Consider the following 57,671-nt stretch of genomic DNA (forward strand, 5'->3'; position numbering starts at 1 on the left):
CACAAGCGCAAGATGGGCGGCCTGTACGGCTGGCTGGCCGTCACCGCGCTGCTGGGTATCGGCTTCCTGTGCATGGAAGTGTGGGAGTTCAACCACCTGATCCATGAAGGCGCTGGCCCGGGACGCAGCGCGTTCCTGTCGGCATTCTTCACCCTGGTGGGCACCCACGGCCTGCACGTGGCCTCGGGCCTGTTGTGGATGGCGGTGCTGGTGATCCAGATCTCCAAGCATGGCCTGACCGCGCGCAACAGCACGCGTCTGGCGTGCCTGAGCCTGTTCTGGCACTTCCTGGACATCATCTGGATCGGTGTGTTCACCGTCGTCTATCTGTTGGGAGCGCTGTAATGGCCAATCACCACCACACCGAAAACGCCGCCGACGCGCATGCCGGCGGCTTGAAGTCCTATCTGATCGGCTTTGTCATGGCCGTGATCCTCACCGTCATCCCGTTTGCGATGGTGATGAGTGGCGCGTTCTCCAAGGGCGTGACCGTCGTCGTCATCTCGCTGATGGCTGCCGTGCAGATGCTGGTGCACATGGTGTACTTCCTGCATATGGACCGCTCGCCGGAGCAGCGCTCCAACGTGCAGGTGGGCCTGTTCTCGTTGCTGATCATCGGCATCGTGATCGTCGGCTCGCTGTGGGTGCTGCACAACATGAACGTCAACATGATGCATTGAGACGGCCACAAGCCGGATCGGAGAAAGCCGCCAGGCATTGGCGGCTTTTTTTTGCCCGTCGAAGGCCAGCGGCATGACCAATGGCATACGGGTAACGCCCGGTTGGCGCTTAGCATCGTGGGCTTGCCTGTTCCAGGTCACCTGCGGAGTTGCGATGAAACTGCCCACCTTGTTGTCCGTGTCGCTGCTGGCAGCGCTGTCCTTGCCCGCCGCGGCGCAAACCGTACCGCCGCAGGACGTACCATTCGATGGCACCTTGAAGATCGACGTGGATGCCACCGACCTGGCGCACCGCATCTTCAAGGTCAAGACCAGCATGCCGGCCAAGCCAGGCCCGATGACCTTGCTGTACCCGCAATGGATTCCGGGTAACCATTCGCCGACCGGACCGATCGACAAGCTCGCCGGGCTGGTGATCAAGGTCGACGGCAAGGTGGTGCCATGGACGCGCGACCAATTCGATGTCTATGCGTTCAAGGTGGACGTGCCGCAGGGCGCCACCGAGCTGACCGCCGAGTTCAAGTTCCTCTCGCCGCAGGCTCCCACCCAGGGCCGGGTGATGATGACCCCGGAGATGCTCAACCTGCAGTGGAATACCACCGCGCTGTACCCGGCCGGTTATTTCGCACGCAACATCAAGGCGCAGGCCAGCGTCACGCTGCCGGCAGGCTGGAGCTATGCCACCGCGCTGGAAACCGATCGCCGGGTGGGCGACACGGTCACTTTCAAACCGATCGACTTCGACGACCTGGTCGACTCGCCGATGTTCGCCGGCAAGCACTACAAGCGCGTGGAGTTGAGCGCCGGCAAACAGCCGGTCTATCTCAATGTGTTCGCCGACGAAGCCAAGTCGCTGGAGGCCAAGCCCGAGCAGATCAAGGCGCATGCGGCGCTGGTGCAGCAGATGGACAAACTGTACGGCGCGCGCCACTTCGACCATTACGAATTCCTGCTGGCGCTGACCAAGAAGCTGGGCGGCATCGGCCTGGAGCACCATCGCTCCAGCGAGAACAGCGGCGTGCCGACCTACTTCACCGAATGGGACAAGAGCTGGACAGGACGCGACCTGCTCGCGCATGAATTCAACCATTCCTGGAACGGCAAGTACCGCCGTGGCGCCGACCTGGCCACGCCCAATTTCAATGTGCCGATGGGCGACAGCCTGCTGTGGTTGTACGAAGGCCAGACCCAGTTCTGGGGCGAAGTGATGGCTGCGCGGTCCGGCCTGTGGACGCAGGATCAGGCGCGCGACATGCTGGCCGGCGTGGCGGCCCAGTACGAGCGTGGTCGTCCCGGCATGGCCTGGCGCACGGTGCAGGACACCACCAACGACCCGACCATGTCGATGCGCCGCCCGAAGGCGTACCGCAACTATCAGATGAGCGAGGACTACTATTCCGGTGGCCAGATGATGTGGCTGGAGGTGGACAGCAAGCTGCGCGCGCTGACCAACAACAAGCGCTCCATCGACGACTTCGGCAAGGCCTTCTTCGGCATGAAGAACGGCGATTGGGACGTCAACCCGTACACCTTCGACGACATCGTGAGCGCGCTCAACGGCATTGCACCATACGACTGGGCGAGCCTGTTGCGCGAGCGCATGAACGGGCACGGCTCGTTGAATGGCGGCATCGAGGCCAATGGCTGGAAGCTGGTTTACACCGACGAGCCGAACCTGGTCACCAAGGCCGATGAGGGCGAGGACAAGGACGTTGGCCTGACCTATTCGCTTGGCCTGTCGTTGAAAGCCTCGGGCGATATCAGCGATGTGCTATGGGACGGCCCCGCGTTCAACGCGGGCTTGATTGCCGGCAACACCATCGTGGCGGTGAACGGCCGCGCTTTCAGCGCAGAGGTGATCAAGGACGCCATCAAGGCGGCCAAGGGCACCACCACGCCGATCGAACTGCTGGTCAAGCGCGGCGACCGCTACGACACCGTGCGCATCGATTATCACGGCGGGCTGTTGTATCCGCATCTGCAACGCATCGCCGGCAAGCCCGATCGCTTGAGCGAGTTGTACAAAGCGCGCTAATCGATGCACTCCCACGGCGTTCCGTGACGTGGGAGGCGGAGCCAAAGCTGCCTGAATGGTCGTACCGGTCAGGCAGCTTTTTTGCATTGATGCATCGATGTGATCTGAGGCCGGGAGCAACGAGGTGCCGGCGAAAGCATGGGCATCGTCTGCATGCAAGTCATTGCATAGCGCAACAGGTCGTCATCGACTCTGACGATTCCCGATTCCCGATTCCCGATTCCCGCAACGCTTGCGTCGCGCAGGCTGAGACTTTCAGCCACTATCCTGTCGCATCAACGACAACGGGCAAGACGACGATGGCGAAGGCGAAGACGGCCTATGTCTGCGGCGAGTGCGGCGCCGAGTACACCAAGTGGCAGGGGCAGTGCACCGAATGCGGGGTGTGGAATACGCTCAGCGAGATCGTGCTGGAAAGCGCGACCCCTGGCGGCAAGGCATCGCCGGCCGCCTCGCGGCGGAGTGGGTGGGCCGGCAAGGCCGAAGCGCCCAAGATCATGGCGCTCAAGGATGTGCAGCAGACCGAGCAGGCGCGCGTGTCCACCGGCATCGGCGAGTTCGACCGGGTATTGGGCGGCGGGTTGGTCGAGGGGGCGGTGGTGCTGATTGGCGGCGACCCTGGAATCGGCAAGTCGACCCTGCTGCTGCAGGCGCTGGCCAGCATGGCGGGCACGTTGCCGGTGCTCTACGTCACCGGCGAGGAGTCGTTGGCCCAGGTGGCCGGGCGCGCAGTGCGCCTGGATCTGCCGCTGGAAGGCTTGAATGCCCTGGCCGAAACCGGCATCGAACACATCCTGCAGCATGCAAGCGTGGCGCGGCCGAAGCTGATCGTGGCCGATTCGGTGCAGACGCTGTGGACCGAGTCGCTGACCGCAGCGCCAGGGTCGGTCAGCCAGGTGCGCGAGAGCGCGGCGCGGCTGGTGCGGTTTGCCAAGGAAACCGGCACGGCGGTGTTCCTGGTGGGCCATGTCACCAAGGAGGGCGGCATCGCCGGCCCCCGTGTGCTCGAACACATGGTCGATGCGGTGTTGTACTTCGAAGGCGAGAGCGGTAGCCGGTTCCGCCTGCTGCGCGCGTTCAAGAACCGCTTCGGCGCGGTCAACGAACTCGGCGTGTTCGCGATGGGCGAGAAGGGGCTCAAGGAGGTCTCCAACCCCTCGGCGATCTTCCTGTCCGGCGGCAGCACCCAGCAGCCGGGCAGCTGCGTGATGGTGACCCGCGAAGGCACCCGGCCGTTGATGGTGGAAGTGCAGGCGCTGGTGGATGCCTCGCCGTTGTCCAACCCGCGCCGGGTGGCGGTGGGACTGGAACAGAACCGGCTGGCGATGTTGCTGGCGGTGCTGCATCGTCATGGCGGCATCGTGGTCGGCGACCAGGACGTGTTCGTCAACGTGGTCGGCGGCATCCGTGTACAGGAGACCGCAGCCGACCTGCCGGTGCTGCTGGCGGTGCTGTCCTCGCTGCGCGACCGGCCGTTGTCCGAGAAGACCATTGCGTTTGGCGAAGTAGGGCTGAGCGGCGAGATCCGGCCGGTACCCAATGGCGAGGACCGCTTGAAGGAGGCCGCCACGCATGGCTTCAAGCGCGCGATCGTGCCCCGCGCCAATGCGCCGAAGACCGCCAGCATCAAGGGCATGGAGATCATCGCGGTGGAGCGGCTGAGTCAGGCGCTGGAGGCGGCAGCGGAATAAGTGTCGCTGCGGGTGGGCAGGTTGAGCCGCATCGTTCCGCCTGACAGGTCGCGCCCAGCGTAGCTGGCGCGACCTACTCGGTGCCTGCATCGTCTGTCGGCTGGCCGCTCGCAATCGAGATGGTGAGCGCCGTCATCGTCATCGTCGCGCTGGCACTGATCGTGCCGAGCATCGCCGTGACCGTTCGCCGACTGCACGACCAGAACAAGTCCGGCTGGTTCTATCTGATCAGCCTGGTGCCTTACGTCGGTGGGTTTGTCGTGCTGGTTTTCATGTGCCTGGAAGGCACCCCCGGTCCGAGCCAGTATGGCGAGAGCCCGAAGTGATCCGCGTCACGCACCAGGTTTGATTCAAACAATGGCGCAGGGGTTCCCTGCGCCATTGTCGTTTGTGCGATGGCTGGCGACAGAGCGTGAGAGGCGAACGCGATGGCGTGGCTCCCGCGTGATCGACGGTATCGCCAAGGCTTGCGCTGCCCGAAAGCGTCGTTAGCAGGCAGCCGCATGATGGGCGGTGCTTGAGCCGGTGCCGGTGCTCTTGCCCGGTATCAGCGGGTCCTTGTCCTGCGAGGCGAGTTCCAGCTTGTAGCCGTGCGAATACACGGTCCTGATGCGGACCGCTCCGTTGTGGTTGCACAGCTGCAATTTCTTGCGCAGCTTGTAGATGTGCTGTTCCATCGTGCGGTCGGTGAATTCGGTATGGCTGCCCCAAACGGCCTTGGCCAACTGGCAGCGGCGGAAACAGACGCCGGGACTGGAGAACAGCAGCCAGGCAATCGAGAACTCGCGTGCCGTCAGCACAATCGGCTTGCCGTCCAGATAGACGGTGTTCTCTTCGCGGATCAGCCGATACGGGCCCACACTGAGATGTTGTGATTCCTGGCAGGTATGGGCCACCGGCGAGATCGCCAGCGCCGAGCGCACCTGCAGCTCATGCGAATTGAATGGGAGCGCCAACACTTCCTGGGCACCGGCACGGTACCAGGCCAGGATATCGTCGGGACTGTCGAAGCGTCCCAGCACGATCAACGGGGTGGGTTGGCCGCTGTGGCAGCGCTGCCAGGCCAGCACCGAGCTGTCGTCCGAGGCGACACAGGTCGCATCGAAGATCAGCAATTCGCATGGCGAATGCCGCAACGAGCGCAGCAGCTCGAGTTCGTCGGAAAACACCGCGAACTGTGCACCCAGCGGGGCAAGGCTCGCATTGACCTGCGAGGCCAGACGCGCATCCTGCGTCAACAGGAAAGCCGATCCTTGCTTGCCGGGGGGAGGCGCGCCGTGCATTAGCCGGCCTTCCCAAGACGGCACACGTACCAGTCGTGCGTGGGATGTCGGCGACGGACCGCGGGCGCCAAGGTGAAACCCACATCTAGAGAGAGGTGCATTGCCAACCATCCGGGCTGCCAGGGAGGAGCGTCTGACCGAGGTCGGACGAATGGTATGTACCATTCCGACGGCAGAAAGTTTCATGGCCGCGCACTTTTGTTCGGGTTTGGGTCGGCGCCTTTAACCGACGCTCATCTCCGCGTGCAACAGCTCTAACGATTAGGGCATGGGCTCAACACGCCAGCGGTGCAAGCAGCTATTGCGGCGCTCTTTGTATCCCAAGCCCGTTCGCAGATCCGGGCAGAGGAGGTCAGATTGGTCTGCAGAGGTCTAGACCAAGGTATTGCGATTTGGATGGTCTCGCCGCCTGTATGGAATAGCTGCATGCGGTGGGTGGCCATCTGCACGGTCCCGGTCCATTGTCCACGGTGCGGACGCCGCGCCTGGTATCTGACGCCGAGTGCAGGACGCTTGGCGATCGGCACCGCAGGGATATCCGCGTCGAGCCGGCGCGTTGGCAGACGTTGCTGGAACACCGCGCAGCGCGCAGCAGTCGTCCTTATTCAATACCCATTCGAATGGTAGGAAGTGTCCAGCGCTAGACATCATGTCCGTCGCTCGTGAAAGCGTTCGGCATAGGCAGGAACGCACGGTCGATGCACGGGAAGACAGAGTGAGATTTTTTGATTTTTGCTGCGCTCTCGAGTGAGAAATTCCATTGGATCCCCTGCATACAATCATTTGCGCCAGCGAGACCGGCGCAACCTGTTTTGCTCATCCCCCTATGAGAGAGCCTGGCATGATCCTTTCCACCTACTTCGCAGCGATCTCCGCGTTGTCGTATGCAGATCGTCTTCCTACCTATACAAGCAGGATGCTGGTTGGTGCCTGGCCGCAAGGTCTGCAACATCTTCAACAACGCCGTGACGGCCAGGGAACGCCCCAAGGGACCGACGATGAAGTCACCCTGCTGGGTGCCAGCGGCGATGCGTTGTTGATACTCGAGTACCAAGAAGAAGCCGAAGATGCCTACCGGCATGCCTTGAAGGCGATGCGCGGGCATCAGCGCCAGCTACGCCTGCTGTCGTGCCGCAATACCGCATGGCTGATGCTGAGCCAGCGTCGTTTAAGCGCCGCGTTGAACTGCTTTGCGCAGCTTGCAATGGACCGCGACACGCCGGCGTGCCTGGGTGGCGAAGGCTTGCTCGGCAAGGCCCTGACCCATTTCCATCTTGGCCAGAGCACCCTGGCGCTGCAAACGCTCGAGCGTGCCCACGAAGTGCTGTCGGAACTGGAAAGCGGCGCATCCGACTGGCTGCGGATCGCCACGGCGCTGCGCCTGGACATGCTCGCGCAGTTGCGCATCCGCCGCGCCGACCGCATGAGCGACCACGTGTTCTGGCAGGCCACGTTGCGCCAGGAAGACGCCGCCCATGCGTTCGAACCGAGCGAGTTGCGTGCCTGCATCGCCGATCTGGCCGAAAGCATGCCGGTGCTTGCGCAGCGGATGCGGCATGTCCGCAACCTGCTGCGGATTGCCGGCGGCGACACCTTTGGTTTCGACGCACAGATCGACGCCTTGCCGGCGGCGGCCAACGGTTGCCCGCCGTGCGCGCGGCAGGATGCGCAGGTGGAGCTGGCACTGGCCGCCCTGGCGGTGGGTCGGGCCGACCTGGCCGAGCGTGCCCTGGCCGGTGCCGGCCGGCATCATGCACCGCGCTGGAATCTGGAGTTCGAGTATTGCCAGGCCAAGATCAGCCAGGCGCTGGGGCGTACCGAACAGGCCTTGCTGCTGTACAACCGCTACGCGCTGGGTGCGGTGCAATGCCTGCGCAGCGAAGTGCAGGCGCCGCGCTTGCTGGAGAGCGGCACGCCGGCGCATGTCAGCGACGATATCTCCGCGCGCCTGCCGGCCAAGTACCGCCGTGCCTACAGCTACATGATCACCAATGCGCACCGCTCGGATCTGTCGATCAATGAGGTGGCCGCGCAGATCGGGGTGACAGGGCGTGCGTTGCAGCAGGCATTCAAGTCGGCCACCGGGTTGTCGCCGACCCAGGTGTTGCGGCGTTATCGCATGCAGAGCATCCGCGACGAACTGCTGGCCGAGGGCGGTTGCGGCAGCGTGCTGCAGGCGGCCAGCCGCTGGGGCGTTGGCAGCCGTTCAGCGCTCGCCAAGGGGTATCGCCAGCATTTCAATGAGGCGCCGATGGAAACCTTGCAGCGGTAGTCGGCCGCGCACGGCCGGGCGGCAGCTCTTGGCCGTGCGCGTCGTTTCCTGCATCAGGAGCGGCTAACAAGGCGTAGCGAGCGGTCGTCAGGCGGGTGCGGATGGCGTGGAGGAACCGGCACGCGTGGTACATGCCGATTCCGACCACCTGCCGCGCCCGGCTGGCGGCCGCGCCATAGGTCTGTTCGCTGCTCTGATGCAGGCACCGTCGTCGGCACGCAGGGTAGGGCAGGAGCCAAAGTGAGACGTGCGTCCAAGATGGCTTGCGGCTATCCTTGCCGGCTCGCACTGCCACTCAGGAGGCGCGTCCGAGGGTGGGCGTTGCCGCCAAGGAAACGACGACGATCATGCAAGATCCTATCTCCGAGGCGACGGACGCCTCACAGATCCGCCGCGCAGGCGTCGACCTCAATGGATTGATGTCCGTCCTGAGCAAGCATCTGTATTCCACGCCGGTGGTCGCATTGCGCGAGCTGGTGCAGAACGCGCACGACTCGATCCTGCGGCGCCGCCTGGAACAGCCGCAGTGGCAGGGTGAATCGCGCATCCACGTGCAGGCCGATCCGGCGCAAGGGATCGTGCGCATCGTCGATACCGGCGCCGGGCTCACCCAGCAGGAAATCCATGATTACCTGGCCACCGTGGGCGTGGGCTATACCCGCGGGCTGCGCCAGGGTGGGCACGAAGACAGCGGGCTGATCGGCATGTTCGGGCTGGGCTTCCTGTCGGCCTTCGTGCTGGCACGCCGTGTCACCGTGCGTACCACCTCCTACCAGACGCCGACCCTGGGCCACTGCTACATCTCCAGCAATGCCGAGCACTACACGGTGAGCCCGATACCGGCGCGTGCGCAGGTGGGCACCGAGGTGGTGCTGGAGCTGCACGACCAATACCTGGCATTGGCGCAGGACGGTCGCCTGCACGAGATCCTGGCGCGCTATTGCGCCTTGTTGCGCGAGCCGATCTGGGTTGGTGCCACTACGCAGCCGATCAATCCCGAACCGCCGCCGTGGCGCAGCCATGACGCAGTGCCGCTGCATCCGGTGCAGGCCCAGCGCCGGCAACGCGAGTTCGCTGCGCGCTTCGAGCGCAACTTCGAGCCCTTGTGCTGCATGCCGGTCCGCGCGGACGAGGGCAGCGATGCGGTGGGCCTGTTGTGGGTGCAGGACGGTGCCACCTACGGCACCAGCGATAACCGTAACCTATCGGTGTTTCTGCGCGGCATGCTGCTGGACGACAACGCGCGCGAATTGCTGCCGCCGTGGGCCGGTTTCATCGGCGGGGTGATCGAATCCAATCGTCTGACGCCGACGGCAAGCCGCGAGGACCTGCAGCGCGATGCGGTCTACAGCTCGGTGCAGCATGCGCTGTCCGAGGCCCTGGTGCAGGGGCTGGCGGATGTGGCGCGGCAGCAGCCGGAGGCGTGGCGGCGCATCCTGCTGCGGCATAACGAGGCCTTGCTGGGTGCGGCACTGTGCGACGAGCGCCTGTTCGAATTGCTGCTGGAACATGTGCGGGTGCCGACCTCGCAGGGCGACCTGCCGGCGCAGCAGTTGCCGGCGCGTGGCGCGGTGCACGTAATCCTGGACAGCGACAGCGGCTTCGAGGAGATGCTGTTCCGTGCCATGGGCGTGCCGGTGGCGTATGGCAACCGCTATGCGGTGGTGCCGTTTCTGCGCCGCTGGGCGCAGGCCAAGGGAGTGCGCCTGGTCGAGCTGGGAACCGAGCATGGCAACCGTCAGTTGTTCCATCTGGACAGCCTGCCGGCCGATGAACTGGCATGGCTGGAACAGCACCTGGGCGATGGCGAAGCGCTGGTGCCGGCACACTTCAGCCCTGCGGAATTGCCGCTGGTGGTGGTGCCCGATCGCGAGGCCGAGCTCAAGCGCCGGCTGGAACAGGACGAAAACGACAAGCGGGTGTCGACGGCTGCGTTGCGGCTGGCGCGGCAGTTCACCGCGCGCATCGAAGCGCGTCAGACCCAGCGGCTGTATCTCAATCTGGACAACCCCGCGCTGCAGGCCTTGCTGGCCGCGCAGCGCGATGGCAACCCGCAAGCCGCGGTCGCCGCGCGCTTGCTGCGCTCACTGAAGGTGATCATTGCGGCACAGGGGCGCGCGCAACCGCAGCCCGGTGGCGTCGAATCGGGTGGGGCCGATCTCAACAAGGCCTTCGGCGATCTTGCCGAAGCCGTGGGTCAACTGCTGGCGCGCTGAGCGCCGCACCGAAGGACGGACGATGGAAATCTGGAACTGGGTGGAAAAACTGCAGGACGACCTGGGCGAAGCCGGGCAGCCGCAAAACGCGCAGCTGCTGACGCGCCTGACCGACCATATCTGCGATCTGCAGATCGAACGTGCCGAAGCCTTGCTGCCCGAGGCGCGTGCGCTGGGCAAGACGCTGGCCAATCCATGGCTGGACGTGTTCGTCGGCCATTGGGAGATGCGCAACCGGGTCGGCAACCTGTGCGAAGGCGAACGCGCGCTGGGCGATGCGGTGGCGCTGTTCGAGCGCGCGCACCGTGCCGACGCAGTGGACTGCCCGCAATCGGTCTGCGTGACCCAGGATCTTGCGGCGTGCTACGCCAACATCGATGGCCCGGGCTGGGTGCAAGAGCGCATCGAGGTCTGCGATGAGACCTTGGGCCGTATCGATCCGAGTTGGTCGTGCTATCAGTGCCTGAGTTGCGAAAAAGCCGATGCCCTGCTCGACGACGGGCGTGGCGATGCGGCACTGCGCTATCTGGACCAGCAGTCGCACACCATCGTGGCCCACGGTGGCCAGATCTACGACGGCGTGCCGGACATGCGCATCTCGATCCTGCTGTCGCTGGGGCGCGCCGAGGAGGCGCTGGCCCTGATCGAACAGCGCGAGCGCGAGGCGGCGCGCGAGGGTGCAGAGTGGGCCAATTGCAGCCAGCCGCGCCGACTGCAGAAAGCGCGTGCGCTGGCACTGCTCAATCGCGACGACGAGGCCATGGACGCCTTGCTGCCCTGGCGCGAGGTGGCGCCACGCTATCGCTTGCACTGGTTGCGCGCAGTGGCGGTGCTTGTCACGCATGCGCCCGAGCGTAATACCTGGGACCTGGGGAGCCGCGTACAGCTGATGCTGGGTCATTACGCGCAGGTCGGTGCGCATCGCATTTTGATCGAGGCGGCAGAACTTGCGATCGATCTGGCCCTGCAACGGGGTGCGGTGTGGACGGCCCGCCGGCATCTGGCGCTCGCCCGCGCGCACCTGCCCAAGTTGCGGCAGGACCGTGGCGCCACGCAGGCGCTGGACCGTTGGGCCGCCCGGATCGAGCCGGCGGCCACGGGCGAGGCGGCGCCGGTGCCGGCCGATCAGCTGCTGGAGTGGTTGAACGCGCAAGGCGAGGATGCGGCGCGCAACCCCGAGCAGGAGGCGCAGTGGTTGCTGCAGGCGGTGGCCGAGCGGCCCGACGATGCGGAGCTGGTCGATACCGCGGCGTCGGCCTTGAGCGCCTGCGCGGCGGACGAGCAGGCGATCGCGCTGCTGTGGGACTTCGTGCAGCGCCACGCCGACCGCGAAACCAGCCCGACCTTCCGGCTGATGAATTTGTTGCTGGCCCGTGGCGACGACGCCGGCGTGCGCAAGCTGGCGCAGCTCTATCGCCCGCAGGTGCCGGTGGCCGCGCTGTGGTGCGAGGCGCAACTCGCGCAGCGGCTGGCCGACTGGCCGGCGCTTGAACAGGCATGCACGGCCTTGCTGGACGTGTCGCCCGGTTCGCATGGCGCGCGCGGCTTGCTGGCGCGCATGTATCTCACCACCGCACGCTTTGCCGAGGCGGCCGCGGTCTACCGCACGTTGATCGCGGTGATGGACGAGCCGCGCTCGGCGCACTGGGACCATATGACCGCCGCCAGCGCCGCACAGGACTGGGATGCGGTGCGGGCCTCGGCTGCGGCGATCGGCCTGGAACTGAGCAGCACCAGCGGGGTTGTCGAGGAAGACTGGGGCTGGGTGATCGTGCGTTGCGTGGACGATGGCGAGGCGGCCGACTACTACGCACGCCGCACCGGCCCGGTGACCGCACGCATCATCGAGAACGCGCCTGCGCACCGGCGCCAGCATGTCGGTGACTGGGTGGTGTTCGATGCCGAGCTGCTGTATCCGGCGCCGGAGGACGAGGCCGAACGCGAGCGCTTCGTGCCGACGTATGCGCAGGTGCATGTGCTGGAGAGCGGCGGCTACGGCAGTAGCTGGCTGGTGGATGGCGTGCATCCGGGCCAGGAGGTGGTCGAGGCCATGCGTGCGGACATGGAAATGCGCGGCTGGAAGATGTGGGTGCACAGTCGCGGCGACTACCGTGTGATGGATCCTGAGCAGCCGGATGCCTTCGACCCGGACGATGCGACCTCGGGCCTGCCGGGCGTGCTGTTCACCGTGGCGCTGCCGGACAGCGTGTCGCCGCAGGAATTGCATCGCGTCCTGCGCTGCACCACCTCGCGCTGGTCGCACCCGATGTGCTGGCTGCGCCTGGCCGAGGCCTGCGACCAGGATCCGCGCCCGCATCTGGAAGCGGTGGAGCGTTACGGGCTGTAAGACCGTGGTCCGGGCGCGGGTGCAGCTCGAGTGGCCGGGCCGGTGACGGGCGATCGGAAGCGTCGGGGCGGCGGCGGACGTTGTCTGTCTGCACCGCGGTACCTTCAATAGATCCGAACGCTGAACTGGTGCAGCGCGGACCGATGTGGCGCATGTCCGCAGGCGTGGGCCGGCGCACGTTCGCCGCCGTTGCGGCAATGTCAAACTGCAGGGTCGGCGCCGCTGACCGCTACAGGTTCGGTCGCTGGTTGCCGAAACTGAATTGCTTTATTCTGCTGCGCTTCGGCGTGGGGGCGCCGCGTCGATCCGGGCGCAGTCCAGCCCGCATGCCCAGCCTCTCTTTCTTTCTTGGCGGGTGATCTCATGGTGGCACTGCAGCAGCGCTCGATCGATGCGATTCGTGGCCAGGAGCCGGCCTTGCTGGCCGCCTGGCTCGCATCCAACCTAGGCAACGACGCGCGCCTGCCCCGGCAGGAGCTGGAAACCCAGAGCGCGCAATTCCTGCATCTGCTGGTGGCAGCGTTGAAGGACGATGGCAGCAGCCTGGACAGCGCCGAGTGGAGCGAGGTCCGCCGCTTCCTGGAAACCCTCTCGCGCGACCGCGCCACCCGCGGGTTCGATTCGCAGGAAACGGCCAACTTCATCTTCTCGCTCAAGCGCGTGCTGTTCGCGCTGGTGCAGCGCGAATACGCCAGTGCCCCGGACGAACTGGGCCAGCAGCTATGGGCGCTGTCCGAGCTGCTCGACCGCCTGGGCCTGTACACCGTCAAGACGTTCCAGAAGACCCGCGAAGACATCATCGTGCGCCAGCAGGAAGAGATGCTGGAGTTGTCCACGCCGGTGGTGAAGCTGTGGGAAGGCGTGTTGGCGCTGCCGATGATCGGCACGCTGGATTCGCAGCGCACCCAGGTGGTGATGGAATCGCTGCTGCAGCGCATCGTCGACACCGGCTCGGAGATCGCCATCATCGACATCACCGGCGTGCCCACCGTGGACACCCTGGTGGCGCAGCACCTGCTCAAGACCGTCACCGCGATCCGGCTGATGGGCGCCGATGCCATCATCAGCGGCGTGCGCCCGCAGATCGCGCAGACCATCGTGCATCTTGGGCTGGACCTGCAGGGCATCGTGACCAAGGCCAACCTGGCCGATGCGCTGGCGCTGGCGCTCAAGCGCACCGGTGTGACCGTGAGCAAGGCAGACTGACATGGAGCGCATCCCGATCCTGCGCATGGGCCAGCTGCTGCTGGTCACCATCCAGGTGGACATGCACGACCAGCTGGCGCTGCAGCTGCAGGAAGACCTGTCGGAGAAGATCAGCGCCACCTCCGCGCGCGGCGTGCTGATCGATATTTCCGCACTGGATATCGTCGATTCGTTCATTGGCCGCATGATCAGCACCATCTCCGGGCTGGCGGCGCTGATGGGCGCCCAGACCGTGGTGGTGGGCATGCAGCCGGCGGTGGCGATCACCCTGGTCGAACTGGGGTTGACCCTGCCGTCGGTGCGCACCGCGCTCGATGTCGAACGCGGCATGCGCCTGCTGCAACAACCCGACCCGCAATCATGAGCGCCGGTTCGCAACCGGTCCGCACCGAGCAGGATGTGGTGCTGGCGCGGCAGACCGTGCGCAAGCTGGTGGTGCAATGCGGCTTGCGGCTGGTCGACCAGACCAAGCTGGTCACCGCGGCCAGCGAACTGGCGCGCAACACCGTGATCTACGGTGGTGGCGGCGACATGGACTGGGCGCTGGTCGAAAGCGGCATCCGCAAGGGCGTGCAGCTGACCTTTCGCGACGAAGGCCCGGGCATTGCCGACCTGGATCTGGCGCTCACCGACGGCTGGACCTCCGGCAGCGGCTTGGGGCTGGGCCTGTCCGGCAGCCGTCGGCTGGTGGACGATTTCGTGCTGGATAGTGCGGCCGGCAAGGGCACCCGTATCACCGTCACCAAATGGAAGTGACGGTTGCCGGCGCGCTCACCCAGGTGATCCGCGTCGAGGAGTCCACCCAGGTGGGGCAGGTGCGCCGCGACGCGGTGGCGCTGGCCCTGGCCTGCGGATTCGACCAAGACGCCTGCGGGCGCGTGGCGCTGGTGGCCACCGAGCTGTGCACCAACCTGCTCAACCATGCCGGCGGCGGGCAGATGCAGCTGTGCAGCGTGGCCGGCCGCGATGGCCCTGGCGTGGAATTGTGCTCGCTCGATCACGGCCCGGGCTTCGTCCTCGCCGACTGCCTGCCGGATGGCTATTCCACCGGCAGCACGCCCGGTAACGGGCTGGGTACCGTGCAGCGGCATGCCACGCTGCTGGATGCGTATTCGGACGCGACCGGGGCGGTGGTGCTGGCGCGCGTGTACGCCGCGCAGGAGACGGCGGCGGACCTGCCCTATGGCGCGATCCGCCTGCCGTTGCACAGCGAAACCGTCTGCGGCGACGCCTGGCAGCTGTGCATCGATGCGCAGCGCACCACCGTCACCGTGATCGATGGCCTGGGCCACGGGCCCGGCGCCGCCGATGCCGCCGATGCGGGTGCCCGCGCCGCCGCGGTGGCCAGCGGCGAGCCCGGCGAGCGTCTCGCACGGCTGCATGCCGCCATGTCCGGCACCCGTGGAGGCGCCGCGGCAGTGATGCAGTTCGACGGTGAAACCGGCCGGGTGCGCTTCGCCGGCGTGGGCAACATCGCCGCGACGCTGTGCGATGGCGACGGCGTGCGCGGCATGCCCTCGCATCCCGGCATCGTCGGGGTGCAGTTTCGCAAGGCGCAGCCCTTCGACTTTCCGCAGGCCGCCGGCAAGCTGTTGGTGATGCACAGCGACGGCCTGCAATCGCGCTGGAACCTGCGCGATCACCCGGGCGTGCTGTCGCGCCATCCACGCATCATTGCCGCGGTGCTGGCGCGCGGTTACGCACGCGGCCGCGACGATGCCTGCGTCTTCGTCATGCGCCTGGGAGGCCTGCAATGAACGCATCCGACGCGGTACCGCCCAGCGATCCGCTGGCCGAGCTGGAGACCCTGCGCCAGCAGAACCAGGCCCTGCGCGAGGAGCTGGAAGAAACCAACCAGGGCGTGCTCGCCCTGTACGCCGAGCTCGACCAGCAAGCCGAGCAGTTGCGCGATGTGTCCGAGCTCAAGAGCCGCTTCCTGTCGTACATGAGCCATGAGTTCCGCACCCCGCTGGGCTCGATCCTGAGCATCACCCGGCTGCTGGAAGACGGCATGGACGGGCCGCTCAACGACGAGCAGCTCAAGCAGGTGCGCTTCGTCAGCGCCTCCACGCGCGAACTGAGCGAGATGGTGGACGATCTGCTGGACCTGGCCAAGATCGAGGCCGGGCGCATCACCATCTCGCCGGGCTGGTTCGACCTGATGGACCTGTTCGCCGCATTGCGCGGCATGTTCCGCCCGCTCGCCGATGTCGGCACCACCACCTTGATCTTCGAAGATCCGCCGGTGCTGCCGATGCTCTACACCGACGACAAGAAGCTGGCGCAGATCCTGCGCAACTTCATTTCCAACGCGCTCAAGTTCACCCCGCAAGGCCATGTGCGCGTGCTGGCGCAGCTGGAAGACGAGCACCATGTGCGCTTCAGCGTGCAGGACACCGGCATCGGCATCGCGCCGGAACTTCACGAAGCCTTGTTCGAGGATTTTGTACAGGTGGACTCGCCGTTTCAGAAGCGCCTGACCGGCACCGGGCTGGGCCTGTCGATCTGCAAGCGCTTCGCCGAACTGCTGGGTGGACGGGTCGGCATCAATAGCGTGGTGGGGCAGGGGTCGGAATTTTTCGTGGTGCTGCCGGTGACGCTAGCAGCGGAGAAGGCACTTGGGCAGTAAGCAGCACATCCTGGTCGTGGACGACAATGCGGTGACGCGCTATTCGGTGCGGCGCGTGCTGGAGCACCATCATTTCGTGGTCGAGGAAGCCGGCACCGGCACCGATGGCCTGGCCAAGCTGGGCGCGCAGTCGTTCGCCGCAGTGGTGCTGGACGTCAACCTGCCGGACATGAGCGGTTTCGATATCGTGCGCGCGCTGCGCGCCGAGCCGCGCACGGCGTTGCTGCCGGTGGTACACGTCTCGGCCGCCTCGATCGCCACCGGCGACATGATCACCGGGCTGGATGCCGGCGCCGATGCGTACATGATCCATCCGGTGGACCCGAACGTGCTGGTTGCCACGCTGCGCACCTTGCTGCGCGCGCGCCACGCCGAAGAGGAGCTGCGGGCGAGCGAGGCACGCTTTCGCGAGATCTTCGAACACATCAGCGCACCGATCGCGGTGGTCGATGCGCAGCTGCACACGCACGAGGTCAATGCGGCGTTCCAGCGCCTGATCGGCAGCGCCAGCCCGGCCGAGGCGATCCAGGCCGCCGGGCTGGACCAGTCCGCGACCGTGCAGGCGCTGACCACCGCGCTGCGGCAGCGCGAGCGCTGGAGCGGCGCCCTGACCCTGCTGCGCGATGGCCGGGCACGCGAGACCGAATGGCGGGTATCGCCGTACCGCGAGCCGGACCTGGGCTTGCTGATGGTCCAGGACGTGACCGAACAGCGGCTGCGCGAGCGCGAACAGCGGCAGGAACTGGATACTGCCACCACCGAGCTGGCGCACCAGATCGCCGAGCGGCAACGCACCGAAATCCAGCTGCTGCAGGCGCAGAAGATGGAAGCGTTGGGCAAGCTCACCGGCGGCATCGCGCACGACTTCAACAACCTGCTGACCAGCATCATTTCCGGCCTGGACATGATCCAGCTGGCAGTGGAATCCAACCGCATCGAGCGGGTGCCACGGCTGGCCGAGATCGCCACCGGCTCGGCGCACCGCGCGGCGGCACTGACCCAGCGCATGCTGGCGTTTGCGCGCAAGCAATCGCTGGATACCCAGCCGTTCGACGTGAACCTGCGCGTGCGTTCGCTGGAAGACATGCTGCGCCGGTCGATCGGCGAAAACATCGTGCTGGAACTGGAACTGGCCGACGCCACGCTGGTGGCGGTGGCCGATGCCAACCAGCTGGAAAACGTGGTGCTCAACCTGGTGATCAATGCCCGCGATGCGATGCAGGGCCAGGGCAGCATCCGCGTGCAGACCACCGCGCATACCGCGCTCGACGACCCGGAGCTGGACGACGGCGAGTATGTGGCGGTGAAGGTGATCGACACCGGCAGCGGGATCGCGCCGGCCATCCTCAACCAGGTGTTCGAGCCGTTCTTCACCACCAAGCCCATCGGCGAAGGCACCGGGCTGGGGCTGTCGATGACCTACGGGTTTGCGCGTCAGTCCGGTGGTACCGCGCGCATCGCCAGCCAGGTGGGCGAGGGCACCACGGTGACGCTGTTGCTGCCGCGTGGGCTGACCGCCAGCGAGCTGCCACCGGCGCCGGCACCGAGCACGCCGCGTACGCACAATGCGCGCATCCTGCTGGTGGACGACACCGACGTGGTGCGCATGATGGTGAGCGAGGTGCTCACCGATGCCGGCTATCTCGTGCTCGAAGCCGAGGATGCCAACGGCGCGCTGATCCATCTGCGCACCGATGTATCGATCGATCTGGTGGTGTCGGATGTCGGCTTGCCTGGCATGAACGGCCGCGACATGGCCGACCTGGCGCGGGTGTTGCGACCGGGGCTGCCGATCCTGTTCATCACCGGCTACGCAGAAAACGCGATCACCCGGCAGGAGTTCCTGGCCGACGGCATGGCCATGTTGCCCAAGCCCTTCAGCCTCAACGACCTGCTCAATACCGTCGGGCAGATGCTCGACAGCAGCGCGCTGGCGCGCACGTAGCAGTGGCGCCGGCCGCGTCGGGCAGCGCCGCGCGTGCAGGCACCGCGCCGCTGCCGGGAGCATCGCCGCGCGCAGAGGTTGGCTGCCGGACACGGTGATCGCTGCCACCTCGCTGCAACGTTACTGACATATCGTGCGCGCGGCGCCGTGCCGCGCCCACGTTTGGTGCGTCCATGCCAAACGGACTCCTTCTTGCGCCACTCATCCAAGGACCCACCCGCATGTCGTTGTACTCGCCTGTCTTGCCGGCGCTGACGCCCGCTACCCCGCACACGGTGCGCAGCCGCAGCGCATTGCAGCGCACGCCGCTGGCACGCGCCTGCGCCGGCCTGTTGCTGGCTTCGATGGCGGCCGCCGCCGCCGCGCAGCAGGCACCGACGCCCCAGGGCGAGGGCAGCCCCACGGCACTGGATACGGTGATCGTCACCGCCGAGCACCGCGAGCAGAACCTGCAGGAGGTGCCGATGTCGGTGGGCGTGGTGCAGGGCCCGGCCATGCGCCAGTACACCGCCGGTGGCGACGACACCTTGCTGGCGCTGTCCGGCCGCGTGCCGGGCTTCTATGCCGAGACCACCACCGGGCGCATCTTCCCGCGCTTCTACATCCGTGGCCTGGGCAATATCGACTTCTATCTGGGCGCTTCGCAGCCGGTGTCCATCATCCAGGACGACGTGGTGCTGGAGCATGTGGTGCTCAAGTCCAACCCGGTCTACGACGTGGACCAGGTCGAAGTGCTGCGCGGCCCGCAGGGCACCCTGTTCGGCCGCAACACCACTGCCGGCATCGTCAAGTTCGACACCGTCAAGCCGGGCGACACCTATAGCGGCCGTCTCGATGCCAGCTACGGCAGCTACAACACGGTATCGCTGGATGGCGGCTTCGGTGGCCCGATCAACGATGTGCTGTCGTTTCGCGTCTCGGCGTTGTACCAGCACCGCGACGACTGGGTGGACAACACCTTCGCCGGCAGCAGCGCCGATGGCACGCGCACCCCGCGCAAGGACGCGATGGGCGGCTACGACGACCGCAACGCGCGCCTGCAGGTACTGTTGAAGCCCAACGATGCGTTCTCGTTGCTGGGCTCGGTGCACACGCGCGATTACGACGGCACCTCCACGCTGTTCCTGCGCAATGCGGTCACCCGCGGCAGCGACAAGGTGGACGTGCCGCGCGATCGGGCGGCCTACGACGAAGCGCACGACAACCCGCAGGCGTACCAGACCGACGGCGGCTCGCTCAAGGCGATCTACGACTTCGGCGGCGTGTCGCTGACCTCGATCACCGCTTACGAAACCACCTCCGGCTACAGCCGTGGCGACACCGATGGCGGCGCAGCGGCCAACTTCCCGGTCGATGGCGTGCCGAACGGGTTCGGCCAGTCGATGGGCCAGATCCGCGACCTGGACCAGTACACCCAGGAACTGCGCCTGGCCAGCGAAGGCGACCAGGCGCTGCAGTGGCAGGTGGGCGCGTTCTACTTCGATGGCCGCGACACCACCGATTTCTACCAGCGTGCGTACTTCCTGCAGACCGCCGCGCGCAATCCCAACAACTGGGTGCGCCTGCGCAACACCAATACCTCGTGGGCCGGTTTCGGTCAGCTCAGCTACAAGGCCACCGACGCACTGACGCTGACCGCCGGCATCCGTCAGACCAAGGACACCAAGCAAACCCGCCTGCTCAAGAGCGCCGACACCGCTACTGGCGTGGTGACCTATCGCGGCCGGCGCGACGTGCGCCTGTCCGACACCCAGCCCAGCTGGGACCTGAGCGCGATGTATGAAATCGACCCGCAGCTGAGCGTGTATGCACGCGTGGCGCGCGGCTTCCGCGGCCCCACCATCCAGGGCCGCAGCGCGGTGTTCAATTCCGACTTCACCACCGCCGATTCGGAAACCATCCTGTCCTGGGAAGCCGGCATCAAGAGCAGCCTGTTCGACAATCGCCTGCGGTTGAATGTCAGCGGCTTCACCTACACCGTCGATGACATCCAGCTCAACGGCAACGACTCGGACGGCAATGGTGTGCTGTTCAATGCCGACAAGGCCAAGGCCTACGGCCTGGAAGCGGATCTGGACTGGCGCCCGATCTCCAACCTGTCGCTCACTGCCGGCCTGAGCCTGCTGCACAGCGAAATCCACGACAAGCGCGTCTATGCACAGGCTTGCGCACTCAATGGCGTGGTGGTGTGCACGGTCAACGACCCGACCATCCGCGTGGGTGCCAACACCTTTGCACAGATCGACGGCAACCCGTTGCCCAATGCGCCCAAGTACAACCTCAACCTGGCGGCGCGCTACGACATCCCGGTGGGCAATGACGGCGCGTTCTTCGTATCCACCGACTGGAACAGGCAGGGCCAGACCAGCTTCGTGCTGTACGACTCCACCGAGTTCCGCGCCGACGGCAACTTCGAAGGCGGCCTCAAGCTTGGCTATACCGGCGGTTATGGTGCGTGGGAAGTGGCGGCATTCGCACGCAACATCACCAACGAAAAGAACCTCAAGGGTGTGATCGAAAACTACATGGCGGCGGTCTATAACGAGCCGCGCATCGTGGGTGTGTCGGTCAACGTCAACTGGCAGTAACGCCTGCCTGGGGCAAGGCCGCGGCGCAGCCGTCGCGGCCCTGTCTGGTGTGTCGGTCAAGCCAGCGGCGTGGATGCGCCGCTGGCGTTGTCATCTCGGCCCTGGCTCAGCACCGAGCGCACCCAGGTGACGATCTGCGCACTGCTCACCGCGCCGGAATGCCGGCCGATCTCATGCCCGCCGCGCAGTACCAGCAGGGTGGGAATGCTGCGAATGCCAAAACGCGTGCCCAGTGTCGGATGCAGGTCGGTATCCACCTTGGCCAGCCGCACCTGCGGCTCCAGCGTTGCCGCCGCGGTGGCGTATTGCGGCGCCATGCTCAGGCACGGCCCGCACCACGGCGCCCAGAAATCCACCACCAGCGGCAGGTCGCTGCGCACGGCGTGCTTGTCGAAATCAACAGCCGACAGCGCCACCGGCGCGCCGAGAAACAACGAGCGATGGCAGTGACCGCAGTTGGGCGCATCGTGCAGACGCGCCCGCGCAATGCGGTTCATCGACGCGCAGCTTGGGCAGGCAATCAGCAGCGGGGCGTCGGTCATGCAGGGTCTCCGGTGGTCAGGCAGGGCGCTCGCCGGGTTGCGCCACCGTGGCGGCGAACGCAGCGACAGGCCGCCAGTGTAGCCACCACGACGCTTTACAGCGGTGTCATGCCCCCAGCCGCACCGCACTGTATGGTGCACTACGGCTGGAGCGCACGCCGCGTGCTCAGGCCGATTGCCCCAGCACCACGGTCGGAACGAAGCCGCCATAGACCATGCGTTTGCCGTCGAAGGGCATCGGGTTGACCGATGGGTCCATGCGCGGGTCCTCCATCATCTTGCGCATACCCTCGTCGCGGGTGGCCTTGTCCGGCCACTCGATCCAGGAAAACACCACCGTCTCGTCCCCGGTGGCCTCCACCGCGCGATAGAAGTCGGTCCATTGCCCATGCTGGACATCGTCGCCCCAGCACTCCACCACGCGCAGCGCGCCGTATTCCATGATGACCGCATCGCCCATGCGGGCATGGGCGATAAACGCGTCCTTGTTGGCCGTGGGCACGGCAAGCACAAATCCATCGATATACGACATAACCACCTCCGTAGACTCCGGTGTACGCCTGCACCGGAGGGTGACCAAGGGATGTTGGTGCGGCCAAGACCGTGGGAAGCAGATGGGGACAGGAGCGTGCATCCAGCGCGCTTGCCATGCGAGCATACGGCGCATGCGGCCGTTCGGCACTGCTCGAGTTGGCTGTCACGCAGCGCGTGCCGCGTGCAGCGCCTGTCGTGCTCGCTCGACCGGCTGCGGGCAGCACGCGCAGGCTAGGTTTGGCCGATGACGGCGGCCGCCGCCCCTGCAGGATGCGGCCGGTACCCGCTGTGAAGTGCGGGAAGCGCAACCGCTGCGGCGGTCAGGCTGCCAGGTTGTGGCGGCGCAGCCGGGCTTCGAACACCACTTCGCCGTCTTCGTTGCGCGCCTGCAAGGTGCCACCGTGGGCCCTGACGAACTGGTCGGCAATGAACAGCCCCAGTCCCAGCCCCTGGCTGGCATGGAAGCTGGCCTTGAACGGTTCGAACAGCCGCGGCATCAGGCTGTCGGGAATATGCCCGGCATTGCGTACCGACAGCCGCAAGGTGTCGGCCTCGCGCCCGTCCAGATGCACCTGCACCGGATGCTGGCCGCCATGCAGCACGGCATTGCCGACCAGGTTGGACACCACCTGGGCCAAGCGGTCGCCGTCGCCATCGCCGTGCAGGTCGCCCTCGGTACGCAGGTCAATGACGGTGTGCGGATTGGCCTGCGCCACCTCACCCACCACGCCATGCGCCACCTCCCCGAAATTGCAGGGGCCGAACTGCATCGGCAATCCATCGGTGCGCAGGCGCGAGAAATCCAGCAATTGCTCGACCATGCGCGCCATGCGGCGCGCGCTGTTTTCCAGGTGCTCGAGCGTGCGTGCCGCCGCGCCGCCGGCCTCCACGTCCAGACTGAGCTTGTCGGCGCACAACAAAATCACCGACAACGGCGTGCGCAGGTCGTGGGTGAGCACCGCCATCATGGTTTCGTTGAGCGTGAGCGCGCGTTCCAGCGAGGCGTTGCGTGCCTTGAGCAGGCGCCGCTGCTGGTACAACTCGATGAACACGTTGACCTTGCTCAGGATCACGTGCGGCTCGATGGGCTTGTGCAGGAAATCCACCGCGCCGGTCTCATAGCCCTGGAAGGCGCGCATCGGGTCGTTCGGCGAAGCGGTCAGGAAAATGATCGGCACATGCCGGGTGCGCTGCGAGCCGCGCATCAGTTCGGCCAACGAAAAACCGTCCATCTCCGGCATGTGCACATCGAGCAGGGCCAGCGCCACGTCGTGTTCGAGCAGCAGCTCCAGCGCCTGCGCACCGGAGGCGGCGCACAGCACTTCGATGCCGTCGCGCTGCAGCAGCGCGTCCATCGCCACCAGGTTCTGCGGCACATCGTCCACGATCAGGATCTTGGCGGGTTCGTCGCCGGGCGCAGCGGGGCCGGTCGCGGTGAGGTTCATGGGTGAAAGGCTTCCAGTTCGCTGCAGATCGCCTGCAGGGTCAGCACCGCATCGGCGCCGGCGTGGGCAAGCGCGGAGGCGGGCATCAAGGGGGAGGCTGCATCGTCGGGCAGTTGGATCCAGGCCGTGCCGCCGGCAGCGCGCACGGCCGCCACACCGGCGCTGCCATCGCTGCTGGCGCCAGTGAGCAGGATCGCCAGCAGGCGCTCGGCAAACACATCGGCGGCCGACTCGAACAGCGGGTCGATCGCCGGGCGCGAAAACAGCACCGGTGCATCCATCGACAGCGCCAGGCTGGTGCGGCTTTCCACCAGCAGGTGGTAATCGGGCGGAGCGATGGTGACCGTGCCGGCCAGCAACGGCTGCTTGTCTTCGGCCTCGCGCACCGGCAGCGCGCAGCGCGCATCCATCAGTTCGGCCACACGGCTGGCGCGGTCGCGCGGCAGGTGCAGCACCACCAGCACCGGTATCGGCAGGGCGGCCGGCAGGCTGGACAACAGCGCCTGCAGCGCCGTGACCCCGCCGGCCGATGCACCGATCACCACCGCGTCGAAGCGCGGGTGCGCAGGCAGAGCGCTCATGCGGCCTTCCGATACAGGCGTTGTTCGCGCGCGCAGGTTTCAAAGGCCTGCGCATGCGCGCCGAACTGCAGCGATTCCTTGCTGCCCAGGCCCAGGAACCCGCGGTGCACCAGCGCCTCGAAGAACAGGCCCACCGCGCGGTCCTGCAGGCTGCGGTTGAAATAGATCAGCACATTGCGGCACGACACCAGATGCACTTCCGAGAACACCGTGTCGGTGGCCAGGCTGTGATCGGCGAACACGATGTTGCGCTTCAGGCGACGGTCGAACACCGCGCCGTCGTAGGCGGTGGTGTAGTAATCCGACAACGAGCCCAGGCCGCCGGCATCCAGATAATTGCGGCTGAACTGCGCGATGCGGTCGATACCGTAGACACCGGCTTCGGCCATGCTCAGTGCCTCGGGATTGATGTCGGTGGCATAGATCACCGCTCTTTCCAGCAGGCCTTCCTCGTGTAGCAGGATCGCCAGCGACCAGACTTCTTCGCCGGTACTGCAGCCGGCTACCCACAGCTTGATCGAAGGATAGGTACGCAATACCGGCAGCGCATGCTCGCGCAACACGCGAAAATACGCAGGATCGCGGAACATCTCCGACACCTGCACGGTGAAGAACTGCATCGCCTGCGCGAAGGTGTCCGGCTCGTGCAGCAGGCGGTGCTGCAGGTCGGCCACGCGCGCGCACTCGAAGCGCGCCATCGCATGGCGCATGCGCCGGCGCAGCGAGGACACCGCGTAATCGCGGAAATCGTAGTGATAGCGCTGGTAGACGGCCTCCAGCAGCACCCGCAATTCCAGGTCGAACAGTTCTACCGAATTCATTGCCGCGAGCACCAGACGCGGCACAGCGACACCAGCTTGTCCACGTCGATGGGCTTGGCGATGTAGTCGTTGGCGCCGGCTTCCAGGCAGCGTTCGCGGTCGTCGGCCATGGCCTTGGCGGTGAGCGCGATGATGGGCAGGTCCTGCCATTGCCGATTGGCGCGGATCTGGCGCATCGCGGTCAGGCCATCCATCTCCGGCATCATGATGTCCATCAACACCAGGTCCACCTCGCGCGACTCCAGGCGCTCCAGCGCTTCGCGTCCGTTGCGGGCGATTTCCAGCGTCACGCCCAGGGGTTCGAGCACGCTGGACAGCGCGAAAATATTGCGCACATCGTCTTCGGCCAGCAACACGGTGGCGCCGTCGAGCACCGCATCGCGGCGACGGGCTTCGCGCAGCAGGCGTTGCTGGTCGCTCGGCAGCGAGGCTTCCACGCTGTGCAGGAACAGCGTCACTTCGTCGAGCAGGCGCTCGGGCGAGCGCACGCCCTTGATGATGATGCTTTTGGAATAGCGGCGCAGGCGCTGTTCTTCGTCGCGCGTCAGCGCGCGGCCGGTGTAGACGATCACTGGCGGGAAGGCCACGGCATCGTTGCCGGCCATGCGTTCGAGCAGGTCGTAGCCGCTGCCGTCCGGCAGTGCCAGGTCGGTGACCATGCAATCGAAGGTGGAGCCGGCCAGTTGCTGCATCGCCTCGGCAATCGTGCCCACGGCCACGATCTCCAATTGGTCGCGTGCCAGCAGCAGCTGCAGATTGGCGCGCAAGGCGCTGTCGTCTTCGACGATCAGCAGGCGGCGCACCGCACGTGCGTTGGTTTCTTCCAGCTGGCGGATCGCACCGGCCAGCAAGTCGCGTGTGGCCGGCTTGATCAGATAGCCCACCGCGCCCAGTTCCAGCGCAATCTGGCTGCGTTCCAGTGCGGACACCACATGCACCGGGATATGGCGGGTGGCGGGGTCGCGCTTGAGGCGTTCGAGCACGCTCAGCCCGGACGCATCGGGCAGGCCGATGTCCAGCAGGATCCCGCTGGGGCGTAGTTCGGCAGCCAGGCGTAACGCCTCTTCGGCACTGGGCGCCACCACGCAGTCGAAATCCAGTTCATGCGCCAGGTCGACCAGCGCCTGCGCAAAGCGGGTGTCGTCTTCCACCGCCAGGATCAGCCGGCCCGGCCGCAACCGTTGATCGCGGTCGTCCAGCGCAGGCTGCAGTGGCGCGGCGCCGGCGGCGGGAATCGGCAACGGCGGCGTGAGCGCGGCGGTACTGGCGTGGCCAACCCGCGCAGCAGTCGCCAGGCCCGCGGCTGGTGCAGTGGCGGCAAGGTCGGCGTCAGGAGTGGCGGCGCTTTCTGCCGGTGCACCGTCGGTGGGCAGCTCCAGCGTGAAGCAACTGCCGCGTCCTGGCTCGCTACTCACACGGATGCTGCCGCCCATGCGTTGCGCCAGATCGCGCGAGATTGACAAGCCCAGGCCGGTACCGCCATAGCGCCGCCGTGTGCTGCCGTCGGCCTGCCGGAATGCTTCGAAGATCACCTCGGTCTGTTCGCGGGCAATGCCGATGCCGGTGTCTTCCACCTTGAACAGCACCCGCCCGGTCGCATGCGCCTGGATCGACAGGCGCACCTTGCCGTGCTCGGTGAACTTGATCGCGTTGGCCAGCAGGTTCTTGAGGATTTGCTGCAGGCGCTGGTTGTCGACCACCAGCTGGCCGGGGGCGCCGACCTCGGCGTCGATCTCCAGGGTCAGGCCCTTCTGCCGCGCCAGCGGTTCGAAGGTGTCGCGCAGCCGCTGCACGATGCTGCCGGTGTCCACGGTCTCATCGGCCAGCTCCACATGCCCGGCCTCGATCTTGGACAGGTCCAGGATGTCGTTGATCAGCGCCAGCAGGTCGTTGTTGGACGACAGGATCGCCTGTGCGTACTTCACCTGTTCGGCGCTGAGCGTGCCGTCCTTGTTGTCGGCCAGCAGCTTGGCCAGGATCAGCGCGCTGTTGAGCGGCGTGCGCAATTCGTGCGACATGTTGGCCAGGAACTCGGACTTGTAGCGCGAGGCGGTCGCCAACTCATTGCCATTGCGCACCAGCTGGTTCTGCGCAACCAGCAAGGCCTGCTTCTGCGCTTCCAGCGCCTGGGTGCGCTCTTCCAGCTGCACGTTGGTCTGTTCCAGCTCGGCCTGTTGCTGCTCCAGATCGCTCTGCGACTGCTGCAGGCTGCGGCTCTGTTCTTCCAGTTCTTCGTTGGCAACGCGCAGTTCTTCCTGCTGCGTCTGCAGTTCCTCGCTCTGGCGCTGGGTTTCTTCCAGCAGGGCCACCAACTGCGCGCGCAGCAGCGCGGTGCGCAAGGCCAGGCCGATGTTCTCGCCACAGCGTGTCAGCAGTTCTTCCTCGCGCGTGGCGGCCGGGCGCGCATCGCTGACACGGCCCAGCTCCAGCAGGCCGATCACCCGGCCATCGGCGGTGACCGGAGCCAGCAACAGTTCCTGGCAGGCGCTCTGGCCCAGACCGGAGGCGATCTGCAGATGCCCGGCATCCACGCCGCGCACCCGGCGCACCGCCGCCCGCTGCACTACCTCGCCCCATTGGCCGGCAGTGGTCGGCAGCGAGGCTGGCATGTCCACCGGCAGCGCGGCGCCGCCGGTCAGGCGCAGGCGATCGCCTTCGATGCGATACAAGGCACCGACCTGCGCATCCAGCGTCTGGCACAGGGCGCGCACTGCGGCATCGGCCAGGTCTTGCGGGCTCTGGTCGCCACGCAGGCTGGCTTCCACGGTGTTTTCGGCCTGCTGCAGCCACAGCGCCACTTCGGCCTGGCGCCGCGCCCGGATCGCCTGCGTCACCACCAGCGCCATCGCCAAGAACGACACGCCGCCGATGCCGCGATTGATCGAAGAGAAACTCGAGTTGGTGCTGGGCGGCGCCAGATGAAATCCAATCGCCAGCAGTACGCACGACAGCACGCCGACCACGAGGGGAACCTGCGGGCGGTTCTGGAACACGGTCACGGCAACGGCCATGAAATAGGTCAGCCACACGGCATAGCCGAGCGGCGTCACCAGCTCTGCGCCCAATGTCCCCGCCATCAAGGCCGCCGCGCACACCCAGATCCAGCGGTCGCGTGTGGTCGAGATGTTCTGCATGTGGCATGGACCGAAACTGAGGGGCGGCCATGGTAGCCGATAAGTTTCACGCGCAAATCGCCGGGTTTTTGACGCGTTTGCGGCTGCGGCAGCTTGCACGCATCCTTCACGTGAACGTCACTATGGTCGCGCGTTTTTCCGGGGAAGCATCGCCAGATGGATGCCCAGACGGCCATCGACAACGCGGGGCTGCTGTCTCACGACAGCCGGCAGTGCCAGCTGTTGGTGCAGAGCGTTTCCGACTACGCCATCTACATGCTCGATGTCGCAGGGCATGTGCGCAGCTGGAATCCCGGTGGCCAGCGCATCAAGGGCTACCGCGCCGATGAGGTGCTTGGCGCGCATTTCTCGCGGTTTTACCTGCCCGAGGATGTGCAGCGCAACGAGCCGAAGCGCAATCTCGAGCTTGCCCGCCAGCAGGGCCGCCTGGCCACCGAAGGCTGGCGCCTGCGCAAGGACGGCAGCCGCTTCTGGGCCAGCGTGGTGATCGAACCGGTGCTGGAATTCGGCGTGCTGGTCGGCTTTGCCAAGATCACCCGCGATGTCAACGACCGCCACGAAGCGCAGCGATTGCTGCAACAGGCGCAGCACGCGCTGTTGCAATCGCAGAAGGTGGAAGCGCTGGGCCGGCTGACGCTGGGCATGGCGCACGATTTCAACAACCTGCTCACGGTGATGGCGACCAGCCTGGACCTGATTGCCTTGCGCGCCGGCGACGATGCGCGCACGCGCATGCTGGTGGAAGCGGCGCAGACGGCGGTGGATCGCGGCGCCTTGCTGACGCGGCAGCTGCTGTCGTTTGCGCGCGGTCAACGGCTGGCACCGGAACGACACGCCGCCAACGCGGTAGTGACGCGTGCGCTGGAGCTGCTGCGCCGCGCTTGCCCGGCTGGAATTGGCCTGGCGTTGCAGCTGTCCGATGCATTGCCGGATGTCTGCGTTGACCCCAGTCAGCTCGAATCGGCACTGCTCAACCTGGTGTTCAACAGTTGCGATGCAATGCCCAACGGTGGCGCGATCGCCGTGAGCACCGCCGTGCAGCAGCGCGCTGCGCCATCGGATCCGCACGGCGCCGTGCGCGGCTATGTCGGCATCGCGGTGCGCGACGACGGCCCGGGCATGTCGGTGCACGTGGCGCAGCGCGCCAGCGAACCGTTTTTCACCACCAAGGATGTTGGCAAGGGCTCCGGCCTCGGATTGAGCCAGGTATTCGGCTTTGCATCCCAGTCCGGTGGTTTTGCGCAGATCGAGACCGCACCAGGACGCGGCACTACTGTCACCCTGTTTCTCCCGGCCATCGAGGAGGCCGAGCATGACTGAATCCCTGCGCCTGCTGATGGTGGAAGATCAAGAAGAACTGCGCGAGTTGATCGGCGAAGCGCTGCGCGATGCCGGCATCAGTGTCGACACCGCCGACGACGGCCATGGCGCGTTGCGCATGCTGCGCGAGAGCGGGCCTTACGACGTGGTATTCAGCGACATCCGCATGCCCAACGGCATGTCGGGCATCGAGTTGAGCGAGCAGGTGGCGCAGCTGCTGCCGCAGGCGCGCGTGATCCTGGCATCGGGCTTTGCCAAGGCGCAGCTGCCGCCGCTGCCGGCGCGGGTCGATTTCCTGCCCAAGCCGTATCGCCTGCGCCAGCTCATCGACATGCTGAAGGGCGTGGCCGCCAGCGCCTGAGAGCCGCCGGCCGCCGCGGCAGGGCATGCTCGCCTCGTGCCAGCCTCGGCGCGCACCAGTCCATACCGGTTGCCAGTGGCCGCCAATCCACCGCGCGTTCGCCAACGTCTCAGGCGGTGCCGACAGCGCTGCGCGCGCAGGTGGGGAAGCGGTCAGTCCACAGCATGTACCGTCCAGGCCACCAGCCGTATCACCAGCGGGCGCACGACCAGCACGCAGCAAAACGCCGTCGGCATCGCGATGCGGTAGGCATCCAGCACGCGCCAAGGGAAGCCCGGCGCCAGGCCGGTGTTGGCGGCGGTGATCACCACGCACATCAACAAGGCCATGATGGCTGCCATGTAGAACGCGAAGACGAACGGCGTGGCACGCACGCCCAGCTTCCAGCGTGGACGCGCAACGACCGGGGAGGGCGGAGATGAGCGCATGGGGTGGCCTTGGAGGTGTCGCGCAATAGCGCCTTGACCGCACTGTAGGGTGGCCGGTGCAGGTGGGGTAGATCGCGTAAGCTTGCGGCTTCCGTAAGCGTGACTTACGAGCCGTTTGGTAATACGTGCTCCATCGATGAACATTCTTCAGTCGATTCGCAGTTTCGTCAGCACGGTCGATGCCGGCAGCATTGCAGGCGGCGCCAAGTTGCTTGGCATCAGCGCCGCGGCGGTGAGCCAGAACATCGCGCGGCTGGAACAGCACCTGGGCGTGCGCCTGCTGCACCGGACCACCCGTAGCCTGGCGTTGACCGAACGTGGCGCGCTGTACTTCGAGCAGGTGCGCCAACTGGAGCGCGACCTGGAGCGTGCGCGGCAACTGGTGGCCGGCCCGCAGCAGGCGCCTGCCGGGCGGCTGCGGGTGGCCAGCACCGCCGCCTTCGCCCGGCATGTGCTGGCCCCGATGTTGCCGGCGCTGCACCAGCGGTATCCGCAGTTGGAGATCGAGCTGCTGTGCACCGACCGGCTGGTGCAGCATCCGCGGGAGAATGTCGATGTCAGCCTGCGTATCGAAGCGCAGCTGGAAGACGGCCTGGTGGCCCGCTGTATCGCCCAGGTGCCGTTCGTGGTGTGCGCCGCGCCGGACTATCTTGCCCGCTGCGGCACGCCGGCCAGCCCGGACGAATTGAAGTACCACCGCTGCCTGCTGTTGCGGTACCCGGTGGACGGCCGCTTCCTGCGCTGGACCTTCGTGCGCGACGGCGTGCGTTTCCAGCCGCAGCTGGGCCAGGCGATGGTCAGCGACGATGTGGACGCATTGGCCATCATGGCCGCGGCTGGCGGCGGCATCGCGCGCGTGGCCGCTTTCGTGGCGCAGCCGTACCTGCAGCGCGGCCAGCTGCAGCCGTTGTTCGTGCCCGGGAGCGCCAACGCAAGCCAGGTCGCGCTGGAGCCGCTACGGCTGTACCTGTGCGTTGCCGACCGCCGCGACTTTACGCCCAAGGTGCGCGCCTTCATGGACCACATCGTCGAACGCCTGCCGCCGGAATGGCAGGTAACCGAACCGGCGTTGGCGCCGGGGTAGAGCGGCCGACAGAGCGTAGCGGGCACGCGTCAGCTGGGCGTGGCCAGTGCGCAGGAGTGAAGTGGGTGAGAAGGCTGCGAGGGCGCCGAGCTCTGGCCGCGGTCGCCGGACGTTCTGCGCCGCGGTGGGTCGGCCGCTCCTGGATTGCCGGTGCCAGGCCAGCTTCGATCGCCGTTGCAGCGACGCGGCGTGCACCGTTGCAATGGGTTGCATGCGCGTTGAATGACCCATGCGCGCCGGGTGGTGGCGACCCTGCGACCAGCGCGAGGCAGCCATGCCCAGCAGCGCGCTGCGCGGCGTGCGCGCAGCGATCGCCATTCTTCGCTGGTGGCGGCTCATTCAAGCCGGAGCATCACCACCGAGCGCGCAGGCAGCGCCACCGTCAGCGTCCTGCCTTGCAGGCGTGCCCCCTTGAACGATGCGGGTTCCACCGCGTGCGGCTGCGCGAACGTGTTATGCGCGGTGATCGCGGGGGCGGTGAGGATCTGTCCCTCGACACGGCGTGCGGACAGCCCCTGCACCTCCACGCTGACGTTGGCCGGGCTTGTTGCATCCAGGTTGGTCAGTGCCACATACACATGCCCATCCCTGGCCTTGACCGCCGAACCGTGCACTGCCGGCACCTGCACGCTGCCATGGCGATACTCGGGCGTGCGCAGGTCGAGCGGCAGCTGGGTGGCGTCCTGGTAGGGTTTGTACAGTGCGAACACGTGGTAGGTCGGCGTCAGCACCATCTTGTCGCCGTCGGTGAGGATCATCGCCTGCAGCACGTTGACCATCTGCGCGATATTGGCCATGCGTACACGCTCGGCATGCGCGCTGAAGATGTCGATATTCAATGCCGCCACCAAGGCATCGCGCAGGCTGTTCTGCTGATGCAGGAATCCCGGGTTCGCGCCAGGCAGGCCGGCGTACCAGGTGCCCCATTCGTCCACCACCAGCGCGACTTTCTTGGCCGGATCGTACTTGTCCATGATGGCGCTGTGCCGGGTGATCAGTTCGTCCATCACCAGGGTGCGCGAGAGCGTGTCGATCCACGCGGCCTCGTCGAAATCGGTGGACGAGGCGCGCGGCGGCCAGCCCCCGGGCACGGTGTAGTAATGCAGGCTCAGGCCATCCATCAGGGTGCCGGCCTCGCGCATCATCACCTCGGTCCAGTGGTAATCGTCGTTGTTCGGTCCGGGAGCGATCTTGAGGATCTTCTGGTTTGCGGGCGCCTTGACGAAGGTCTGGTAGCGCCGGTACACGTCGGCCGCATAGTCCACCCGCATGTTGCCGCCGCAGCCCCACAGCTCGTTGCCCACACCGAAGTAGGGCACCTGCCAGGGCGCATCGCGGCCATTGGCGCGGCGCTCGCTGGCCAGGCTGGAGCGGGTGGGGGCGGTCATGTACTCGCTCCACTGCGCGATCTCGTCCGGCGCCGCATTGCCCACGTTGCCGGCGATGTACGCCTGGGTGCCGAGCAGTTCGGTGAAGTCCATGAACTCGTGGGTGCCGAAGCGGTTGGATTCCTCCACGCCGCCCCAGTGGGTGTTGACGCGGATCGGGCGTTTCGCCGGTGCGCCCACACCGTCGCGCCAGTGGTATTCGTCGGCAAAACAGCCACCCGGCCAGCGGATATTGGGCACCGCGATCGCCTTCAACGCCGCAAGCACGTCGTTGCGATAGCCGCGCGTATTGGGAATCGGCGACTCCTCGCCCACCCACACCCCGCCATAGATGCCGGTACCCAGGTGTTCGGCAAACTGCCCGAAGACCTGGCGCGACACCTGCGCGCCAGGCTGGTCCGCGTGCAGCGTGCCGGTCACCTTCACCTCGGCCGCAGAGGCCGCCAATGCGGTGATCGCCGCAACGACCGCAACCATGCTGGGCAGCAGCCTGCTGCGTGAGGTCTGCAACGCGAGGGAAATCCACTGCATCGGCGGGGCGCTCCTGGGGTCGGTAGGCGAGGGCGTGCGCCGGCATCGCCGCAGGCGCGCCGGTAGGGTAGTGCGTGCGGGGCGGTCTGTCGCTGCGGCGCTGACCGGAAGGCGGGCACTGCCGCGTGCGCGTGCTGCCGCGTGCCGGCGGCAGTGTCCGGCCGGCCAGGATGTGCGCGAGCGCATGGCAGGCGACGGCGCCAGGCGGCTATGCTCGCGGGCTTCCAACAGCGGCGGGGCGATCCATGCAGCGAGTGTTCGGGCAGTTGCCAGACGGGACCGAGGTCCATGCGTTGACCCTGCGCAGCGATGCCGGGTTGGCGGCGGACGTGCTGACCTATGGCGGCATCCTGCACACGCTGCAGTTGACCACCGCACAGGGCGTGGTGCCGCTGGTGCTGAACCTGCCGGATCTGCCTGCCTACGCCGCCGATGGCGACAGCCTCAACATCCTGGTCGGCCGCTTCGGCAACCGCATCGCCGGTGCGCGCTACACGCTCGATGGCCTCACCCACGCGCTGGCCGCCAACGAAGGGCGCAACCAGCTGCACGGCGGCCTGCGCGGTTTCGGCCGGCGGGTCTGGAGCGTGCTGGAGCAAACCGCCGACCAGGTGCTGCTTGGCTACGACTCGCCCGATGGTGAAGAGGGCTATCCCGGCAACCTGCAGGTGCGTGCACGGCTGGCCCTGCATGGCGACACGCTGCAGCTGGACTTCGAGGCGCGCTGCGATGCCGCCACGCCGTTGAACCTGACCCATCATCCCTATTTCAATCTGTCCGGCGACCCGCAGATGCGTGCCGCAGCGCAGGTGTTGCGGGTGCCGGCGGACCGCTATCTGCCGGTGGATGCCGAATCGATCCCCACCGGGGAGATTGCCGCGGTGGCCGGTACCCCGTTCGACTTCCGCGCGCCTGCCGCGCTGGCCGAGCGGATCGACCCGGCGCATCCGCAGATCGTGCTCGGCAAGGGCTACGACCAGTGCCTGGTGCTGGCCGAGGGAGCGCGCTGCGTCGCCGAGCTGTACTCACCGCACAGCGGCGTGGCGATGCGCATCAGCAGCGATGCGCCGGCCGTGCAACTCTACGAGGGGCAGCATCTGGACGCCCATCACCCGGGGCTGGGCCGCGGCATCTGCCTGGAGCCGCAGGACTACCCGGATGCGCCCAATCACCCGCAGTTCCCCTCGGCCATCCTGCGACCCGGCCAGGTCTATCGCCGCCGCATCGCCTATCGCTTTGCCAGCCCGGGCCCGGAGCAGCCCTGGGAGGTGGTCAGTAGTGCGTTGGATGGATAGAGGCTGCGTCGGCGCCGGTGACCGTCGTTAACTCGCCGTCATCGCAATCAGCGCGGGCCCAGCACCAGCTCGATCACGAACTTGCTGCCGAAGAACGACAGCACCAGCAGCGCCATTGCGGTCAGCGTCCAGTGCACCGCCTTGGTGCCGCGCCAGCCGTTACGCCAGCGGCCGACCAGCAGCGCGCCGAACACCACCCACGACAGGATGCTGAGCACGGTCTTGTGCAGCAGGCGCTGCGCCAGGAAGTCCTGCACGAACAGCAGGCCGGTCAGCAGGGTCAGGCTGAGCAACACGAAGCCGACCGTGATCGTGCGGAACAGCAGCGTTTCCAGCTCGGTCAGCGGCGGCAGCGCACGCAGCCAGGTGTGGAAGTCGCGTCGCCGTAGCGCACGCTCCTGCAGCCACAACATGATCGCCAGCAACGCGGCGATGCCCAGGGTGGCGTATGCCAGCAAGGCCATCCAGGCGTGCAGCTCCAGCCGCCAGCCCAGGTCCGCGCTGGGCTCGTGACCATAGGCGTGGTAACAGGCCAGCAGGATCGCCGACAACGGGAACACCACCACGCCCACCGCCGCGGTCCTGCCGCGCCCACCGAACACCGCGGTCAGCCCGGCCATGCCCAGGCCGGTCAGCGACAGCGCTGCGAAGAAGTGCATGTCCGGCCCGCCGGCGGTGCGCAAGGCCACCAGCACGTGGTAGCCGGCATGCAGCGCCACCGCTGCCAGCGCCGGCCCCAGCCAGCGCGCAGGCGACTGGTTGCCATCGCGCAGCACCGCACGGGTGAGCAGGGCCGCAGCCAGCAGGTACAGGGCGAACGCGATGAGAACGATTGTCATCGTGGAAGTTTCGCATACTGGGGGCTGGGATTCGGGATTCGGGATTCGGGAATCGGGATTCGGGATTCGGGAATCGGGAATCGGGAATCGGGAATCGGGAATCGGGAATCGGGGAAAAGCGGGCGGCCGCGGGGTGTGTGGGTTTGGGGGTGGCAGGGAAGCGGTGGCACGCAGGGAAAGGAGGCGCCCGGGCGGGTGAGGTGTAGCACGGCACTGCATGACATCGGGCCCGCGCCGGCAGCGCACGGGCGGGGCGGGCTGGTCTGGTTGTGCTGCTCCTGTTCTTCGCGGGCCCCGGAGTGCTGGTCTGCGCACTGCCGCGCGTTCGCGGGGCGGCTTCGCCGGGACGGTGTCGCCAGGCGCGCGGCGGGTCGGTGGGGCGGGGCGTTGGCCGGTGCCGCTATACTCGACGCCCGTTTCCCCTTCGCGGTCCCTTGCGCATGTTCGAGTCCCTTACCCAACGTCTCTCCGGCACCATGGAGCGCCTGCGCGGCCGCGGCCGCCTGACCGAGGAGAACATCCGCGAGGCGACCCGCGAAGTGCGTATCGCGCTGCTGGAGGCCGACGTCGCGCTGCCGGTGGTGCAGGCGTTGATCGAGCGCATCAAGGTGCGCGCCGTGGGCCAGGAAGTGCTCAAGTCGCTGACCCCGGGCCAGGCGCTGATCAAGGTGGTGCGCGACGAGCTCACTGCCGTGATGGGCGCGGCCGCCACCGACCTCAATCTCAATGTGCCGGCACCGGCGATCGTGCTGATGGCCGGTCTGCAGGGCGCGGGCAAGACCACCACGGTGGGCAAGCTCGCCAAGCACCTGAAGGAAAAGCGCAAGAAAAAGGTCATGGTGGTCTCGGCCGACGTCTACCGCCCGGCCGCGATCGAGCAGCTCAAGACCCTGGCCGAACAGGTCGGCGTCTTGTTCTTCGCCTCCGATGCGTCGCAGAAGCCGGTCGACATCGTGCGCGCAGCCATCAGCGATGCGCGCAAGTCGTTCGTCGACGTGCTGCTGGTCGATACCGCCGGACGCCTGGCGATCGATCAGGCGATGATGGACGAGATCAAGGCGCTGCACGCCGCGGTCAACCCCACCGAAACCCTGTTCGTGGTCGATGCGATGACCGGCCAGGACGCGGCCAACACCGCCAAGGCCTTCGGCGAGGCGCTGCCGCTGACCGGCGTGGTGCTGACCAAGACCGACGGCGATGCCCGCGGCGGTGCCGCGCTGAGCGTGCGCTACATCACCGGCAAGCCGATCAAGTTCGTCGGTACCGGCGAAAAGACCGACGGCCTGGATGTGTTCCATCCGGACCGCGTCGCCAGCCGCATCCTGGACATGGGCGATGTGCTGTCGCTGGTGGAGCAGGTCGAGCACAGCGTCGACCAGGAAAAGGCCGCCAAGCTGGCCGCCAAGGTCGCCAAGGGCAAGAAATTCGACCTCAACGACATGAAGGAACAGCTCGAGCAGATGCAGAACATGGGCGGCATCCATGGGCTGATGGACAAACTGCCGGGCATGGGCCAGATCCCGGACAACGTCAAGCAGCAGGTCACCGGCAAGGAAGTGCCGCGCATGATCGCCATCATCAACTCGATGACCAAGAAGGAGCGCCGCAACCCGGCGTTGCTCAACGGCTCGCGCCGCGCCCGCATCGCACGCGGCTCGGGCATGCAGCCGGCCGACGTCAACAAGCTGATGAAGCAGTACCAGCAGATGGAAAAGATGATGGGCAAGCTGGCCGGTGGCGGCATGAAGGGCCTGATGCGCAACATGAAGGGCATGATGGGCGCCATGGGCGGCCGCGGCGGCATGCCGTTCCGCTGAATTTCAAACGGCGACGCGCGCGGGAAGTGCTTCGACAGCCACGCGGGCGTTGAACGTTGGCAATGCTGCTGTGCGCTGCAGCCAAGCTTTCGCTGGGCCGCGTTGTCGGCGGTGCGTCGGTAACGGCGTGTGATCGCGTATATCCTCGGTTCGATCGATCGGCATGCCAGCACGCTGATCGATCAACACGTCGACCAGCCTTATGCGTTGCCCTGGCATTGCCGACGCAGTGGCTGACGGATGTTGATCGACCCACCGCGCGCGCATTCCGCCTGCATGCGCCGAGCGGACGTCGGATGCATGGGCGGGTACCATGGCGCGTCATCACTTCAGGCCGCGCACGATGGGTTCGTTTTCGCAGATCGACGCCTTCCAGCAGCGCTTCGGCCTGCGCCTGCCGATCCTGCTCAGCCCCATGGCCGGCGCCTGCCCGGTGCCGCTGTCGGCGGCGGTTGCCAATGCCGGTGGCATGGGCGCGATGGGTGCGGTGTTGTCGCAGCCGCAGGACATCGTGACGTGGATGGCCGCCTTCGATGCGGCGAGTGCGGGCCCTGCACAGATCAATCTCTGGATTCCCGACCCGATGCCCGCGCGCGATGCGGAAGCCGAAGCGCGTGTGCGTGCGTTTCTCGCGCAATGGGGTCCGCCAGTGCCCGAGTCGGCTGGCGACGCTGCGCCGGCCGAATTCGATGCACAGTTCGACGCCTTGCTCGCTGCCCGCCCGGCGGTGGCCTCTTCGATCATGGGCGTGTTTCGCCCCGATCAGGTGGCGCGACTGAAGGCGGCCGGCATCGCCTGGTTCGCCTGTGCCACGACCCTGCAGGAGGCACGCGCGGCACAGGATGCCGGCGCCGATGCGGTGGTTGCGCAAGGCGCGGAAGCCGGCGGCCATCGCGGCGCGTTCGCTGCCGGACAGGCCGAGCGCCAGATGACCGGCTTGTTCGCGCTGGTGCCGCGGTTGGTCGATCAGCTGGATATTCCGGTGATCGCCGCAGGCGGTATCGCCGACGCGCGCGGCATAGCCGCGGCACTGACGTTGGGCGCAAGCGCGGTGCAGATCGGCACCGGCCTGCTGCGCACGCCCGAAGCGGCACTGCCCGGCGCCTGGGTCGATGCGCTGGCCGCGTCCGAGCCCGAGCACACCCAGCCCACCCGCGCATTCTCCGGACGACTCGGCCGCGCGCTGGCCACGCCTTACGTGCAGGCCGCCAGCGCGGCGGATGCACCGCCGCCGGCACCGTATCCGGTGCAGCGCGCGCTGACGGCGCCGATGCGCCAGGCCGCCGTCAGCGACAATCGCCTGGACGCAATGCAGGCCTGGGCCGGGCAGTCGGCCTGGATGGCGCCCGCGCAACCGGCCGGCGAACTGGTCACGCAGTGGTGGGAGCAGGCGCAGGCACTGTTATGTCGCTGATCTTCTGCAACGGCGCACCGGCCAGCGCGCAGCAACTCGGCGCCGCGGCGCTGATCAACTACGGCCACTTCACCACCTTGCAGGTTCGCAACGGCGCCACGCTGGGGCTGGATCTGCATTTGCAGCGCCTGCAGCAGGGAAGTCGCGCGCTGTTCGGCCAGGAACTGGAAACGGACCAACTGCGGTCGCAACTGCGTGCCGCGCTGGCAGCATCGGCGATGGCCGATGCCAGCTTGCGCGTCACCGTGTTCGCGCCCGACTACGATTTCCGCAATCCCTTGCGCGAGGTTGCACTGGACGTGCTGGTCGCCATCTCGCCGCCGGCGCAGATGCCCGAAACCGGTCTGCGCGTACAGGTGGCCGATTACGTGCGCGAACGGCCGGAACTCAAGCACGTGGGCACGTTTGCGCTGCTGCACCTGCGCCGGTTGGCCATGCAGGCGGACCACGACGATGTGGTGCTGCAGGATCGGCAGGGCAGGGTGCTGGAGGGGGCGTTCTGGAATCTGGGGCTGTGGGAGCGTGGCGGGGTGGTGTGGCCGCAGGGGCCGGCGCTGCTGGGCACCCGGCAACAATTGCTGCAGTCTGGGTTGAAGACGCTGGGTATCGCTCAGATCAGTCGCCCGGTGGACTTGAGCGAGCTGGACCGCTTCGATGGCGCATTTGCCTGCAATGCGCGCGGGCAGCAAGCCATCGTCGCGCTGGGGCCTGCACGCTGGGATCCGCATGCGGCGCAGCTGCCGCTGCTGGAGCGGGCCCTGCAAACCCATGCCTGGCAAGCGATCTGAGCGATCTGGCGCAGTCGCGCGGGGTGGCTTGGCTTCGCTGGCGCGGCCCGCTATAATCGCCGGCTTACCGCGCCACTTTGGCGACTGGGCAACTTTAGGAAAACGACACCATGGTCAAGATTCGGCTGACCCGCGGCGGCGCCAAGAAGCGTCCGTTCTACCACATCATCGTGACCGACGTGCGCAGCGCGCGCGACGGCCGCAACATCGAGCGTCTGGGTTACTACAACCCGGTTGCACAGGGCGCCGAACCGCGCATCGTGCTGGACACCGCGCGCGTCGACCATTGGGTCGGCAACGGTGCACAGCTGACCGACAAGGTGCGCAACCTGTATCGCGAAGCCAAGTCCCAGGCCGCTGCGGCCTGATCTTGAGGGCCAGGTGTCGCTACCTGGCCCAGAGTCGACACAGATGAAACCGACCGAGCGCCGCATCCTGTTAGGCAGGATAGTCGGCGCTTTTGGTGTCAGGGGCGAGCTCAAGCTCGAATCCTGGACCGAGCCGCGTAATGCGATCTTCCGGTATCAACCGTGGATCGTGCGCTCGCCGTCCGGCCAGGAATCGGTACTCAGCGGGGTACGTGGGCGCGATCAGGGCAAGAACCTGATCGCGGTGTTCCCCGATATCAGCGACCGCGACACCGTCGAAGCCATGCACGGGACCGAGATCTTTGTTCCCCGCAGTGCGTTGCCGCCGCCCAAGCCCGATGAGTATTACTGGGTGGATCTGGAAGGCCTGCAGGTCGAAACCGTCGAAGGCGTCGAGCTCGGAACGGTGTCGCACCTGTTTTCCACCGGTTCCAATGACGTGGTGGTGGTGCGCGGCGATCGGGAGCGGATGATTCCGTTCGTGTTGCCGGACTTCGTCAAGTCGGTGGACTTCGAGGCCAATCTGATCGTGGTCGACTGGGACCCGGATTTCTGATCGAAGCGGTGCTTCAGCTTCGCTCGTGCTCTACCCATTCCCGATTCCCGATTCCCGAATCCCTGCCAGTGCGCATCGACGTCATCAGCCTGTTCCCCGAGTTCATTGCGCAATGCGCGGCGTTCGGCGTGGTCGGGCGGGCGCAGGAGCGTGGACTGCTGGAATTGCAGGGCTGGAATCCGCGCGATCATGCGCAGGGCAATTACCGTCGGGTGGACGATCGTCCGTTCGGTGGCGGGCCCGGCATGGTGATGTTGATCGAGCCGTTGCGGGCCTGTCTGGACGCGGTGCAGGCCGCCGACCCACGTCCTGCACCGGTGATCTACCTCAGTCCGCAGGGGAGGCCGCTCACCCAGCCGCTCGCCCGCGAACTGGCGCAGTTGCCGCGCATGGTGTTGTTGTGCGGCCGCTACGAGGGCGTGGACGAGCGCTTCCTCGACCAGGCGGTGGACATGGAGATCTCCATCGGCGACTACGTGCTGTCCGGTGGCGAGCTCGGTGCGGCGGTCTTGGTGGATGTGGTGACGCGCTTGCAGGACGGGGTGTTGAACGACGCCGAATCCGCCGCCCAGGACAGTTTCGAAGGGCCGCAGGGCCTGCTGGACTGCCCGCATTACAGCCACCCCTCCAGCCACGCCTGGGGCGATGTGCCGGAGGTGCTGCGGTCGGGCAATCACGGCGCCATCGCGCGCTGGCGCCGACAGCAGTCGCTGGGCCGGACCTGGCTGCGTCGCCCGGATCTGCTGGACGAGGCCGGGCTGGACAAGCACGATCGTCGTTTGCTGGACGAGTTTCGCCGCGAACTCGACCCAGGCGCCGATAAGCCCGGCGACAAGAAATAAGGGCGCACCCCTAGCCCTTGAAGATTTGATTGGGGTACAATATGCGGCTTGCTGGCCAGCCTTGCGTCTGGCCCTCCTACGAACCTCGAGCAATCGCCGTGCGGCGACTGCCGGTCCAATATCACCAGACACGCGGTGCCCACCATGAGCAAACTCAACAAGACCATCCTGGCTGACTTCGAAGCCGCCCAGATCCAGCGCAAGCTGCCGGAATTCAACCAGGGCGACACCGTTGTGGTGAACGTCAAGGTGAAGGAAGGCAACCGCGAGCGCGTGCAGGCCTATGAGGGCGTGGTGATCGGTACCAAGAATGCCGGCCTGAACTCCGCGTTCACCGTGCGCAAGATTTCGCACGGTTTCGGCGTCGAGCGCGTGTTCCAGACCCACAGCGCCATCATCGACTCGGTCGAAGTCAAGCGCCGCGGTAAGGTCCGCGCCGGCAAGCTGTACTACCTGCGTGGTCTGGAAGGCAAAGCTGCCCGCATCAAGGAAGATCTGGCCGCTGCTGCACAGGCCAAGGCCGCTCGCCAGGCTGCTGCCAAGGCCGAGTAAGCCATCCTGCTGGCAGGTCATTCGACCTGCTGCTGCCAAACGGCCGCCCTTGGGCGGCCGTTTGCGTTTGTGGCTCGGCAGGCCGGTGCACCTATTGGCACATGGCGTGTCGTTAGCGGACTGTCCGCGGAAGCTGCCCGACACTGTGTCGCTGGCCGCATGCCCGCAGGATCAGCGCTGCGGTTGCGATGGCGCCTGTACCGGTGCCGCCACCGGCGAGGCCGGATGCGCCGGTACTTCGGCAGCGGCGGCCAGCGCAGACGGGTGGGTCGGGGGGGCCAGCATGCGGGCCTTGCGCCAGCCGCCCCAGCGGTAATACGCCAGCGACAGCAACATCGAGCAGGTGGAACTGATCGGGAAGCTCCACCACACCGCATCGGCGCCCAGGTGCGGCAGCAGGGCATTGGCCAGCGGTACCCGCACGCCCCACAGCGAAAACGCCAGGATCAACAGCGGCGGGATCACCGCGCCGGTGGCGCGCACCACGCCCGACACCACGAAGCTGACCCCGAACAGCAGGAACGACCAGATGGCGATGTGGTTGAGATGGCGCGCGATCTCCAGGGTGGCGCTGCCCTCGGGCAGGAACAGCGCCAGGGTCCAGCGATCGAACAGGATCAGCGGCGCGATCAGCAGGCCGGTCATCAGGAAGTTGGCGGCGATCCCGGTGCGGGCGGTGGCATCCACGCGTGCCCACAGGCCGGCGCCCACGTTCTGTGCGGCCATCGACGAGCAGGCCGCGCCCACCGCCATCGCCGGCATCTGCACGTAAGTCCACAGCTGCAGCGCCGCGCCGTACGCGGCAGCGGTGTCGGTGCCGAAGCCGTTGACCAGCGACAGCATCGCGATCATCGCCAGCGAAATCATCACCATCTGCAAGCCCATCGGCACGCCCTTGACGATGAGCGCGCGCAGGATGGTGGTGTCGATGCGGAACAGGTGCAGGTCGCGCCGCCCCAGCCACAGGATGTGGCGCTTCCGGCGCAGATACACCAGTAGCCCGACCAGCGCCACCACCTGCGCGATCAGCGTGGCCCAGGCCGCACCGGCGATGCCCAGGGCCGGAAATGGGCCGATGCCGAACAGCAGCAACGGGTTGAAGACGATATCCAGCAGCACCGACAGCAACAGGAAACGGAACGGCGTACGCGCATCGCCGGTGCCGCGCAGCGCCGCCGACAGAAACGCGAACAGATACAGCGTGGGCATCGCCAGGAAGATCACCCGCAGATACGCTTCGGCCAGCGTCTGCGAGGCAGCCGGCGTGCCCATCGCGGTGAGCAGATGCGGCGCCAGGAACCAGCCCAGCACCGCGATCAGCGCCGACAGCCCGCCGAAGAAACTCGCGCTGGTTCCCATCACCTTGCGCGCCTGGGCGATGTCGCGTGCACCCATGGCCTGGCCGATCAGGATGGTGGACGCCATGCCGATGCCGAACACCGAACCGATCAGGAAGAACATGATGCTGTTGGCGTTGGCGGCGGCCGTCAGCGCCTCTTCGCCCAGATAGCGGCCGATCCAGATGGCGTTGACCGAGCCGTTGAGCGACTGGGCGATATTGCCGGCCATGATCGGCAACGCGAACAACAGCAGGTTCTTGCCGATCGGGCCTTCGGTCAGGACAGCGGATTTGGGCATCGCTTGGCATCGTGGTGCAGAAGTTGCGCACACTAGCATCGCCGAGTGAGAGCCGATGCATACCGTTCGGTTTGCGCCGCAGAGCAGGGGCTGCCCTCATCCGGCGCTGCGCGCCACCTTCTCCCGCAGGCGGGAGAAGGGCGGGTTGGCGGATGCTTGTTCGATCGGCGATGGGCGCGCGCAACGCTTACTTCCCCCGCTTGCGGGGGAAGGTGCCCGCAGGGCGGATGGGGGACGCTGCAAGTCTCGTTGGGACACGCGCTACGTTTGACGCCAGCGGTGGCTGCCTTCGCAGCGATGTTGCGCTGGCTGTTCGGGATGCGCTGCAGGGCAGGGGATGGCCCTCATCCGGCGCTGCGCGCCACCTTCTCCCGCAGGCGGGAGAAGGGTTGGGGCTGGCGGATGCTTGTTCGATCGGCGATGGGCGCACGCAACGCTTCCTTCCCCCGCCTGCGGGGGAAGGTGCCCGCAAGGGGGGATGGGGGGACGCTGCAAGTCTCGTTGGGACACGCGCTACGTTTGACACCAGCGGTGGCTGCCTCGCAGCGATGTTGCGCTGGCTGTTCGGGATGCGCTGCAGGGCAGGGGATGGCCCTCATCCGGCGCTGCGCGCCACCTTCTCCCGCAGGCGGGAGAAGGGTTGGGGCTGACGGGTGCTTGTTCGATCGGCGATGGGCGCACGCAACGCTTCCTTCCCCCGCTCGCGGGGGAAGGTGCCCGCAGGGCGGATGGGGGGCGCGCCGACCATCGGCCACGCAATCGATCACCATCGCAAGGTTGACGGTCCAGCTTGAGTTCCGCAGCGCTGCCCAAACATCGGTTAGCACACAGAGCGAGACAGCAAGGCGCATGAATCCGGAGCTGGAACAGGGCACGACGGTCAGGCTGGATGTGTGGCTATGGGCTGCGCGCTTTTTCAAAACGCGCAGCCTGGCCAAGAATGCAGTCGATACCGGCAAGGTGGACGTGGGCGGCCAGCGTCCCAAACCCTCGCGCAGCCTGCGCTGCGGCGAGCACCTGCGTATCGACCGGGGCGGCGAAATCTTCGAGATCACGGTGGCCGGGCTCAGCGACGTCCGCGGGCCGGCGCCTGTGGCGCAGGCCTTGTACGTGGAGGGCGAACCATCGCGCGAGGCGCGCGCGCAGTGGCGGCTGCAACGCGCTGCCGACCGCACCGGGTACCGGGCGCCGGAAGGCAAGCCGGACAAGCGCGCGCGCCGCCTGATCAATGCCTTGGGCGATATCGACGCGCTGTAGTCCTGGCTGCCCACTCAAGCGCAAACAAAACGCCCCGGTGGTCCGGGGCGTTTGTAGCGCGACGGCCGTGCGGCCCTACGCCGAACGATCCAGCGGCTTACCCCAGATCGAAACGGTCCAGCTGCATCACCTTGGTCCAGGCAGCGACGAAGTCGTGCACGAACTTTTCCTGGGCATCGCTGCTGGCATAGACCTCGGCCACCGCGCGCAGGATGGAGTTGGAGCCGAACACCAGATCCACCCGCGTGCCGGTCCAGCGCTGCTCGCCGGTGCTGCGGTCGCGCCCCTCGTATAGCTCCTTGGCGTCGGAGGTGGCCTTCCACTCGGTCCGCATATCCAGCAGGTTGGCGAAGAAGTCGTTGCTCAGCACACCGGGGCGGTTGGTGAACACGCCATGCGTGGAGCCATCGGCGTTGGCCCCCAGCACGCGCAGGCCGCCGACCAGCACCGTCAGCTCCGGCGCGGTCAGTGTCAGCAACTGTGCCTTGTCGATCAGCAGCGCTTCTGCAGGCACCGCGTAGCGGCGCTTGGCGAAGTTGCGGAAGCCATCGGCCACCGGTTCCAGCACTGCGAAGGATTCGACATCGGTCTGTTCCTGCGAGGCATCGGTGCGGCCCGGTGCGAATGGCACGGTGAGGCTGTGGCCGGCGGCCTGCGCGGCATGTTCCACCGCCGCATTACCGGCCAGCACGATCAGGTCGGCCAGCGAAATCTGCTTGCCGGCCGATTGCGCGGCGTTGAAGTCGGCCCGGATGCGTTCCAGCGTGGCCAGCACGGTGGCCAGCTGCTCGGGCTGGTTGGCCTGCCAATCCTTCTGCGGCGCCAGGCGGATGCGTGCGCCGTTGGCGCCACCACGCTTGTCCGAGCCACGGAAGGTGGAGGCCGAGGCCCACGCAGTGGACACCAGCTGCGCCACGGTGAGGCCCGAGGCCAGGATGGTCTGCTTCAGCGCGGCGGCATCCTGTGCGTCGACCAGGGCGTGATCGACCGCCGGCACCGGGTCCTGCCACAGCAATTCTTCGCTCGGTACCTCGGTGCCCAGATAGCGCGAGCGCGGGCCCATGTCGCGGTGGGTGAGCTTGAACCAGGCGCGCGCGAAGGCATCGGCAAACTGGTCCGGGTGCTGATGGAAGCGACGCGAAATGGCTTCATACGCCGGGTCGAAGCGCAGCGCCAGATCGGTGGTCAGCATGGTCGGGCGATGCTTTTTGGATGCATCGTGCGCATCGGGAATGATGGCGTCGGCATTCTTGGCCACCCACTGGTGCGCGCCGGCCGGGCTCTTGCTCAGTTCCCACTCGAAGCCGAACAGATGGTCGAAGTAGTCGTTGCTCCACTGCGCCGGCGTGGTGGTCCAGGTGACTTCCAGGCCGCTGGTGATGGTGTCGGCACCCTTGCCGCTGCCGTAGCGGTTGTGCCAGCCCAGGCCCTGGCTTTCCAGCTCGCCGGCTTCGGGCTCGGCGCCGACGTTGTCGGCCGGGCCGGCGCCGTGGGTCTTGCCGAAGGTGTGGCCACCGGCGATCAGCGCCACGGTCTCTTCGTCGTTCATCGCCATGCGTGCGAAGGTGTCGCGGATATCGCGCGCGGAGGCGATCGGGTCGGGGTTGCCGTCCGGGCCTTCCGGATTGACGTAGATCAGGCCCATCTGCACGGCCGCCAGCGGGTTTTCCAGATCGCGGGTATGCGGCACCTGGCTGTCGTCGTCCTTGACCAGCACGCCGTGCGCGTCGTCCACGCCGGGCGAGCCGCGCGAATAGCGCTCGTCGCCGCCCAGCCACTTGGTTTCGCGGCCCCAGTACAGATCCTGGTCCGGTTCCCAGGTGTCTTCGCGGCCGCCGGCGAAGCCGAAGGTCTTGAAGCCCATCGATTCCAGCGCGACATTGCCGGTGAGGATCATCAGGTCGGCCCAGGAGATCGCCTGGCCATACTTCTGCTTGATCGGCCACAACAAGCGGCGCGCCTTGTCCAGGCTGACGTTGTCCGGCCAGCTGTTGAGCGGGGCGAAACGCTGCTGCCCACGGCCGCCGCCGCCGCGCCCGTCGCCGATGCGGTAGGTGCCGGCGCTATGCCAGGCCATGCGCACGAACAGCGGGCCGTAGTGGCCGAAGTCGGCCGGCCACCAGTCCTGCGAATCGGTCATCAGTGCGCGCAATTCCTGCTTCAAGGCTGCCAGATCGATGCGCTTGAACGCCTCGGCGTAGTTGAAGGTCTCGCCCAGCGGATTGGACTTGTTCGAATGCTGGCTCAGCAGATCCACGCGCAGCTGGTTCGGCCACCAGTCGCGATTGGTCGTGCCGGTCCCGACGACGGCGTGATTGAACGGGCACTTTGCTTCGGTTGTCATGGCGTTTACCTGTGTGCGTGGGCACTTGGGAAGCGGCGTGCCGAACGGCCGGCACGTGCTGAGGGATCGAAGTGGCGGGCAGTGCTCAGGGCATGGTCATCGATGAAACAGCGAACACCGGTCGTGCATGGCGCCGCATGGGCGCTGCCCATGCTAGCGGGTGGCAGCAGCGGCCGGAATACGTTGCTGATCGGAGTGGACGGACGGGCTGCATCGAGCGGACACATCTTCTGGAAGCGTGGGGACACCATAAAGAGCGCCGATCGTTTATTGAATTTGAATGATTCAAACGTATCGATAGCGCTTCGCTATGGATAGCATGCGGGTGCCAAGGCGGCAGAGCGCTCAGCGTTTGCCGAACAGGCTGCCACCCAGTTTCATGACATCGCCCAGGCCCAGTTGTCCGTCGCCGTCCTGATCCAGCACGCTGGCCAGCAGGCCGGCGGCACCGCCGGGAGTGACGTGCTGCTGTTCCTGCGCCAGTGCGGGCCCCAGCTGGCTGCCGGCCGCTGCATCGCCGCCGGCAAAACGCCTGGCCAGGTATGCCATCACGATGGGGGCCAGCAGTTGCAGCAATTGGCTGGCCTTGCCGGGTTCCAGGCCGGTGGCCTGGCCCAGGCCGGCGGCGGCCTGCGGTGCCTTGGCGCCGAACAGATGGCCGACGATGCCGGCGCCGTTGGCCTGCGCGCCGCTGGCGGTACCGCCCAACAGCGAGCCGACCAGGCTGCCGATGTCGGGGCTGCCGGCATGGTCGCGCTGCCGTGCGCCCTTCTGCGGCCACCGATTCCTGCAGCGCAATGCATCCGCAAGCGCAGCAAGCATCAGCCATGCAGCTCCGCTCTTACGAATCCCAACTCCCGACTCCCCAATCCCGGCACCTCAAAGCAACGCCTTCAACCGATACAGCGCTTCCAGCGCCTGCTTGGGCGTGAGCTCGTCCGGGTCCAGTGCCTGCAGCGCTTCCTGCGCCGCGGAGGAGGGCGCGGTAAACAGCCCGAACTGCTGCGGCGCATCCAGTGCCGCCGGCGCCATCTGCGCGCTATGGCTTTCGCCGCCGCGTTGTTCGAGCTCGGCCAGCCGGCGGCGTGCCTGGGTCACCGCGGCCTTGGGCAAGCCGGCCAGTGCGGCGACCTGCAGGCCGAAGCTGCGATTGGCCGGACCATCCTTCACCGCGTGCATGAACACCAGGCGCTCGCCGTGTTCCACCGCATCCAGGTGCACATTGGCGATGCCGCTGCCGCCGCCGGCATGCGATTCGTCGGCCAGCGCGGTGAGCTCGAAATAGTGCGTGGCAAACAACGTGTAGCAGCGATTGCTGTGCGCCAGATGGCGCGCCACGGCATCGGCCAAGGCAAGGCCGTCGTAGGTCGAGGTGCCGCGGCCGATCTCGTCCATCAGCACCAGCGACTGTGGTGTGGCGTGATGCAGGATGTAGCTGGTTTCGGCCATTTCCACCATGAAGGTGGATTGCCCGCGCGCCAGGTCGTCGCCGGCACCGATGCGGGTGAGGATGCGATCGATCGGACCGATGACCGCGCGGCTGGCCGGCACGAAGCTGCCGATATGCGCGAGCAGCACGATCAACGCGTTCTGCCGCATATAGGTCGACTTGCCGCCCATGTTCGGGCCGGTGATCACCAACATGCGGCGGCCGGCGTGCAGGTCCAGATCGTTGGGTTCGAAGGGTTGGTCGCGCACCGCTTCCACCACCGGGTGGCGGCCGCGTTCGATGCGCAGGCAGGGCGCGTCGTCCAGTTCCGGCTGCGACCAGTCCAGCGCTTGCGCGCGCTCGGCGAAGGCGGCCAGTACGTCCAGTTCGCTCAGCGCGCCAGCGCAGCGCTTGAGGCCTTCCAGCTCGTGGCCCAGCGCATCGAGCAGGCCCTCGTACAGCAGTTTTTCGCGCGACAGCGAGCGCTCGCGCGCCGACAGCACCTTGTCTTCGAAGCTCTTGAGTTCTTCGGTGATGTAGCGCTCGGCATTGGTCAGGGTCTGGCGGCGGCTGTAATGCAGCGGTGCCTTGTCGGCCTGGCCCTTGCTGATTTCGATGTAATAGCCATGCACGCGGTTGTAGCCGACCTTGAGCGTGGCGATGCCGCTGCTGGCGCGTTCGCGTTGTTCCAGGTCGATCAGGAATTGATCGGCGTTGGTGGACAGGCGGCGCAGCTCGTCCAGTTCGGCGTCGTAGCCCGATGCGATGACACCGCCATCGCTGAGCTTGAGCGGTGGTTGTTCGGCCACGGCGCCGACCAGCAGGTGCGCGGTGGCATCGTGCTCGCCGAGCTCGGCGAACAAGGTCTGCAGGCGCGGCGAATCCAGCGGTGCCAGGATGGCGCGCACCTTCGGCAGCAGCGCCAGGCCGTCGCGCAGGGTGGAGAAGTCGCGCGGCCGCGCCGAGCGCAGCGCCACGCGGGTGAGGATGCGTTCCAGATCGCCGAGCGCGCGGAACGCCTCGCGCACGTCGGCATCGGCACCGGAATCGATCAGGCTCGCCACTGCGTGATGGCGTTGCACGAGCACATCGCGCATGCGCAGCGGGCGATGCAGCCAACGGCGCAGCAAGCGTCCACCCATCGGCGTGACCGTGCTGTCCAGCACGCCCAGCAAGGTGTTGCGGGTGTCGCCATCCACGCGTGTGTCCAGCTCCAGATGCCGACGCGTGGCCGCGTTCATCGAGATCGCCTCGCTCGCCACTTCCATCGCGATCGAGGTCAGATGCGGCAGACGTTGTTTCTGGGTCTCCTCCACATAGCCGAGCAGCGCCCCGGCCGCGGCGGTGGCGCAGGGCTTGTCGTCGATGCCGAAGCCGGACAGGTCGTGCAGCTTGAAGAACGCCAGCAGCTGGCGCCGCCCGCTGTCGGCATCGAACAACCACGGCGGCCGGCGTCGCACGCCGATGCGCCCGCGCAGGAAGTCCGGCCAGTTGTCTTCGTCGGGCACCAGCAGCTCGGCCGGCTCCAGGCGCGCGATCTCCGCTTCCAGCGCATCGACGCTATCCACCTCGTTGACCAGGAACCGGCCGCCGGCCAGATCCGCCCAGGCCAGGCCGTAGCCCTGCTTGCTGCGCGCGATCGCCATCAGCAGCGTGTCGCGGCGCTCGTCCAGCAGCGCCTCGTCGGTGACCGTGCCGGGCGTGACGATGCGTACCACCTTGCGCTCGACCAGGCCCTTGGCCAGCGCCGGATCGCCGATCTGCTCGCAGATCGCCACCGACTCGCCCAAGGCCACCAGCCGCGCCAGGTAGCCTTCGTAGGCATGCACCGGCACGCCAGCCATCGGGATCGGTGCACCACCGGAACTGCCACGCTGGGTCAGGGTGATATCCAGCAGCCGTGCTGCCTTGCGCGCATCGTCATAGAACAGCTCGTAGAAATCGCCCATGCGGAAGAACAGCAGCAGGTCGGGGTAGTCCGACTTGGCGGCGAAGAACTGCTTCATCAGCGGGGTGTGCTCGGGAGCACCTGTGCTGGGCTTGGATTTGTCTTTGCTGTCGGGGGTTTGCAAGTACGTCGTTCCGAAAACTAGGCGCCGGGGGGCGGGGGATGATGGCGCGCAGTGCGCGCTGCACGTGAGGTCTGGTGGGCAAGACTACGTGCGTCGGCCGAGGCGGCCGCATCGGCCGGGGGCGTGCAAGTTTACGGCTAGCGGCCCGGGATCGCGATCCGGAGGATGCGAGGAGCCGGAGCTGGCGGGCGCTGGTCGCGCGGCAACGACCCTAATGGATCTGGAATACAACGTCGTATCCCCGGCGGGGCTGCTGCCATGACGGCGCAAGGCCGGCTACTTGCGTAGCCGGCCTCGTGGTCTAACCATCCGTTATTGAAAGCGGTGGGCGTATTCCCCGAATGGCAGTCGGGCGGCCGGGAGGTGCGCACGAACCGTTTGCGAGGAGTGCGTGGTCTATCTCACCCCGCCCCCGATACTCGCCGCGGCTACCTGACGATTGCGCAATCGTCCGGGCAGTTGTCACTGGAACGTCTGCCGGCTCAGAACTCCTGCCAGTCGGCACTGTTGCTTGCGACGCTTGCCACTGTCGCCTGCCTGGCCGGGCGCTTGACCGCGGCCTTGGCGACCTCGCGTTTGGCTGCGGCCACCGGCGTGTTCTTGGGCTGCAACACGGTGGGCGCGGCAGCGCGGATGGCGGCCGGGCGTTCGGCTTCGATCTTGAAGATCGACACCGCCTGCCTGAGCTGCACCGCCTGGTCTTCCATCGAGCGGGCGGCGGCGGTGGCTTCTTCCACCAGTGCGGCATTCTGCTGGGTGGCCTCGTCCATCTGGGTGACGGTGAGGTTGACCTGCTCGATGCCGGCGGACTGCTCCTGCGAAGCGGCGGAGATTTCGCCCATGATGTCGGTCACGCGCTGCACGCTGGCCACGATGTCGGCCATGGTGGTGCCTGCGGTGTGCACCAGGGCAGAGCCTTCGGTCACGCGCTCGACCGAATCGTCGATCAGGCTCTTGATCTCCTTGGCCGCGGCGGTGGAGCGTTGGGCGAGGGTGCGCACTTCACTGGCAACCACCGCAAAGCCACGGCCTTGTTCGCCGGCACGCGCGGCTTCCACCGCGGCGTTCAAGGCCAGGATGTTGGTCTGGAACGAGATGCCGTCGATGACGCTGATGATGTCGGCGATCTTCTTGGACGAGGCTTCGATGCCGGTCATGGTGCCCACGACCTTGCTGACGATATCGCCACCTTGCGAGGCGACGCTGGCCGCACCGATCGCCAGCTGATTGGCCTGGCGCGCATGTTCGGCATTCTGCTTGACGGTGGAGGTGAGCTCCTCCATCGAGGCCGCGGTCTCTTCCAGGTTGGCAGCTTGCTGCTCGGTGCGCTGCGACAGGTCCTGATTGCCGGCGGCAATTTCGCTGGCAGCCGAATTGATCGACACTGCCGACTGCTGGATGCGCCCGACGATCTCGGCCAACTGCACAGCGGTGGCGTTGGCGTCGTCGCGCATCTGTGCAAACACGCCCTTGAACTCGCCGCTCATGCGCGCGGTCAGATCGCCGGCCGCGATGGACTGCAGCAGCGTCGACAACGATTGCAGGTTGCCGTCGGCAGTGGCCATCAGCTGGTTGAGGCTGTCGACCATGATGTGGAAATCGTACTGGAAACGATCGGCATCGCCACGCGCGCTGAAGTCGCCATTGGCGGCGGCCTGCGCCAGATGCTTGATCTCGGTGTTCATCGCGCCAAGGTTGAGTTTGACCTGCGCCATGGTTTCGGTAAGCACGGCCTTTTCGCCGGGCAGCTTGTCCATGTCTTGGCTGAGGTCGCCGATCGCGTAGCGGCCCATGATCTGTGCCAGCTTCATCTTCACTGCGATATGCGAAGCCACCAGGTTGTTGGTGTCGCTGGCCATACGACCGTAATCGCCGGGGAATGCATCGGCATCGATCCGGAAGCTGATCTGGCCGTCATCGTGCCGCTTGGCCATCTCGCCTTGTGCGCGCAACAGCGACTGCAACTGGGCCTGCATGCCGCTCATGGCGCGCAGCAGGCGGCCGGTTTCGTCCTGGGCATCGGTCTGCACCTGGTTGTCCAGCTGGCCGTTGGCGATCGCTTCGGCTGCCTTGGTGGCGCGGGCCAGCGGGTGGGTCAGGCTGCGGGTGATCAGCCAGGCGAGCAGGCCGCTGATCGTGACCACGGTAACCCCGCCGATCAGCAGCAGCAGCTTGGCGCGACTCATCGCTTGCAGGGCGTCCGCATAGGCCTGCTGGCTTTGATGCTCCTGCCGGCTCACCAGCTCGCGGATCTTGTCCTGCCAGGCGACGTTGGCAGGGCGGGCCTTTTCGCTGAGCAAGATCTGCGCGGGCGTGTTGTCGGCGGCGGCGGCCAGCGACATCACCTCGTCATTGATCTTGCCGGAGACCGTGCGCAGCGCGTCCATCTCGGCGCGAATCTTGCGGCCTTCTGCGGAGCTGGACAGCGTGTCGAGCTTCGCACGCAGCTCCTTGTAGCGCTGGCGCTGGGTCTTGATCGTTTCGATGGCTTGGTTGTCGAGCTCGGCACTGGTGGCAGTGGTGTAGGTGCCCAGTGCGATCATGATCGACGAGTTGGCATCCAGCATGCCGTTGCCTATCTGGATCTTGGCCATGCGGTCCAGCACGATGAAGTCCAGCTGCTTCTTGGCGTTGTCCATCGAACTCAAGCCGATGGCAACCAGCAGACCCGACAGCAGAATCAACAGGGTGAAGGCCGCGCCTAGGCGGCGGCCGACGGAATAGCGTTGCAGTAAGGCAGTCATGCGACAGTCCCGGGTCCAGGTTGGAAGGTGCCGCTCAGACCAGTCGCGTGAGATTCGCATGAGGATCGGGTCGGCACCGTGGATAACGACGCGCCATCTGGAAACTTGATCCCGCCAAACCAACGGATTTAGGTACCCGTCGCGGTTGTCAAAAAGGTCGGCAAACACCTGACTGGCGGTGCTATAGGCCGGCCCGCAGACTGCCGACGTGACGGCCTGCGACAGTAGCGAGCTCAGCTGTGATTGCACATGATCGTGTCGGTGGCCGCGCTAGAGTCGTCGCCCACACCGACGTTCGACATGCACGCATGGATACCCAGAACCACGAATGGATGCAGGCCGTCACCGATGCGCTCAGCGATCTGCTGGCCGCGCGCGTGGCGCAGGCCACCCTGCTGGAGGCCATGCTCGTCTCGCACCCTGATCCCGCCGCGCTCAGAAAGGCGTGGGATGAATTGTCGTCCCAACGCATTGCCGTCGTGGCCCAGAACAAGGCGACCGCGCAGGTGGAACGGCCGATGGATGGCTATACGCTGGAGCAATTCCAGGCGTGGGAAGAGAAGTTTCGCCGTTATTTCCCACGCGATTTGAATCCGTCATCGGACGATGCTTCAGGCTGATCGAGGGCAAGCCGGGCAGGACAGTCATTGCCGCGCGTCCGGCAGAAAAGTCGCCCGTCGTCAGCGTGTCGCAGTCTGCGGGAACAGGGGACCGTCTGGCGTAGCGAAGTGCAGACGCCAGCCGGGAATGGGCGCTGGGGGCACCACCGCGTTGGCAATGTTAGTGCTTGCAGCGTCATTGAACGTCTATTGATGGCGCGGTGGCTGTCGCCTCTTGGCTTTTGTCGCTGCTGCATTGCCATTGCCAAGACCGATCGGCAAGGTCGACGCGCCAGCTGCCTGTCCGTCATGGGACGTCGGATGCTGGCTGGTGTGCGCATGCACTTGCAGCAGCGCCAGCTAGTGTCCTGCAAATGTTCTGTCTCCACCTATTGCCTGCAACGCCGAGTGCACGCCTGTTGTCGTCGCGTCGATGGTGGGTGAGTCCCGGCGGCGACATCATGCAGGTCGCTCGGGCAAGGCCACAGCGCACAAGCGAGCGTCTGGCGCCTTGCATCCCCGCCGGTGGCTGCGGGGCAGACCCCTTGCGCGGTTGGAAACGCTAAGATCCGGACTCGTGCTCAGTTGGAGGCGCTAATGATCGATCGTCGTACCTTTCTTGCCACAGGTGTCGCGGCCGTCGCCGCAAGTGTCGGTACATATCCCACTCGGGTTACCGCCGCGCCGCGTCCGAATGGCCCGGCCCCGTGGGGCGCGGTCCCCAGCAAGCGACAGCTGAGGTGGCATCGGTGGGAGCAATACGCTTTCGTGCATTTTGCGATGAACACCTTCACCGACAAGGAATGGGGCTACGGCGACGAGGATCCGCGCAAGTTCGATCCCAGCGATTTTTCTGCCGATCAAATCGTCGCCGCCGCCAAGGCCGGCAATCTGAAAGGGCTGATCTTCACCGCCAAGCATCACGATGGATTCTGTCTCTGGCCGACACGCCTGACCGAGCATTGCATCCGCAACTCGCCCTACAAGAATGGCAAGGGCGACATCGTCGGTGAAATGGCAGCAGCGTGCCGACGCGCTGGCCTGGCGTTCGGTCTTTACCTCTCGCCCTGGGATCGCAACCACGCCGAGTATGGCCGCCCCGGCTATATCGACTATTTCCGCAAACAGATCGTCGAGCTCTGCACGGGCTACGGCGACCTGTTCGAGTTCTGGTTCGACGGTGCCAATGGCGGTGACGGCTATTACGGTGGCGCGCGCGAATCGCGCAAGATCGATGCGCCGGCGTACTACAACTGGCCGCGGATGATCGAGCTGGTGCACCAGCACCAACCAATGGCCTGCACCTTCGACCCGCTCGGCGCCGATATCCGCTGGGGCGGCAACGAAGACGGCATCGCCGGCGATCCGAGCTGGCCGACCATGCCAAATGCTCCGTATACCCAGGAAAACGGCAATTCCGGCGTGCGCGGGGGCGCGCTATGGTGGCCTGCCGAAACCAACACCTCGATCCGCCCGGGCTGGTTCTACCATGCCGATGAAGACGGCAAGGTACGTAGCCCGGAAAACCTGGTGCGCTATTTCGACACCTCGGTGGCGCGCGGTACCAACATGAATCTCAATCTTCCGCCCGACCGGCGCGGGCGCATTCCCGACCACGACGTGGCGGTGCTGCAGAGTTTCGGCGATGCCATCCGCGCCAGCTTCGCCATCGATCTGGCCCGGGGCGCCAAGGCCAGCGCGAGCGCATCGCGCGGCGCAGGGTTCGAGCCAGCGCGCGTGCTCGACCGTCAGCCGGACAGCTACTGGTCCACGCCGGATGAGGCCACCACGCCCACGCTGACGTTGGAACTGTCGGCGGTGCACAGCTTCGATCTGATCCGGCTGCGCGAATACCTGCCGCTGGGCGTTCGGGTCACCCGCTTTGCGGTCGAGGCCGAAGTCGATGGGCAATGGCGGCGGCTGGCCGAGGCGCAGTGCATCGGTGCGCAGCGCATCCTGCGGCTCGATCGCCCGATCGCCGCGCGCCGGGTGCGCCTGGTCGTGCTCGAGGCGCCGGTGTGCCCGGCAATCAGCGAATTCGCGCTGTTTCGCGCCGTTGCGCCGGTGCCGGTTGCGCGGCCGACGGCGAACGCGCCGGATGTGTTGTCAACGGCAGGCTGGCGTATCGTGGAAGCCAGCGCGCCGGGATCGGAGGCATTGCTTGACGACGATGCCAGCACGATCTGGACTGTGCCCGCTCCCACGCCTGGCCACCCCGTGCAGGTGACCATCGACCTTGGCGAGCTGCGCGATGTCGCCGGCTTCAGCCTCACGCCCTCGCGTGCGGTGATGACCGGCGCGGCGCCGCCCAAGGGCTATCGCGCCGAAACCAGCAAGGATGGTCAACACTGGCAGCAGGCCGGTGCCGGCGAACTGTCCAATATTGCCTATGCGCTCGCGACCCAGCGTCTGAATTTCCCTGAGGTCCGCCAATTGCGCTACTTGCGCCTGTCATTCGCCGAAACGGCAGTGCCTGCCGCGCGGCTATCGATCGCCGGGATTGGTGCCTTCTCGCGGTTGCGGTGAGTGCTTGCGATCCCACGCGGCTTTGCGCCGTGTGGGGATGGCTGGGACGACGCAGTTGCGCGGGGTTGATATGCATGCAAGGCGGTGAAGATGCACAGCGGCGGTTGAGCGTTGATGGCTTCACCCAAGAGTGTGTCGCCATCGCTCAGACCGCAGAATGGGTGGGACTTAACCGGCACCGGTTGCTGATCCTGCCTTGGATTGGCGGAACGTTCGGAATGCATTCCAGTCTCTTTGGAGGACTGGAATTCGCCGGCCAACTGATCGGACGTTGTTGGAGGCGGCCCCACGCCCGCGTCCAATCGACCTTCTCGGTGAAGATTGTCTGTAACTGCCGGACGTGCGCGCCGGCCAAGCGTCGCACGGCGCCGCCAGCTGCGAGAGCAACTGTCAGGGTCAGCCGACGAAAGGCCGCGCCTTGGTTCGCACGCTCGTCAGCGCCAGCCGCACAGGAGCAAGTGCTGGCGCGGTCGCTTCCAGTACCAGCGTGCCGCTCGCGCGCGTGGTCTGCAGCAAGGCAGCGCATAGTCCGTTGAACGCCTTGCGTTGCGGCGCCTTGTCGTTCTCGTGGCTGCTGGGGTCGCCGTTGCCCACGCCGATCAGGCGCGCGGGGCCGCGCACGGCCAATTGCACCTGGTTGTCGGCGTTCGGCACCAAGCGGCCTTGCGCGTCGACGATTTCCACTTTCACCACGGCCACGTCTTCCGCATCGGCGCGCAATGCAGCGCGATCGCAGCTCAGGCGGATCGCGGCCGGCTTGCCTGCGGTTTCGCGGCGCTGGCTCAGCACCAGCGTGCCGCCGCGATAGCCGCGTGCTTCGATCGCGCCCGGGGAATACGCCACGCGCCATTCGACGTGGCCGTAAGCGGGTACCTGCTGCAGACCCTGGCTGACGCCGTTGACCAGCAGCTCCACGGCGTCGAGATTGCTGTGGCACCAGACCTGTACGTGGCCATTGTCGTCGGCCTGCAGCAGGCCATCCCAGTTCCAGTGCGGGAACAGATGCAGCACCGGTTCGCTGGTCCATTGCGCGCGGTAGTACCAGTAATTGTCCTTGGGGAAGCCGCAGCTATCGAGCACGCCGAATTGCGAGGCCACATTGGGCCAACGGTTGTACGGGGTGGGTTCGCCGCGGTAGTCGAAGCCGGTCCAGATGAAGCCGCCGGCGATATAGGGGCGTTGGGCGACATAGCTCCACCACGCTTCGGCGGTGCTGGCCCACCAGGGGTGGTCCAGGTCGTAGGCGCGCGTATAGCCGCGTGCGTCGTCGCGTTGGTAGTTGCCGCGTACCGACACGGTGCTGCCGGTTTCGCTGCCGTAGATCGGAATGTCGGGGTATTGCGCGTGGAAGCCATCCATCTGGCTGGTGCGGTAATTGAAACCGACCACGTCCACCACCTGGCCGACGCCATCGCCAAAGCCCTTGTCCATGGCAAAGGTGGTGGGGCGGGTGGGGTCGAGCTGGTGCACGCGCTGCTGCATGCGCGACACGATGCGCGCGCCGCGCTCGGTGACCTGCTGCGGCTCTTC

44 protein-coding genes, 1 other RNA gene and 1 pseudogene (2 of these 46 running past the window's edge) are annotated in these 57,671 nt (G+C 66.5%); 29 read left to right on the forward strand and 17 right to left on the reverse strand.

What is annotated here, in order from left to right:
• From cyoC to HG421_RS21185, 5 genes are all read left to right on the forward strand, one after another.
• Nucleotides 1-345, forward strand: partial view of a cytochrome o ubiquinol oxidase subunit III gene (gene cyoC / locus HG421_RS04705; protein ID WP_193395344.1) — the 3' portion only. The gene continues 288 nt to the left of window position 1, outside the view; 345 of the gene's 633 nt are visible here — the last part of the coding sequence; the start codon falls outside the window, past its left edge; the stop codon is at nucleotides 343-345.
• Nucleotides 345-680, forward strand: coding sequence for a cytochrome o ubiquinol oxidase subunit IV (gene cyoD, locus HG421_RS04710; protein ID WP_169705424.1), 336 nt, complete (start codon nucleotides 345-347; stop codon nucleotides 678-680). Before cyoC ends, cyoD begins: the two co-directional genes overlap by 1 nt.
• Before the next feature lie 154 nt (nucleotides 681-834).
• Nucleotides 835-2,715, forward strand: coding sequence for a M61 family metallopeptidase (locus tag HG421_RS04715; protein ID WP_169705425.1), 1,881 nt, complete (start codon nucleotides 835-837; stop codon nucleotides 2,713-2,715).
• Between the two features lie 299 nt (nucleotides 2,716-3,014).
• Nucleotides 3,015-4,406: a DNA repair protein RadA gene (gene radA / locus HG421_RS04720; RefSeq protein WP_169705426.1), complete on the forward strand. Its 1,392-nt coding sequence runs from the start codon at nucleotides 3,015-3,017 to the stop codon at nucleotides 4,404-4,406.
• A gap of 80 nt (nucleotides 4,407-4,486) precedes the next feature.
• Nucleotides 4,487-4,732 carry a DUF805 domain-containing protein gene (locus tag HG421_RS21185; RefSeq protein WP_343204225.1) on the forward strand — a complete coding sequence of 82 codons (246 nt, stop codon included), beginning with the start codon at nucleotides 4,487-4,489 and terminating at the stop codon, nucleotides 4,730-4,732.
• A gap of 162 nt (nucleotides 4,733-4,894) precedes the next feature.
• Here HG421_RS21185 and HG421_RS04730 read toward each other — a convergent pair whose 3' ends face one another.
• The gene (locus HG421_RS04730) at nucleotides 4,895-5,689 is read right to left on the reverse strand and encodes a winged helix-turn-helix transcriptional regulator (RefSeq protein ID WP_169708091.1); all 795 of its coding nucleotides are present in this window, start codon (nucleotides 5,687-5,689) and stop codon (nucleotides 4,895-4,897) included.
• Nucleotides 5,690-6,605: 916 nt separating this feature from the next.
• Here HG421_RS04730 and HG421_RS04735 point away from each other — a divergent pair.
• Nucleotides 6,606-7,961, forward strand: coding sequence for a helix-turn-helix transcriptional regulator (locus tag HG421_RS04735; protein WP_211161822.1), 1,356 nt, complete (start codon nucleotides 6,606-6,608; stop codon nucleotides 7,959-7,961).
• Nucleotides 7,962-8,022: 61 nt separating this feature from the next.
• On the opposite strand, the gene HG421_RS04740 is transcribed toward HG421_RS04735, so the two are convergent.
• Nucleotides 8,023-8,094: non-coding RNA, sX9 sRNA (locus HG421_RS04740), on the reverse strand.
• A gap of 214 nt (nucleotides 8,095-8,308) precedes the next feature.
• Here HG421_RS04740 and HG421_RS04745 point away from each other — a divergent pair.
• The 9 genes from HG421_RS04745 to HG421_RS04785 all read left to right on the forward strand — a co-directional run bounded on the left by HG421_RS04745 (nucleotide 8,309) and on the right by HG421_RS04785 (nucleotide 20,892).
• Nucleotides 8,309-10,177 carry an ATP-binding protein gene (locus HG421_RS04745; protein ID WP_169705428.1) on the forward strand — a complete coding sequence of 623 codons (1,869 nt, stop codon included), beginning with the start codon at nucleotides 8,309-8,311 and terminating at the stop codon, nucleotides 10,175-10,177.
• A gap of 22 nt (nucleotides 10,178-10,199) precedes the next feature.
• Entirely contained in the window at nucleotides 10,200-12,524 is a 2,325-nt protein-coding gene (locus HG421_RS04750; RefSeq protein WP_169705429.1) for a hypothetical protein, read from the forward strand.
• 363 nt (nucleotides 12,525-12,887) lie between these two features.
• Nucleotides 12,888-13,730, forward strand: coding sequence for an STAS domain-containing protein (locus tag HG421_RS04755; protein WP_169705430.1), 843 nt, complete (start codon nucleotides 12,888-12,890; stop codon nucleotides 13,728-13,730).
• Nucleotide 13,731: 1 nt separating this feature from the next.
• Nucleotides 13,732-14,094 (forward strand): STAS domain-containing protein, encoded by a 363-nt coding sequence (locus HG421_RS04760; protein WP_169705431.1) that lies wholly within the window; start codon nucleotides 13,732-13,734, stop codon nucleotides 14,092-14,094.
• Nucleotides 14,091-14,486 (forward strand): ATP-binding protein, encoded by a 396-nt coding sequence (locus HG421_RS04765; RefSeq protein ID WP_169705432.1) that lies wholly within the window; start codon nucleotides 14,091-14,093, stop codon nucleotides 14,484-14,486. The genes HG421_RS04760 and HG421_RS04765 overlap by 4 nt, the downstream gene beginning before the upstream one ends.
• Nucleotides 14,477-15,487 carry an ATP-binding protein gene (locus tag HG421_RS04770; RefSeq protein ID WP_169705433.1) on the forward strand — a complete coding sequence of 337 codons (1,011 nt, stop codon included), beginning with the start codon at nucleotides 14,477-14,479 and terminating at the stop codon, nucleotides 15,485-15,487. The genes HG421_RS04765 and HG421_RS04770 overlap by 10 nt, the downstream gene beginning before the upstream one ends.
• Nucleotides 15,484-16,359: a sensor histidine kinase gene (locus HG421_RS04775; protein ID WP_169705434.1), complete on the forward strand. Its 876-nt coding sequence runs from the start codon at nucleotides 15,484-15,486 to the stop codon at nucleotides 16,357-16,359. Before HG421_RS04770 ends, HG421_RS04775 begins: the two co-directional genes overlap by 4 nt.
• Nucleotides 16,349-18,304, forward strand: coding sequence for a response regulator (locus tag HG421_RS04780; RefSeq protein ID WP_169705435.1), 1,956 nt, complete (start codon nucleotides 16,349-16,351; stop codon nucleotides 18,302-18,304). Before HG421_RS04775 ends, HG421_RS04780 begins: the two co-directional genes overlap by 11 nt.
• A 221-nt stretch (nucleotides 18,305-18,525) precedes the next feature.
• Nucleotides 18,526-20,892 carry a TonB-dependent receptor gene (locus tag HG421_RS04785; protein ID WP_169705436.1) on the forward strand — a complete coding sequence of 789 codons (2,367 nt, stop codon included), beginning with the start codon at nucleotides 18,526-18,528 and terminating at the stop codon, nucleotides 20,890-20,892.
• 56 nt (nucleotides 20,893-20,948) lie between these two features.
• Here HG421_RS04785 and trxC read toward each other — a convergent pair whose 3' ends face one another.
• The 6 genes from trxC to HG421_RS04815 form a co-directional block, all read right to left on the reverse strand.
• Nucleotides 20,949-21,434, reverse strand: a complete 486-nt coding sequence (gene trxC / locus HG421_RS04790) for a thioredoxin TrxC (RefSeq protein WP_169705437.1) — start codon at nucleotides 21,432-21,434, stop codon at nucleotides 20,949-20,951.
• A gap of 166 nt (nucleotides 21,435-21,600) precedes the next feature.
• Nucleotides 21,601-21,966 carry a DUF1428 domain-containing protein gene (locus HG421_RS04795; RefSeq protein ID WP_169705438.1) on the reverse strand — a complete coding sequence of 122 codons (366 nt, stop codon included), beginning with the start codon at nucleotides 21,964-21,966 and terminating at the stop codon, nucleotides 21,601-21,603.
• 322 nt (nucleotides 21,967-22,288) lie between these two features.
• Complete coding sequence (locus HG421_RS04800; RefSeq protein ID WP_169705439.1) at nucleotides 22,289-23,413, reverse strand: hybrid sensor histidine kinase/response regulator; 1,125 nt, start codon at nucleotides 23,411-23,413, stop codon at nucleotides 22,289-22,291.
• On the reverse strand, nucleotides 23,410-23,994 hold the full coding sequence (locus HG421_RS04805) for a chemotaxis protein CheB (RefSeq protein ID WP_169705440.1): 585 nt from the start codon (nucleotides 23,992-23,994) through the stop codon (nucleotides 23,410-23,412). The genes HG421_RS04800 and HG421_RS04805 overlap by 4 nt, the downstream gene beginning before the upstream one ends.
• A complete protein-coding gene (locus HG421_RS04810) occupies nucleotides 23,991-24,839 on the reverse strand; it encodes a CheR family methyltransferase (protein WP_211161783.1) in 849 nt (282 codons plus the stop codon). The genes HG421_RS04805 and HG421_RS04810 overlap by 4 nt, the downstream gene beginning before the upstream one ends.
• Nucleotides 24,812-27,949 carry a response regulator gene (locus HG421_RS04815; RefSeq protein ID WP_169705442.1) on the reverse strand — a complete coding sequence of 1,046 codons (3,138 nt, stop codon included), beginning with the start codon at nucleotides 27,947-27,949 and terminating at the stop codon, nucleotides 24,812-24,814. Before HG421_RS04815 ends, HG421_RS04810 begins: the two co-directional genes overlap by 28 nt.
• Before the next feature lie 156 nt (nucleotides 27,950-28,105).
• Between HG421_RS04815 and HG421_RS04820 the strand changes: the two genes are divergently transcribed.
• Entirely contained in the window at nucleotides 28,106-29,269 is a 1,164-nt protein-coding gene (locus HG421_RS04820) for a PAS domain-containing sensor histidine kinase (RefSeq protein WP_169705443.1), read from the forward strand.
• On the forward strand, nucleotides 29,262-29,630 hold the full coding sequence (locus HG421_RS04825; RefSeq protein ID WP_169705444.1) for a response regulator: 369 nt from the start codon (nucleotides 29,262-29,264) through the stop codon (nucleotides 29,628-29,630). Before HG421_RS04820 ends, HG421_RS04825 begins: the two co-directional genes overlap by 8 nt.
• Nucleotides 29,631-29,782: 152 nt before the next feature.
• On the opposite strand, the gene HG421_RS04830 is transcribed toward HG421_RS04825, so the two are convergent.
• The gene (locus HG421_RS04830) at nucleotides 29,783-30,058 is read right to left on the reverse strand and encodes a DUF2798 domain-containing protein (protein WP_169705445.1); all 276 of its coding nucleotides are present in this window, start codon (nucleotides 30,056-30,058) and stop codon (nucleotides 29,783-29,785) included.
• A 136-nt stretch (nucleotides 30,059-30,194) separates the two neighbouring features.
• Here HG421_RS04830 and HG421_RS04835 point away from each other — a divergent pair, with 136 nt between their 5' ends.
• Nucleotides 30,195-31,142, forward strand: coding sequence for a LysR family transcriptional regulator (locus HG421_RS04835; protein ID WP_169705446.1), 948 nt, complete (start codon nucleotides 30,195-30,197; stop codon nucleotides 31,140-31,142).
• 335 nt (nucleotides 31,143-31,477) lie between these two features.
• Here the strand turns inward: HG421_RS04835 and HG421_RS04840 are convergent, their stop codons facing one another.
• On the reverse strand, nucleotides 31,478-33,061 hold the full coding sequence (locus tag HG421_RS04840) for an alpha-N-arabinofuranosidase (protein WP_169705447.1): 1,584 nt from the start codon (nucleotides 33,059-33,061) through the stop codon (nucleotides 31,478-31,480).
• 245 nt (nucleotides 33,062-33,306) lie between these two features.
• Here HG421_RS04840 and HG421_RS04845 point away from each other — a divergent pair, with 245 nt between their 5' ends.
• Nucleotides 33,307-34,356, forward strand: coding sequence for an aldose epimerase family protein (locus HG421_RS04845; protein WP_169705448.1), 1,050 nt, complete (start codon nucleotides 33,307-33,309; stop codon nucleotides 34,354-34,356).
• A gap of 47 nt (nucleotides 34,357-34,403) precedes the next feature.
• Here HG421_RS04845 and HG421_RS04850 read toward each other — a convergent pair whose 3' ends face one another.
• Nucleotides 34,404-35,195, reverse strand: a complete 792-nt coding sequence (locus HG421_RS04850; RefSeq protein ID WP_169705449.1) for a cytochrome C assembly family protein — start codon at nucleotides 35,193-35,195, stop codon at nucleotides 34,404-34,406.
• A 440-nt stretch (nucleotides 35,196-35,635) separates the two neighbouring features.
• Between HG421_RS04850 and ffh the strand changes: the two genes are divergently transcribed.
• The 7 genes from ffh (at nucleotide 35,636) to rplS (ending at nucleotide 41,532) form a co-directional block, all read left to right on the forward strand.
• Nucleotides 35,636-37,012, forward strand: coding sequence for a signal recognition particle protein (gene ffh / locus HG421_RS04855; protein WP_169705450.1), 1,377 nt, complete (start codon nucleotides 35,636-35,638; stop codon nucleotides 37,010-37,012).
• Nucleotides 37,013-37,355: 343 nt separating this feature from the next.
• On the forward strand, nucleotides 37,356-38,426 hold the full coding sequence (locus tag HG421_RS04860) for an NAD(P)H-dependent flavin oxidoreductase (RefSeq protein ID WP_169705451.1): 1,071 nt from the start codon (nucleotides 37,356-37,358) through the stop codon (nucleotides 38,424-38,426).
• Complete coding sequence (locus HG421_RS04865; protein WP_169705452.1) at nucleotides 38,417-39,214, forward strand: aminotransferase class IV family protein; 798 nt, start codon at nucleotides 38,417-38,419, stop codon at nucleotides 39,212-39,214. The genes HG421_RS04860 and HG421_RS04865 overlap by 10 nt, the downstream gene beginning before the upstream one ends.
• Before the next feature lie 110 nt (nucleotides 39,215-39,324).
• Nucleotides 39,325-39,582: a 30S ribosomal protein S16 gene (rpsP, locus tag HG421_RS04870; RefSeq protein WP_104602115.1), complete on the forward strand. Its 258-nt coding sequence runs from the start codon at nucleotides 39,325-39,327 to the stop codon at nucleotides 39,580-39,582.
• Between the two features lie 43 nt (nucleotides 39,583-39,625).
• On the forward strand, nucleotides 39,626-40,138 hold the full coding sequence (gene rimM, locus HG421_RS04875; RefSeq protein WP_169705453.1) for a ribosome maturation factor RimM: 513 nt from the start codon (nucleotides 39,626-39,628) through the stop codon (nucleotides 40,136-40,138).
• A gap of 68 nt (nucleotides 40,139-40,206) precedes the next feature.
• Nucleotides 40,207-40,980: a tRNA (guanosine(37)-N1)-methyltransferase TrmD gene (gene trmD, locus HG421_RS04880; protein ID WP_169705454.1), complete on the forward strand. Its 774-nt coding sequence runs from the start codon at nucleotides 40,207-40,209 to the stop codon at nucleotides 40,978-40,980.
• A 144-nt stretch (nucleotides 40,981-41,124) separates the two neighbouring features.
• Nucleotides 41,125-41,532, forward strand: a complete 408-nt coding sequence (gene rplS, locus HG421_RS04885) for a 50S ribosomal protein L19 (RefSeq protein WP_005989873.1) — start codon at nucleotides 41,125-41,127, stop codon at nucleotides 41,530-41,532.
• Nucleotides 41,533-41,703: 171 nt separating this feature from the next.
• On the opposite strand, the gene HG421_RS04890 is transcribed toward rplS, so the two are convergent.
• Entirely contained in the window at nucleotides 41,704-43,170 is a 1,467-nt protein-coding gene (locus tag HG421_RS04890) for an MATE family efflux transporter (protein WP_169705455.1), read from the reverse strand.
• An 849-nt stretch (nucleotides 43,171-44,019) separates the two neighbouring features.
• Between HG421_RS04890 and HG421_RS04895 the strand changes: the two genes are divergently transcribed.
• On the forward strand, nucleotides 44,020-44,427 hold the full coding sequence (locus HG421_RS04895) for an RNA-binding S4 domain-containing protein (protein WP_169705456.1): 408 nt from the start codon (nucleotides 44,020-44,022) through the stop codon (nucleotides 44,425-44,427).
• A gap of 97 nt (nucleotides 44,428-44,524) precedes the next feature.
• On the opposite strand, the gene katG is transcribed toward HG421_RS04895, so the two are convergent.
• The 4 genes and pseudogenes from katG to HG421_RS04915 all read right to left on the reverse strand — a co-directional run bounded on the left by katG (nucleotide 44,525) and on the right by HG421_RS04915 (nucleotide 53,016).
• Nucleotides 44,525-46,771: a catalase/peroxidase HPI gene (katG, locus tag HG421_RS04900; protein ID WP_169705457.1), complete on the reverse strand. Its 2,247-nt coding sequence runs from the start codon at nucleotides 46,769-46,771 to the stop codon at nucleotides 44,525-44,527.
• A gap of 345 nt (nucleotides 46,772-47,116) precedes the next feature.
• Nucleotides 47,117-47,539 (reverse strand): annotated as a pseudogene (locus HG421_RS04905) (DUF937 domain-containing protein); the annotation flags it as partial.
• 111 nt (nucleotides 47,540-47,650) lie between these two features.
• Nucleotides 47,651-50,206: a DNA mismatch repair protein MutS gene (mutS, locus tag HG421_RS04910; RefSeq protein ID WP_429001912.1), complete on the reverse strand. Its 2,556-nt coding sequence runs from the start codon at nucleotides 50,204-50,206 to the stop codon at nucleotides 47,651-47,653.
• Between the two features lie 548 nt (nucleotides 50,207-50,754).
• On the reverse strand, nucleotides 50,755-53,016 hold the full coding sequence (locus HG421_RS04915) for a methyl-accepting chemotaxis protein (protein WP_169705460.1): 2,262 nt from the start codon (nucleotides 53,014-53,016) through the stop codon (nucleotides 50,755-50,757).
• Between the two features lie 308 nt (nucleotides 53,017-53,324).
• Here HG421_RS04915 and HG421_RS04920 point away from each other — a divergent pair, with 308 nt between their 5' ends.
• Complete coding sequence (locus HG421_RS04920) at nucleotides 53,325-53,636, forward strand: hypothetical protein (RefSeq protein ID WP_169705461.1); 312 nt, start codon at nucleotides 53,325-53,327, stop codon at nucleotides 53,634-53,636.
• Nucleotides 53,637-54,212: 576 nt separating this feature from the next.
• Complete coding sequence (locus HG421_RS04925; RefSeq protein WP_169705462.1) at nucleotides 54,213-56,141, forward strand: alpha-L-fucosidase; 1,929 nt, start codon at nucleotides 54,213-54,215, stop codon at nucleotides 56,139-56,141.
• 396 nt (nucleotides 56,142-56,537) lie between these two features.
• On the opposite strand, the gene galA is transcribed toward HG421_RS04925, so the two are convergent.
• Nucleotides 56,538-57,671, reverse strand: the final stretch of a protein-coding gene (gene galA / locus HG421_RS04930; protein ID WP_169705463.1) for a beta-galactosidase GalA. 1,434 nt of this gene lie beyond the right edge of the window; the window shows 1,134 of its 2,568 coding nt (coding positions 1,435-2,568); its start codon lies beyond the right edge, outside the window — the gene reads right to left on this strand; its stop codon occupies nucleotides 56,538-56,540.

The sequence above is a fragment of the Xanthomonas campestris pv. badrii genome, from assembly GCF_012848175.1.
Classification (GTDB): domain Bacteria; phylum Pseudomonadota; class Gammaproteobacteria; order Xanthomonadales; family Xanthomonadaceae; genus Xanthomonas; species Xanthomonas campestris_C.

What these genes read in the sequence shown, in the direction of transcription:
- HG421_RS04805 (WP_169705440.1), bottom strand. Translation starts at nt 23,994, where the DNA reads ATGAGCGCTCTGCCTGCGCACCCGCGCTTCGACGCGGTGGTGATCGGT.
- rimM (WP_169705453.1), top strand. Translation starts at nt 39,626, where the DNA reads ATGAAACCGACCGAGCGCCGCATCCTGTTAGGCAGGATAGTCGGCGCT.
- HG421_RS04745 (WP_169705428.1), top strand. Translation starts at nt 8,309, where the DNA reads ATGCAAGATCCTATCTCCGAGGCGACGGACGCCTCACAGATCCGCCGC.
- radA (WP_169705426.1), top strand. Translation starts at nt 3,015, where the DNA reads ATGGCGAAGGCGAAGACGGCCTATGTCTGCGGCGAGTGCGGCGCCGAG.
- ffh (WP_169705450.1), top strand. Translation starts at nt 35,636, where the DNA reads ATGTTCGAGTCCCTTACCCAACGTCTCTCCGGCACCATGGAGCGCCTG.
- cyoD (WP_169705424.1), top strand. Translation starts at nt 345, where the DNA reads ATGGCCAATCACCACCACACCGAAAACGCCGCCGACGCGCATGCCGGC.
- HG421_RS04850 (WP_169705449.1), bottom strand. Translation starts at nt 35,195, where the DNA reads ATGACAATCGTTCTCATCGCGTTCGCCCTGTACCTGCTGGCTGCGGCC.
- katG (WP_169705457.1), bottom strand. Translation starts at nt 46,771, where the DNA reads ATGACAACCGAAGCAAAGTGCCCGTTCAATCACGCCGTCGTCGGGACC.
- HG421_RS04785 (WP_169705436.1), top strand. Translation starts at nt 18,526, where the DNA reads ATGTCGTTGTACTCGCCTGTCTTGCCGGCGCTGACGCCCGCTACCCCG.
- HG421_RS04840 (WP_169705447.1), bottom strand. Translation starts at nt 33,061, where the DNA reads ATGCAGTGGATTTCCCTCGCGTTGCAGACCTCACGCAGCAGGCTGCTG.
- mutS (WP_429001912.1), bottom strand. Translation starts at nt 50,206, where the DNA reads ATGAAGCAGTTCTTCGCCGCCAAGTCGGACTACCCCGACCTGCTGCTG.
- HG421_RS04925 (WP_169705462.1), top strand. Translation starts at nt 54,213, where the DNA reads ATGATCGATCGTCGTACCTTTCTTGCCACAGGTGTCGCGGCCGTCGCC.
- HG421_RS04750 (WP_169705429.1), top strand. Translation starts at nt 10,200, where the DNA reads ATGGAAATCTGGAACTGGGTGGAAAAACTGCAGGACGACCTGGGCGAA.
- HG421_RS04890 (WP_169705455.1), bottom strand. Translation starts at nt 43,170, where the DNA reads ATGCCCAAATCCGCTGTCCTGACCGAAGGCCCGATCGGCAAGAACCTG.
- HG421_RS04730 (WP_169708091.1), bottom strand. Translation starts at nt 5,689, where the DNA reads ATGCACGGCGCGCCTCCCCCCGGCAAGCAAGGATCGGCTTTCCTGTTG.
- HG421_RS04795 (WP_169705438.1), bottom strand. Translation starts at nt 21,966, where the DNA reads ATGTCGTATATCGATGGATTTGTGCTTGCCGTGCCCACGGCCAACAAG.
- HG421_RS04825 (WP_169705444.1), top strand. Translation starts at nt 29,262, where the DNA reads ATGACTGAATCCCTGCGCCTGCTGATGGTGGAAGATCAAGAAGAACTG.
- HG421_RS04865 (WP_169705452.1), top strand. Translation starts at nt 38,417, where the DNA reads ATGTCGCTGATCTTCTGCAACGGCGCACCGGCCAGCGCGCAGCAACTC.
- HG421_RS04820 (WP_169705443.1), top strand. Translation starts at nt 28,106, where the DNA reads ATGGATGCCCAGACGGCCATCGACAACGCGGGGCTGCTGTCTCACGAC.
- HG421_RS04835 (WP_169705446.1), top strand. Translation starts at nt 30,195, where the DNA reads ATGAACATTCTTCAGTCGATTCGCAGTTTCGTCAGCACGGTCGATGCC.
- HG421_RS04895 (WP_169705456.1), top strand. Translation starts at nt 44,020, where the DNA reads ATGAATCCGGAGCTGGAACAGGGCACGACGGTCAGGCTGGATGTGTGG.
- HG421_RS04760 (WP_169705431.1), top strand. Translation starts at nt 13,732, where the DNA reads ATGGAGCGCATCCCGATCCTGCGCATGGGCCAGCTGCTGCTGGTCACC.
- HG421_RS04815 (WP_169705442.1), bottom strand. Translation starts at nt 27,949, where the DNA reads ATGCAGAACATCTCGACCACACGCGACCGCTGGATCTGGGTGTGCGCG.
- HG421_RS04765 (WP_169705432.1), top strand. Translation starts at nt 14,091, where the DNA reads ATGAGCGCCGGTTCGCAACCGGTCCGCACCGAGCAGGATGTGGTGCTG.
- rpsP (WP_104602115.1), top strand. Translation starts at nt 39,325, where the DNA reads ATGGTCAAGATTCGGCTGACCCGCGGCGGCGCCAAGAAGCGTCCGTTC.
- HG421_RS04715 (WP_169705425.1), top strand. Translation starts at nt 835, where the DNA reads ATGAAACTGCCCACCTTGTTGTCCGTGTCGCTGCTGGCAGCGCTGTCC.
- HG421_RS04755 (WP_169705430.1), top strand. Translation starts at nt 12,888, where the DNA reads ATGGTGGCACTGCAGCAGCGCTCGATCGATGCGATTCGTGGCCAGGAG.
- HG421_RS04920 (WP_169705461.1), top strand. Translation starts at nt 53,325, where the DNA reads ATGGATACCCAGAACCACGAATGGATGCAGGCCGTCACCGATGCGCTC.
- trxC (WP_169705437.1), bottom strand. Translation starts at nt 21,434, where the DNA reads ATGACCGACGCCCCGCTGCTGATTGCCTGCCCAAGCTGCGCGTCGATG.
- rplS (WP_005989873.1), top strand. Translation starts at nt 41,125, where the DNA reads ATGAGCAAACTCAACAAGACCATCCTGGCTGACTTCGAAGCCGCCCAG.
- HG421_RS04735 (WP_211161822.1), top strand. Translation starts at nt 6,606, where the DNA reads ATGCTGGTTGGTGCCTGGCCGCAAGGTCTGCAACATCTTCAACAACGC.
- HG421_RS04860 (WP_169705451.1), top strand. Translation starts at nt 37,356, where the DNA reads ATGGGTTCGTTTTCGCAGATCGACGCCTTCCAGCAGCGCTTCGGCCTG.
- HG421_RS04845 (WP_169705448.1), top strand. Translation starts at nt 33,307, where the DNA reads ATGCAGCGAGTGTTCGGGCAGTTGCCAGACGGGACCGAGGTCCATGCG.
- HG421_RS04800 (WP_169705439.1), bottom strand. Translation starts at nt 23,413, where the DNA reads ATGAACCTCACCGCGACCGGCCCCGCTGCGCCCGGCGACGAACCCGCC.
- HG421_RS04915 (WP_169705460.1), bottom strand. Translation starts at nt 53,016, where the DNA reads ATGACTGCCTTACTGCAACGCTATTCCGTCGGCCGCCGCCTAGGCGCG.
- HG421_RS04770 (WP_169705433.1), top strand. Translation starts at nt 14,477, where the DNA reads ATGGAAGTGACGGTTGCCGGCGCGCTCACCCAGGTGATCCGCGTCGAG.
- HG421_RS04775 (WP_169705434.1), top strand. Translation starts at nt 15,484, where the DNA reads ATGAACGCATCCGACGCGGTACCGCCCAGCGATCCGCTGGCCGAGCTG.
- HG421_RS04830 (WP_169705445.1), bottom strand. Translation starts at nt 30,058, where the DNA reads ATGCGCTCATCTCCGCCCTCCCCGGTCGTTGCGCGTCCACGCTGGAAG.